Source organism: Pantoea sp. Fr-CA_6 (genome assembly GCF_024520895.1).
Taxonomy (GTDB): Bacteria; Pseudomonadota; Gammaproteobacteria; order Enterobacterales; family Enterobacteriaceae; genus Pantoea; species Pantoea agglomerans.
Map to the genome: position 1 here is coordinate 1 of NZ_JALNPO010000008.1, position 57,061 is coordinate 57,061.

The following is a 57,061-nucleotide window of genomic DNA, read 5'->3' on the forward strand; positions in this document are numbered from 1 at the left end:
GTAAGCGCAGCGATGCGTTGAGCTAACCGGTACTAATGACCCGTGAGGCTTAACCTTACAACGCCAGAGGCGTTTTTGAGAGACACAATTTTCAGCCTGTACCGGATAAAAATTAGCGGAAACGAAAGATTTTGCGGCGTGACAAGGCGCAGAGCGAGGACGTCAGCGGGAGCATACTGAAGTATGTGACCGGTGCGGCCGGGCGATGGCAACGCGGTCATGGCGTAAAAGATTCGTTTCGTGCACCAAGATTTGCCTGGCGGCTTTAGCGCGGTGGTCCCACCTGACCCCATGCCGAACTCAGAAGTGAAACGCCGTAGCGCCGATGGTAGTGTGGGGTCTCCCCATGCGAGAGTAGGGAACTGCCAGGCATTAAACAAGTGAAGAAGCCCCGCACGGAAGTGCGGGGCTTTTTTACGTCCGCACTTTGTCACGTTAAGCTGAAAATGTGACCTGCGGGCATGCGGTATGTCACCCTTAACTCCCCATTATTCACTTCTGAATGACCAGCAACCCGCTGATTTTTCGATAATTAGCGACATGGCTCACAATAATAATCTCGGATTACGCCGCCTTTACCTTCAGTAGACTTAAATGCTTTACTCACTCCTTTAAACGCTGTTGATCAGCAAGGAACAGAGGTAAGGCATGGCACCCACAAATAATAAAACTCAGACGGATGATACAAAGAAACGTATCTGGGCTATCGTCGGCGCGTCATCGGGTAACCTGGTTGAGTGGTTCGACTTCTACGTTTACTCCTTCTTCTCACTCTATTTTGCCCACATTTTCTTTCCACAGGGCGATACCACAACTCAGTTGTTACAGACAGCGGGTGTTTTTGCGGCAGGATTTTTAATGCGTCCGATTGGCGGCTGGCTGTTCGGCTATATCGGCGATAAACATGGCCGAAAAAATTCGATGCTGGTTTCGGTCTGCATGATGTGTTTTGGTTCGCTGGTGATCGCCTGCTTACCCGGTTATGAAACAATCGGTGTTGCTGCGCCCGTCATTCTGCTGCTGGCGCGTATGTTTCAGGGATTATCGGTGGGCGGAGAATATGGGACCAGCGCAACCTACATGAGCGAAGTGGCTCTGGAAGGACGCAAAGGATTCTACGCCTCATTCCAGTATGTCACGCTGATTGGTGGCCAGTTAGCGGCAGTGCTCACCGTCGTGGTCCTGCAATTTCTGCTGACGGATGCAGAGCTGCGAAGCTGGGGCTGGCGTATTCCGTTCTTCCTCGGCGCACTGCTCGCCGTTGTCGCATTATGGTTACGACGCTCACTGGAAGAGACCTCAGATAAGACGAGCCGCGAACATCGCGATGCGGGTAGCGTAATCGGGTTACTGCGCAATCATACCCGCCCCTTCCTGATGGTGCTGGGTTTCACCGCAGGCGGCTCCCTGAGTTTTTACACCTTCACTACCTACATGCAGAAGTATCTGGTTAATACGTCAGGTATGGATCCTAAAACCGCCAGCGGCCTGATGACCGGTGCGCTGCTGGTCTTTATGCTGATTCAGCCGATTATCGGTGCCCTGTCAGATAAAATCGGTCGTCGCACCTCAATGATGATTTTTGGCGCGGGCGCGGCCATCTGTACGGTCCCCATTCTGACGCTGTTGCAAAACGTGCAGAGCCCTGGTGTGGCTTTCCTGTTGATCATGCTGGCGCTGCTGATTACCAGCTTCTACACCGCCATCAGTGGCATTCTTAAAGCAGAAATGTTTCCGCCACAGGTGCGCGCACTGGGTGTAGGACTATCTTACGCAGTAGCGAATGCGATCTTCGGTGGGTCGGCAGAGTATGTTGCGTTGCTGATGAAGCAGCAGGGGATTGAGACGACTTTCTTCTGGTATGTTTCAGCGATGGGCGCAGTGGCATTTCTGGTGTCGCTGTTGCTGCACAAGCGCGGTAAGGGGATTAAGCTTTAACAGAGAAAGCTACTGACTCAGATTCCACAGGGCAATGCCGCTGGCAGCACCGGCGGCATCCGAGGCGAAATCTTTCCAGCTCCAGCCGCTGCCATTCGGGCGGCTGTCATACCACTCTTTTCCCGCCCCAGGCGTTAATGAAAACAGTCTGGCTTTGCCGGTCAGAATGGTGCTGGCGCTGCCCATATTCACTGCCTGCTGTGGCCAGGACTGCAGAGGCGACAAAATGCTCCGCTTTATCCCGTCCGCTCTACTGATCTTCCGCCATATGGGCGCATCCACTACACAACAGCCCAGCAAGCAGCACACTTCGCATAGCAGATGCCTTATTGATCGCAGTGATTAAAGAATCCGGCTGATCAGGCGATCGATACGTATCCGGCGCAGACGGCGAATCAGCTTGCGCACCTTGGCCGGGTAATCAGCAATACTTTCAAGCTCACGGAAATGCGTCACTACCGTCGTGTTCTGCCGGATTAACGTCAGTTCCTTCTCACGCTGAGCCGCTAACTCCTGATGAGGATCGTGGATCAGCACCGCATTTTCCAGATCGAGCCGCCAGGCACGTGGATTGAGGTTATTACCGGTAATCAGCTGCCATTCGTCATCAACCCACATTCCTTTAAGGTGATAACTGTTCTCGCCATCCTTCCACAGTCTCACGACCAGCTGATCGGTCGTAACGTAGTAGTGCAAACGGCTCATAAAGCGACGCAGATTGATTTCATACAGGTAAGGCAGTGCGCCGATGATTTTGAACGGCTGATCGGGCGCAATATAGAAGTCATTGGCTGTTTTATCGCCGACGATGATCTCAACCTGTTTTCCCTGACGCAGAAGATGAATGATATTACGTACCAGCAAGGCGGGCATGTTGAAGTAGGGGGTACAGATGATCAGCTTCTGTTCCGCACAGGGCATCAGGTGGAAAATGGTTTTATTGAGCAGGCTATGTTTACCCAGACCGACCAGCGGCGTGACCGTCAGTTCATCGTTGCCGGCATTCCCTTCAAACTGATAATTGAAACCGCGCAGGTCCTGACGGAACTGGCGTGTCTCATTTTTAATTTCAGGACTTGAGGGGCGCTCAGCAAAATCGAGTCGGTTTACCGCCTCTGCTGACTTCAGATTGAGCGTGATCCAGTCATACATCGTATCTGTCAGCTGGGAATTACGGATAACCTGATAACGGTCATAGCGATACTTATCATGCTGATGCAGGTAGACATCATTGATGCTGGCGCCGCTGTAGAGCAGCATATCATCAATAATGAACCCTTTAAGGTGGAGCACGCCCAGCGCTTCACGGGTATTGACCGGGATACCATAAACCGGGATGGCAATATCCGGATAACGTGTCGCCATTTCGCAATACCAGTCGGCATTGGTTACGCCTCGCGCTGCGCCAATTCGCCCACGCTGCGCACGGTGCCAGTCAACCAGAATCGAGATATCCAGCTCCGGCCGCGCCTGCTTCGCACTATAAAGCGCATCCATGACGGCACGTCCGGCGTCATCATTTTCCAGATAGAGCGCAACAATACAGATGCGAGTCTGCGCTGCCGCAATCTTCTCCAGCAACGTCTGGCGAAATTCGGCAGGCGAGTAAAGTGTCGACACATCCGCAACGGATTGTGACAGTTTCGGCAGCTGTGCGAGGTGTTGTTGGTGTTTGTTACGTTTAAATTTAGACAACATCACAGTGCACTTCTTCTCTGTTCATTGCATGGCCTTTTGCCATCAAATCAGGGTTATAACCACAAATAATAACATCAACTTCGCCGATTCGAACGTTTTTTACCTTTCTCTACAAGGTTAGTTGATCTCATTCTGTAAAGACAATTTCAGGCTGACAATACCGTCATCCAGTTGAATATCAACATGAAAGTTTAGCTTTCGTGCCAGCGTAATCATGCCGCGGTTATGGGGCATGGTGATACCGTTCAATTGTTGCAAGCCGTGATGCCGGGTATAGCGGATCATTTTTTCCAGCAGACGACGGCCCATGCCTAAGCCTTTCAGGTCGGAACGGACCAGCACCGAAAACTCCGCATCAATGTTATCTGCATCAGAGATAGCGCGGGTGACGCCGATGATCTCGGATCGTCCATGATGCTGACGTACCGCCACAATCGCCATCTCGCGGTCATAATCGATCTGGGTCATGTTGGCGAGATCATCATGAGTAAACTCACTGATTTCACTGAAGTAGCGGTAATAGAGATCCTCTTTGGTGACCTGACTGATGAAATCGCGCAGCAGGGGCTCATCCTCTGGCAGAATGGGCCGGAACAGGCAGAATTGCCCATCCTTTAACTCTACCTGCTCTTCCAGATGCTGAGGATAAGGACGTATTGCCAGCCGTGCTTCGTTATCGCCGTGGAACGGAGCCAGCGTCAGGGTGACATCCAGCAGGGTAAAATCATTGCCCGCCGCCAGCAGCGGATGAATATCCAGTCGCTGGATCTCCGGGCAATCCACCACCAGGTTAGAGACCTGCACCAGCAGCTGGCTTAAACCGGGGATATCCAGCGGATTCAGCGCGCTGCGGCTGCGGATTTTTCCGCTCTTGATCGCCTGAATCACCAGATAGCGTGCCAGCGTCATATTCAGCGGGGGGAGGGCAACGGCAGCCTGTTTATCGGCCTGCCATTCAACGCCGCCTTCCCCCAGCATAATGATCGGGCCAAACAGGGCATCCTGTTCGACCACGACCCGCAGCTCCTGTGCGCCTGCACGACTCGCCATGCTCTGAACCAGCAGCCCTTCGATACGTGCCTGCGGCAACGTCTGTTTTACCCGATCAAAAATGGCCTCAGCGGCATGCTCCACTTCGCTGGCATTACGCAGGTAGAGCATCACGCCCTGCACCTCCGATTTATGCGCGATATCGGGTGAACGCAATTTTAGCGCCACCGGATAGCCAATCTGATCGGCAATCGCCACTGCCGCCTTACTGTCGCTGGCGATCCAGGTCGGCAGCGTGGCCAGGCCGTAAGCCTGCAGTACCGGCTGCACTTCATGGGTATCCAGCGCGGTAACACCGCGCTCCAGCGCCTGTGACAGCAGCTGGTGTGCATGGGCACTGTCCAGGTTCAGGGTGGCGGGCAGGGCAGGGGTTTCGCGCAGCTGCTTCTGGTTACGGCGGTACTCAACCTGATGCATAAAAGCGGTCACCGTTCCCTCTGGCGTGCGCCAGGTCGGTATCCCCGCCTGCGTAAAGGCACGGCGCGCGGCTTGTGAAGAGAACTCGCCGCTCCAGTTGGTCAGCAGCGTCACCAGCTTACCGCGCGGGTGACGGGCGATGGTGTCGATCAGATGTCCGGCCGTTTCAGTCGCGGGCGCGACCGCGCTTGGCGCATGAATAATCATCAATGCATCAAGTTCATGGCTGTCGAGCAGGATCTCTGTGCAGGCGGCATAACGTTCTGCTGTGGCGTCATCTTTTAAATCCAGCGGGTTGCCGCGGCCTGCGCCAGCGGGCAACAGCGCCTCGAGCTGCTGAATCGTCTGCTCGCTGAGCTGCGCCAGTTTCCCGTTGCGGGCATAGAGCTCATCCAGCGCCAGCGCGGCGGGGGCGGCACCATTACTGATGATCATCAGCCTGTCGCCACGCAGCGGCCGCATATGACTCAGCGACTCAACGGCGGAGAAGAGCTCATGAGTATCCTGCACCCGCAGTAACCCGGCACGCTGAATGGCTGCATCCCAGGCGGCGTCAAGACCGCTGTGGGTGTCCAGCAGCGCCTGTGCTTCCCGGCTGCGACCACTCTTGATCACCAGAATCGGTTTATTACGGGAGGCGCTGCGTGAGGCAGAAACAAAACGACGCGCATCGCTGAGGTGCTCAAGATAGAGCAGGATAGCGCTGGTTTTACCGTCGCGAGCCAGGAAGTCGAGCAGATCATCGACATCGGTATCCAGACTGTCACCCAGCGCGATAAACCAGGAGAATCCGAGATTACGCTGCTGCGCCCAATCGAGAATGGTGTTGGATACGGCGGCGGACTGGGAGATAAATGCGATACGGCCTTTCTCTATCGGCACTGGCGAGAAGCTGGCATTCAATCCCTGCCAGGGGGCCAGCAGGCCAAGACTGTTCGGGCCCAGCAGACGTATCTGCCACTGGCTGGCACAGGCTTTGAGTTCGGCCGACTGGCTGGCGGGCGCAGAGAGAATAATGCAGGCCTTGCAGCCTTTCTCCCCGAGCTGTTGCAGCAGTTCGAGGTTACGTTTTGAATGGGTGCAGATTACTGCCAGGTCTGGCGCGAAAGGTAAGCTGTCGATAGTGGGCCAGGCCAGTACGCCGCTGACCGCTTTATATTTCGGCGTCACCGGCAACACCGGGCCGCTAAAACCGCCCGCCAGCAGGTTACGCATCATAAAGTATCCGGCGCGCCCTGGCGTGACCGAGGCACCAATCACCGCAATTGATTTAGGTCGTAACAGCGCTTCCAGTCCGCGTTGGCTCATCTCGCTCTCCAGAGTTCGGGATTTGCGTGATTGTAAACGCTTTTTGCTGGCAGTGCTTCCGGGCAGATCGCAGGCTGCGCATCCCGATTTTAATCTCTGTCACCGCAGGGACGCTCCCGCCAGGAGGTGACTGGGCGATTAAGCCTGTCCGGCGTGGTGCGGTTTCCCTGCCAGGTAGGCTGCGCGGAACTGATCAAAATGGTGAGATAATGCCTCAGCCGCCAGCCGATCGCCCGCCTGCGCCAGCAGCGCCGCGGCCACTTCAGCAGTGCAGTGCTGACCTGCGCCGTGGGCTTCACGCAGCGTATAGCGCGACGGGGTGCTGACATCCAGCGACATCACCGGCAGGGCGTCGAGCCAGGGGCTTTTACGGAACATTTTGCGGGCTTCGGTCCAGGTGCCGTCCAGCATAATAAACAGCGGCGGCTTGCCACTGGCGGGCGGCGTTGTCAGCACTTCGCGACCGGGGTCGGCATAAGCGGCCGGGAAAACCACCAGCGGCTGATAATCGGGATTGCGCACCGCCGCCAGCAGCAGCGGATCCGGCTCGGTGCGTGACCAGCCAAAAGCCTGAGTTTCCGGCAGAATATCGGCAATCAGCCGGCCGGTGTTGCTCGGCTTCATCGGCTCGGTATCGAACATCACCAGGCAGAAGCGGCTACGGGCGGACTGCGGCACGATCTGACTGCAGAGACAGTTGACCTCTGGCAACAGGCAGCCCTGACAGCGGATGACCCGATTCCCGCGCGCGAGGAAAGGACGGGTGGATCGGGCCAGGCGTTGGGTGCGCAAGCGCAAAACAGCATTATCAGACATGAGTATTCAGGGCAGGAAAAACGTCAGTGTAATCGAAGCGCAGGCGAAAAGGAAAAGGCCAGCCAGGCTGGCCTCTGAAGATTAAAGTGACTCATCCAGCCATTCATTGAAAGGCGCTTTAGGCATCGCGCCATTCAGCATGTCGACCCGCTCGCCGTTCTTAAACAGCATGATGGTCGGGATGCTGCGAATGTTGAAACGGGCGCTCAGGGCTGGCTCCGCTTCGGTGTTCACTTTAATAAAGCGGACTTTACCGCTGCGTTCACTGGCGACATCTTTAAACACCGGCGCAAAATTGACACAGGGACCACACCAGGGCGCCCAGAAATCGATCACCACCGGCAGATCATCCTGCAGATATTTGTCAAAGTTAGCGCTGGTGGCATTCACCACTTCGCCATCAAATAACGCATTTCCACAGCGACCACATTTCGCCACGTCGGCAAGGCGTTCTTCAGGAACGCGATTGGTTGCCTGACAGGAAGCGCATACCGTATTCATAGGAACCTCTGATGTTGAAAAGTGTCAGTCTGGTAAATATTGTTCATTATGAAAGGGGACGGATTCCCTCTCAATCTGGATTGCTCTATAGGTTCAATAGTTGATAGCTAAGCGCCAGCACATCAGGTAATCTGCGCGCTCTCAATGCAGGAGGAAGACATGAACGACGAATTTAAAGGCAAGAGCGGTAAGGTTAAGGTGATGTACGTGCGTGGCGAGGACGATAAAAGCGCGCGCGCGCCTAATCCTCGTACAGGCAAAGGTGGTCACGCTGCTGCCCGTTCGGATGATAATCGTCGTTCGTCTGGCCCCCGTACTGAACGCACTCAGGAAGGTGATCGCTCCGCTGGCCGTCGCAGCGACGACACCGGTCGCAGCAGTTCACCGCGTCGTGATGAAGGCGGACGTGGCGCTCCACGCCGTTCAGACGATGGCGCAGGCCGCCGCAACGATCGTGGCGATGATAATCGCGGCGCCTATGGCAGCAGCGATTCCCCATGGCGCACCGTGTCACGCGCGCCATCAGCAGATCGTCCGGCAACCGAAAGCGATAAGCCGGATCATGGCGGCATCAGCGGCAAGAGCTTCGTCGATCCCGAACAGATCCGTCGTCAGCGTAACGAAGAGACGCGCGTCTATGGTGAGAACGCCTGTCAGGCGCTGTTCCAGAGCCGTCCTGAAGCGATTGTTCGCGCCTGGTTCGTGCAGGAAGTGACACCGCGTTTCCGCGAAGCGCTGCGCTGGCTGGCGGCTAACCGCAAAGCCTATCACGTCGTGGAAGATGCAGAGATTACCAAAGCGTCAGGCACTGAGCATCATGGTGGCGTCTGCTTCCTGATCAAAAAGCGCATGGGTATGGCGGTTTCTGAATGGCTGAGCCAGGCGAATACCAAAGATTGCGTGCTGGCACTGGAAGATGTCAGTAACCCGCATAACCTCGGCGCGATTATGCGCAGCTGCGCGCACTTTGGCGTAAAAGGTTTGCTGGTGAACGACGCCTCACTGCTGGAGTCCGGCGCAGCGGTACGTACCGCAGAAGGCGGTGCTGAGCATGTGCAGGCCATCAGCGGCGCAACTTTCAGTGAAGGTCTGGAAGCGTTCCGTAAAGCGGGTTACACCATCGTCACCACCTCCAGCCATCAGGGCACGCCGCTGGCGCAGGCTCAGCTGCCGGAGAAAATGGTGCTGGTGTTAGGGCAGGAGCGTGAAGGTCTTTCTGATACCGCGTTCAAACAGGGTGACATGAGCCTGTCGATTGGCGGCACCGGCAACGTAGAAAGCCTTAACGTCTCGGTCGCAACCGGCGTACTGCTCGCCGAATGGTGGCGTCAGAACGCATAAAAAAACGGGCCGAAAGGCCCGTTTTGCTGTGTAACGTTAGTGCGCGCCACCGCCACCGCCGCCTGCGCTAAACGGCGGGCGGGCAAACCAGATCAGCACCAGCAGAATCAAAAAGACCCCCGCCGACGCCCAGAAAATTTCATTCGCTGAAATAATCAGTCCCTGATTGGTAATCTGCTGCGCGATCCAGGCCGACGCCTGCTGCTGCGTCATCCCCATGCTCTCCAGCTGGCTATACATCTGCTGCGAATTGACGTTGTAAGGGGTGATCGACTCCGTCAGGTAGCTATGATGCATCGACTCGCGGTTACTCCACATGGTGGTGGTAATCGACGTCCCCACCGAGCCTGCAAAGGTACGCATAAAGTTCGACAGGCTGGAGGCTGCGGCCATGCGCTCCGGCGGCAATCCCGACAGCGTAATGGTGGTCAGCGGCATAAAGAAGCAGGCCACGGCAAAGCCCTGAATAAACTGCGGCCAGGCTGAGGCACCAAAGTCCATTCCCGGTTCAAACGTATACGCGCGCCAGTAGAAGCAGACGGCATACATAATGAAGCTGAACGTGACCAGCCGTCGCATGTCGAGCTTATGGGCAAAGCGTCCGATGATCGGCGACAGGATCACCGGCAAAATGCCCACCGGCGCAGACGCCAGACCGGCCCAGGTTGCGGTGTAGCCGTAGACCTCCTGCAGCAGCTGCGGCAACAGAACAATCGAGCCGAAGTAGAGCATATAAGCCAGACTGATCGACAGGCAGCCAATGGTGAAGTTGCGCGACTTAAACAGCGACAGATCTATGATCGGGTGATCGTCAGTCAGCTCCCACACCAGCAGGACTGACAGCGCAATCACGGCCACTACCCCGAGCACGATGATCTCGGACGAGTTAAACCAGTCGAGCTCCTTTCCGCGATCCAGCATCACCTGCAAACAGCCGATCCCCACCACCAGCAGCACCAGCCCGACCATATCGATCCGCCGGATTTCGGTTTTGGTTTCCCGGCCGCGCAGGGTTTGCAGCGTCAGTATTACCACCGCCACACCAATGGGCACGTTGATAAAGAAGATCCAGCCCCAGTGATAGTTATCGCTGATCCAGCCGCCCAGTATCGGACCACAGATCGGTGCGACGATCACCGTCATCGCCCACAGCGACAGCGCAACACTGCGCTTGGCGGGCGGATAGTTGTTGAGCAGCAGACTTTGCGACAGCGGGATCAATGGACCCGCGACGATCCCCTGAATGACGCGGAAGAATATCAGCATCTCCAGGCTGTCTGACATGCCGCATGCCCAGGAGGCGATAGCAAACAGAATGGTCGACCAGGTAAAGAGCTTCACTTCACCGATGCGTTTTGCCAGCCAGCCGGTCAGCGGGATCGAGATCGCATTGGCCACACCAAACGAGGTGATCACCCAGGTTCCCTGGGAGTTCGACGCTCCCAGATTACCGGCAATCGTGGGGATAGCCACGTTGGCGATGGTCGAGTCCAGAACCTGCATGAACGTCGCCAGCGACAGCGCAATGGTCATCAGGACCAGCGGCATTCCTTCAAGCGGTTTTTGTGCCATTACAGCCTCCGCGTCATCATCCGGCGTTGGCGCGGACGATATCGGTGATCAGCTGATTGACCGGCGCAAGGTCAATCGCCAGTGCGTTGCTGCTGTAAGCGGCTTGCTGACGGGCGCTGGTGGCCAGCGCGCTGCCCTCTTTGCTGGTGGTATCGATTTTAACCAGCGTTGAGAGACCAATACGCAGCGGATGTCTGGCGATATCTTCCTGATTCAGTTCGATACGAACCGGCAGGCGCTGAACCACTTTGATCCAGTTACCGGTGGCATTCTGTGCCGGCAACAGTGAGAAGGCGCTGCCGGTGCCCATATCCAGTCCTGCAACTTTGCCCTGATAAACCACTTCGTCACCGTAGATGTCGGCAACTACGGTGACAGGCTGACCAATACGAACGCCAGCCAGCTGAGTCTCTTTAAAGTTGGCATCGACCCACAGATTCGTTGCAGGCACGACGGCGAGCAGCGGGGTGCTGGTGGAGATTTGCGAACCGACCTGCACGCTGCGACGGGAGACAAAACCATCCATCGGGCTACGGATTTCGGTGCGCTGCAGCGCCAGCCAGGCGTCACGCAGCTCAGCCGCGCTCTGTTGCACGGCAGGCTGATTTTCCAGTGAGGTGTTGAGGATCATCGCCTGATTCGCATTGTATTGCTGAATCGCCACGTCCAGTTGTGCTTTGGCCGTCGCGACGGCATCGCGGGCGTGCTGCAACTCTTCACGGCCAATCAGATTAGCCGCGCCTAACGGCTCACGGCGTTTCAGGTCGGCCTGTGCCTGCGCCAGAGCGGTCTGTTGCAAGGTAATGCTGGCCTGATACTGTTTGCCATTAATCATCAGCTGATGCGTCTGACGCACGCTGGTGGCGAGTGCCGTCTGCGCTTTTTCAAACGCCTGCTCCGCATCCGTCTTATCCAGTGAAACCAGCACATCGCCTTTTTTGACGAAATCGGTATCTTCAAACCAGACTTTATTCACGCTACCGGAGACCTGTGCCATCACCTGCACCTGGTTACCCGCAACGTAGGCGTCATCCGTTTCCTGAAAATGGCGCAGGACCAGGAACCAGTAAACTCCCCAGGCAATACCGATCAGCACAAAGATCAGCGCCAGCACGATGAGCACACTTTTGCGCTTCTTCTTTTTGTTGGCTGACGGTTGCGGGCTTTGTGCTTCTGCCGTTGCACTCATGTCTTTCTCCACGTTTTCCATTTAGTCGGGCGGCAGAAATCCCTTTTCGCCAGCGCCCGAGTCGAAAAAGCCAGCGACTGAGCGCTGGCCAGATAAAAAAGGAAATTAAAATAACGATTCCGACAGGTGATTGTGTCGCACTTATTGCTATTAGCGGGAAAGCGAGGCGATCAGCTGATCTTCATCCATTTTATCAAGACGATTAAGTAGCTTACGGGTGATGCCTTCCAGCTGTGACTTCTCATCGACGGAGAGCGATGACCAGAGGTACTGCAGGCTCTGATGCTGAGGTGGCAGCAGCTGACGCAGGAACTCCATCCCTTTATCGGTCAGATGCAGGTGCAGGCAGCGACGGTCGTGATCGCTTTCACGACGCTCAATCCAGCCGCGCTTTTCCAGCTCATCAGCAATGCGCGTGGCATTGGTGCGTGAAGAGCCAAGGGCAGAGCTGAGCTCAGAGGGCTGAATACTATGGTTTTCCTGTGCATCCAGCGTAATCAACGCCATGAACAGGGTTTCATTAATACCCTGTGCTTTCAGCATCTTATTGCGGTTGTCCAGCAGTTTACCCTGCATATGCATACAGAGACGCGTCAGAATAATTTCCTGTAACGGAAAATCCTTATGGCGATTGGCACGGATGTTTAGCATCTGCTCAATGGGAGTAAACGAACTTTCCATTAAAAAAAACCTCACTAATTGCAACTTGTATAATAACTATGGTGACAGGATAAGCGTAGTCACTTTTTGGCAGGTGATCGCTGACAGAATCACTATTCACCATCAAAGGTATTCCAGGCCATTCCCTGGCCCTGGGTCAAAAACCCGTACGTCCGGCGGCAGCCGCTGTGCCGGAACGTGATCAAAAAGGGGGCAAATTTAATAATATCGCGGGGAAAAATAACTGAAGTGAATAGGTTTGCTACTAACCATAACAAACCTAACCATTTGTGACCAGACGCAATGCGCTGTCCGGCCAGGCTTCAGTTGATTTTTTCCGGCTCAAAGCGCGATCCGGCTGCCCAAATCAGCAGATTAACCACAGTCAGCAGCGCGCCAGCGCCACAGACACCATACCAGCCCCAAAGATGGTAAGCGGTCGCGGAGAGCAGTGAGCCGGCCGCGCCACCCATAAAGTAGCTGGTCATGTAACCGGCATTAAGACGGTTCCGCGCCTCCGGCATCTGCGCGTAGATCACGCTTTGATTGGTGATATGGACGGCCTGTACCGCCAGATCCAGCAGCAGGATGCCGACGATCAGCGGCGCAAGCTGCTCCGCGCCCCACGCAATGGCAGCCCACGACAGCAGCATAAGCAGCAGGCCCAGTTGGGTGGTCAGCCTCGCTTTACCCTTGTCAGCCAGCGCGCCCGCCTGACGTGCGGCCAGCGCACCCGCGGCACCGACCAGCCCCAGCAAGCCAATCTCGCCCTCTGAGAAGTGATAGGGCGCCCCGGCGAGAAGAAAGGCCATTGAGGTCCACAGCAGGCTGAAATTGGCAAAAGAGAGGCAGCCGGTCCAGGCGCGGGTGCGGAGCACCCGATTACCGGCATACAGGCGAAAGATGGAGGCCAGCAGTTGCGGATAGCTCATGGGCACGGACTGTTTCACGCGCGGCAGCGATCGCCACAGCGCCAGGGCCATCACCACCATCAGCAGGCTGGCAGTCCAGTAAACGGTACGCCAGCCGCCAAGCTGCGCCAGGCCGCCTGCCACGGTGCGCGCCAGCAGAATCCCCAGCAGCAAACCGCTCATTACCGTCCCCACTATTTTGCCGCGCCGCTCCGGCTCTGCCAGCGTGGCGGCCAGCGGCACCAGGATTTGTGCGGCGACCGAGAACAGGCCGGTCATCACCGTGCCCAGCAGTAAAAAGAGAAAGGAGTGCGAAAGGGCGATAATCACCATGCCGGCAGCAGCCAGCAGGATCATCGTAACAATCAGGCTGCGTCGTTCAAACCGATCGCCAAGCGGCACCAGCAGCAGCAAACCGCAGGCGTAGCCCAGCTGCGCCGTGGTGACAATAAATCCGGCGAGGCTGACAGAGAGATCAAACTGTTGGGCGATGGTATTCAGTAGTGGCTGAACGTAGTAATTACTGGCTACGCAGAGGCCGGTTGCTACTGACATCAGCATTACTAAAGCAGGCGTCAGACCCTGGCGAGTCGCATTCATAAACAGCATCGGTCGCTAATAATCATTTGAGGTTAATAGTAACTCAAAAAACTATTTCACACGCATGTTTATTAACAGGCCATACCAGTCGGGAAAGCAGGCATAAAAAAAGGGCAGAAAAATTTCTGCCCTCAGATAACTGCCCGACTAAAAGCGTATGCCCACTGAGCCAGCTCTTTTATCAACCGCCCTGGGGCGGAAATGTTTTCATGTTATTGCGCGGCGGCCTGCGCCTCGCTGATCCATTTATCGAACTCAGCCTGATGCGCCTTAATCCAGCCATCCACATGACGGTTAATCGCCTCTTCTGAGTTTTGTCCGGCATGCATTGCTGAGTTTTCAGCATTGATATCGGTAATGGGCAACTTCATGACCGCAAACAGACGGGCAGCCGCCGGGTTTTTCGCCGCCCAGGCTTTGTTGGCGACGATGTGCATGGTGTTAACCGGGAAACCGTAGTTCGCACCGTTTGGCAGCTTAGTATCCACATCCTTCTGTTCGCCAGGCAGCGAAGAGAACGGCACCTGCAGCCAGACCACATCGCGGCCCGGCTTCAGCACATCGCTCAGCCAGTAGGGCGTCCAGGTGTAATAAAGGATCGGTTTACCCTGTTTGTAGCGTGCCAGCGTATCCGCCACCATCGCCGAATAGTTACCCATATTGGCGGTCACGGTATCACTGAGACCAAAGGCGCTGTTCTGATGATTAATCACCGCTTCACAGCCCCAGCCTGGCGTACAGCCGGTCATATCCGCTTTGCCATCGCCGTTGGCGTCAAACAGGCTGGCGATCTTAGGATCTTTCAGCTGTTCGATATTGGTGATGTGATATTTCTCGGCGGTCTTCTTATCAATCAGATAACCCTGGGCGGCACCGGTAACATAGGTTCCCTGACGATAGAGCTTCTGATCGCCACCGGCGGCTTTGTACATGTCGTCATGCAGCGGCTGCCAGTTCACTGCGGTAAAGGTGGCGTCGCCAGCGGCGATAGAGGTGTAGCCAACGTTGTAATCCACTTCACTCGGCTTGCTGACCTGATAGCCGAGTTTTTCCAGCGCACGGCTGACAATCAGGGTCTGAAAAGTCTCTTCAGCGATAGTGCTCTGTATGGGTTGTACCGTAATACCTTTGCCCGGCAGATCGGCAGCGGAGACGTGTGAAACGGCCAGCGTGGTTACCACGGCGGCGAGCAGAGAGGCTCTGTTGCGCATAGTCATTCCTTATTTCAGATGTCGCGTCAGGATGGGCGGCGCGCAGGCACCGCCCGACAGATTATTTTTTACGCGAAGGAGAGAAGATCAGGCCCAGCGGGCCGGTGTGATACCAGTGACGATTACCGCGGCTGCGGCTATCGCGACCAAACGATTGGGTCAGGCGGTCAAGGATAATGGCAAGGATCACAATCCCCACACCACCCACCGTAGCCAGCCCCATATCGAGACGGCCAATACCGCGCAGAACCATCTGACCGAGTCCGCCCACGGCGATCATCGAGGCGATCACCACCATCGACAGCGCCAGCATCAGGGTCTGATTGACGCCCGCCATAATGGTGGGCATCGCCAGCGGCAACTGCACTTTGAATAGCAGCTGACGCGGACTGGCACCAAAGGATTCGCTCGCTTCGATCAGATCGGCGGGCACCTGCTTAATGCCGAGAATAGTCAGACGCACAATCGGTGGCAGGGCGAAGATAATCGTGACCACCACGCCTGGCACGTTGCCGATACCAAACAGCATTACAATCGGCACCAGATAGACAAAGGCGGGTGTCGTCTGCATCGCATCCAGCAAGGGACGTACGATACGCGCTGCCCGTTCACTGCGGGCCAGCCAGATCCCCAGCGGCAGGCCGATGAGAATGCAGAACATCAGCGCGGTAAGCACCAGCGCCAGCGTGACCATCGCCTGCGACCAGGCGCCAATTGCGCCAATCACGATCAGCGATACCAGCGTGGCGATGCCCATGGCGGGCGTCGCGATCTGCCAGGCGATTAGCGCAAACACCAGAATCGCTACCGGCGCGGGCATTCCCAGTAACAGCTGCTGAAAGGCGCTGAGAATATAGTCAACCGGTACCCGGATACCCTGAAACAGCGGGCGGAAGTGGTTGACCACCCAGTCGATGCCGGTAGTCACCCAGTGATCAAGCGGGATCCAGGTTTTGTGGAACGGATCCATGATATTGAAATGTTCCGGCGCGGGCGCAGGGGCGCTGTTGAGCCAGTCACTGCTGCTGGCTGCATCGGGTGTCGCGCTGCCATCGGGCGTGCCCCAGGCATCGGCACCGCCGCTGCTGGTGGGCGCAGCCTGACTGCTGGCGGCAGTGCCGCTATCCCACGGATTGGTGGTTTCCTGACTCATGGCTGGGCTCCTTCACGATCTAACGCGCGCAATAGCGTGCTTTTGGAAATGATACCGACATACTGATTCTCCTCGCCGACCACTGGCACCGCACAGGGCGCCTGAGCGACGTGCGAGAGCAGATCGCTCAGTGAGGTATCGGCGGGCACCGCGGCTGGCGAGTCGAGGAGGGCGCTATCGAGTCCCAGACCTGCTGCCAGCGCGGCTTTCAGCGAGTCGGTGGAGACCACGCCAAGAAACTTCTGTTTTTCCAGCACGTAACCGTAGTCGCGGTCTTCATCCTGCAGCAGCTTAATGGCGGAGCGCGGGCCGAAACCTGGCGCTTTGCGGATCAACGCTCCCGCGCTACGACGGGCGATATCTTTGGCGCTGAATACGTGGCTGATATCGACGCCGCGGAAAAAGGTGCGGACATAGTCATTGGCTGGGTTATTCAGGATCTCATCCGGCGTACCAACCTGTATCACTTCGCCGCCCTGCATAATGGCAATTCGGTCGCCAATACGCATCGCTTCATCAAGATCGTGGGAAATAAAGACGATGGTGCGCTGATGCCTGGCTTGTAAATTAACCAGCTCATCCTGCATTTCAGTACGAATCAACGGATCCAGAGCGGAGAAGGCCTCATCCATTAATAAGATGTCGGGATTGATGGCCAGTGCGCGGGCTAATCCGACGCGCTGCCGCATCCCTCCGGAAAGTTCATCCGGGTAAGCGTGCGCATAATTCTCAAGCCCGACCTGACGTAACGCTTCCAGTGCTTTTTCCTGGCGTTCAGCCAGTGCGACTCCCGCTAATTCCATGCCAAATGCCGTATTATTTAATACATTCATGTGCGGCATCAAAGCAAATGACTGGAATACCATACTGATTTTATTTCTGCGCACGTCACGCAGTTCGCTGGCTGATATTTTGGCAATATCGACACCGTCAATAATCACCTGGCCGCGCGTCGGCTCTATCAGACGATTGAGAAGGCGAACCATGGTCGATTTTCCTGAACCGGATAACCCCATGATGACGAATATCTCGCCTTCTTCAATGGCCAGACTGGCGTTCTTTACACCAAGAGAGAGCCCTGTCTTCTCAAGAATGACATCTTTGGTCGCACCCTTTTCAATATATTTAAACGCGCGATCCGGATTGTCGCCAAATATCTTATAGAGATTTTTTACTTCGAGCTTAATAGCCATGCAGTCATTAAATCCTGGTTGAAATATCTAATATTATCCTGTCGTTCCCGCTGAAATTTAAGCAGGCCATACCGTAGCACACTGACGTTATCTGACAACCCTGAAGTGGAATATTGACCGGCCGCGGGACATTCAGATGCCGATTATCTTCAGTGCTCACAAGGGATAAGCGTGGATTAATTTTTTGTGAAATCATTGGCGGGTTTTTGGCATTTCAGCCGATTTGCCGCGTGAAAGGGAGAAAAACAAGCGTCACCAGGGTGAAATATTACGGAAATAATGGATTCCGATGCAGGGAAATAATCACGCCTGAAACGATCGGGTTCAGTGGAATAATTGGTCGAAAAAAAAGGAAATGCGGGGAGGGGCAGAATCAACAAACGGTGAAATAGTCAGGCTGTGTTGCAGTAATATTTTTTTCTTATGATTAGACGGAATGGCGCGGCTGACACGGCACTGCCAGAGAAAACCGGATGCTGACAAAACAGCACCCGGTAACCCTCAGAAATTCCAGTCCTCGTCTTCGGTTTCGACCGCTTTTCCCATCACATAGGAGGAGCCTGAACCGGAGAAGAAGTCGTGGTTTTCGTCGGCGTTGGGCGACAGAGCCGACAGAATGGCCGGATTCACCGCTGTCAGCTCCGCCGGGAACAGCGCCTCATAGCCCAGATTCATCAACGCTTTGTTGGCGTTGTAGTGCAGGAAGGTTTTCACCTCCTCTACCCAGCCGACATCGGCATAGAGCGCCTCGGTATAAGCCACTTCGTTCTCATACAGCGCCAGCAGCAGATCATAGGCGAACTGCTGCAGCTCTTCGCGGCGCAGATCGTCAGCGGCAGCCAGCGCCTGCTGATATTTGTAACCGATGTAGTAACCGTGAACCGCTTCATCGCGAATAATCAGGCGAATCAGGTCAGCGGTGTTGGTCAGCTTGCCACGGCTCGACCAGTACATCGGCAGCCAGAAGCCGGAATAGAACAAAAACGACTCCAGGAAAACGCTGGCGATCTTCTTCTTCAGCGGATCATCGGCCTGGTAGTGTTCCAGAATGATGCGCGCCTTGTTCTGCAGCGGCGCATTCTCTTCACTCCACTGATAAGCGGCATCCACATCCTGGGTGTTACACAGGGTTGAAAAGATCGAACTGTAGGAGCGGGCATGCACCGCTTCCATAAAGCTGATATTCGACAGCACCGCCTCTTCGTGCGGGGTAATGGCATCTTCCATCAGCCCCGGCGCGCCGATCACGTTCTGGATAGTGTCGAGCAGCGTCAGGCCGGTGAACACCCGGATGGTCAGCTGCTGCTGCTGTTTATCCAGCGTCTGCCAGCCGGGCAGATCGTTGGAGAGCGGCACTTTCTCGGGCAGCCAGAAGTTGCTGGTGAGACGATTCCACACTTCAAGATCTTTGTCATCCTGAATGCGGTTCCAGTTAATTGCCTGAATCTGTTTTAGTTTCATCGTTTTCATCACAGGGAGCATGAGACGCAACCCTGAACCTCCGTGCCCTGAAGCGCCATCTGGCGCAGTCGAATGTAATAGAGCGTTTTGATGCCTTTTTTCCACGCGTAAATCTGCGCTTTGTTGATGTCACGGGTCGAGACATCATCGCGGAAGAACAGCGTCAGCGACAGGCCCTGATCAACATGCTGAGTCGCTTCTGCGTAGGTATCAATAATCGCTTCCGGCCCAATCTGATACGCATCCTGATAGAGATGGAGATTCTCATTGGTCATAAAGGGCGCGGGATAGTAGACGCGGCCGGTTTTGCCCTCTTTGCGGATCTCGATAGGGGAGACAATCGGATGGATGCTGGAGGTGGCATGGTTAATGTAGGAGATTGAACCGGTTGGCGGGATCGCCTGCAGGTTCTGATTAAACAGCCCGTGCTGCATCACCGCGTCGCGCAGCGCCTGCCAGTCCGCCTGTGTCGGCAGCGTCAGTCCGGCATCGGCAAACAGCGTCGCTACCCGTTCCGTGCGCGGCAGCCATTCGCGCTGCAGATACTTATCGAAGTAGGCGCCGCTGGCGTACTGCGATTCCGCAAAGCCATCGAAGGTCTGCTGACGCTCCTGTGCCAGCTGATTAGAGGTGCGCAGCGCATAATAGGTGATGCAGTAGAAGTAGAGATTAGTGAAATCCAGCGCTTCCGGTGAACCATAGGCGATGCCTTCCCGCGCCAGATAGCCGTGCAGGTTCATCTGACCCAGTCCAATGGCGTGCGAACGGCGATTGCCTTCGGCGACCGAGGGCACCGAGCCAATTTCGCTCATCATCGACACCGAGGTCAGGGCGCGGATCGCCACATCCACGGTACGCGCCAGATCGCGTGAATCCATGGCGTGCGCAATGTTCAGTGAGCCGAGATTACAGGAGATATCTTTGCCGATCCGGCGATAGCTGAGATCGTCATTGTACTCGCTGGCACTGTTCACCTGCAGGATCTCAGAGCAGAGGTTACTCATGTTAATGCGACCGGCAATCGGGTTACTGCGGTTCACGCTGTCCTCATACATGATGTAGGGATAGCCCGACTCAAACTGAATCTCAGCCAGCGTCTGGAAGAAGTCGCGTGGCTGAATATAGGTTTTACGGATGCGGTCGTCGGCCAGCATCTCGTCATATTTCTCGCTGATGCTGATATCGCCAAAGGCCTGACCGTAGATCCGTTCAACGTCGTATGGCGAGAACAGCGCCATCGGTTTGTTCTCTTTTGCCAGCTGGAAGGTGATATCGGGTATCACCACGCCCAGCGACAGGGTTTTGATGCGGATCTTCTCATCGGCGTTTTCGCGCTTGGTATCAAGGAAGCGGAAAATATCGGGATGGTGTGCATTGAGCCATACCGCGCCAGCGCCCTGACGCGCGCCGAGCTGATTCGCATAAGAGAAGGCATCCTCCAGCATTTTCATCACCGGGATAACGCCCGACGACTGATTTTCAATACGTTTGATTGGCGCACCGGACTCACGCAGGTTTGACAGCAAAAAGGCGACGCCGCCGCCGCGCTTTGAGAGCTGCAGTGCCGAATTCACGGCGCGACCAATCGACTCCATATTGTCTTCGATGCGCAGCAGGAAGCAGGAGACCAGCTCACCGCGTTGCTGTTTGCCGCAGTTCAGGAAGGTTGGCGTGGCGGGCTGGAAACGGCCGCTGAGGATCTCCTCCAGCAGGGCCCGCGCAAGCTTTTCATCGCCCTGAGCCAGCGTCAGCGCCACCATGCAGGCGCGCTGTTCGAAGGTTTCCAGATAGCGTTTGCCGTCGAAGGTCTTCAGGGTGTAGCTGGTGTAGTACTTCCAGGCACCGAGAAAGGTTTTGAACTCAAAGCCCCAATTTTCCGCCACCTCATGCAGCGCAAGCAGGAACGAAAAATCGTACTGGTTCAGTACTTCCGCTTCGTAATAGCTCTCTGCTACCAGATAGCGTAAACGCTCAGCGCAGCTATTGAAGGGGACGGTATTGGGTTGCACATGCTGCAGATAAAACTGACGTGTCGCTTCGCGATCCTTGTCGAACTGGATGCGGCCCTCGGCGTCGTAGAGATTGAGCATGGCATTAAGGGCGTGATAATCGAGCGTCACGCCGTTGAGGGTGTCTGTTGTTGCCAAAATTGGGTTACTCCCGCTTTAACTTTCGCGATATCGTCAGGCGTTCCCATCAGCTCGAAGCGGTAGAGGCAGGGGACCTGACATTTTTTTGCAATGATGCTGCCCGCCAGGCAGTAACCGGTACCGAAGTTACGGTTGCCCGCTGCGATCACGCCACGAATACCGCGTCGGTTCGCCTCATCATTAAGAAACTGAATCACCTGACCGGGCACCGCACCGCGACTGCTGCCACCGCCATAGCTGGGCACGACCAGAATATAGGGCTGGTCGATATGCAGTTGTTGCCGGGCATCAAGCGGGATGCGCCGGGCAGGCAGGCCGAGGCGCGTCACAAACCGGTGGGTGTTTTCCGACTGGCTGGAAAAATAGACCAGCGGGAACATGTGTTTATCCCCCGACAGCAGAAAGAGAGCGCAGAGTGGCGATTTTATCCGGGCGGAAACCGCTCCAGTGATCGTTATCTGCCATCACGACGGGTACCTGGCGGTAACCCAGTGATTTCAGGTTGTCGATCGCCTCGGGCTGGCTGTCGAGATTGATAAGCTGATAGGCGAGACCCTGACGGTCCATCGCATTTTTGGTTGCCGTGCACTGGACACAGTTATCTTTAGTGTAAATAATAATGCGCATGATTCGTATTTCCCTCTATGTGCGGTTCTGATGTCAGGAAACAGAGCTGGAGGAGCAGGTTGCGGGCCTCATTCTGCCGGACATCTGGTGTCGTGCTGATGAGATAAATACTAGATGTAGTGGTTTTACGGGTCAAGCCCACCAGATATAGGGTTTTATGATTTGCATTTGCGCAACAGCGGCAAAGCCAGCAGGGATGCGCCCTGCAGCCTGGAAAAATCTTTTGTAAATGTCACCAGCCAGAAAAAGGGCATAAAAAAGCCCCGCACAGGGCAGGGCTCAGGAGATTTTTTGGAGTTGAGCTTAGCGGCGTGAAGCCAGCAGCACACCCACTACGATACCGAAAGCGGCACCGATACCAACACCGTGCCATGGCTTGTCATGGACATAGGTGTCAACCTGCGCACTGGCATCACGCGCAACCTGTGAAACACGGTTGCTGCCGCCGTTCAGTCTGGAGCGGGTCTGTTTCAGCAGTTTTTCTGCCTGACTGCGTGCAGAATCCACTTCGTCTTTGGCGTCACTGCCGTAAGATTTCAGCAGCGCTTCCAGTGAATCGGCCAGTTCGTTAACATCCTGATTAATATCAATGTCATCGTTTTTTACAGTGCGATTAAACATTTTTTAGCTCCCTTTGATTTAAAAACGTAATACTAGTGTAGACGACCTTGAGATAAACGAGACGCGGGAGTGTTCTTTAGGGAAAATTCCGAATGCCCACTCTGTCATGCTGTTGTAAGGTTGCGAAGCTTTTGAAAGAGGAGAGGATCGAGCATGTATTTACGACCAGATGAGGTAGCGCGCGTACTGGAAAAAGCGGGTTTCGAAGTCGATGAAATTACCCCACGGGCCTATGGTTATCGCCGTGGAGAGAACTATGTTTATGTGAATCGCGAAGCGCGAATGGGGCGCATGGCACTCGTCATTCACCCGACACTGAAAGAGAAGAGCCAGCCGTTCGCTGAACCTGCTTCAGAAATGAAGACCTGCGATCACTACACCCAATTCCCTCTCTACCTGGCGGGTGATTCACAGGAACACTACGGCATCCCGCACGGATTTAGTTCCCGCATGGCGCTGGAACGTTATATTCAAAGCGTTTTCGGCTAACGCATCAGGCCCCGCCGCGACGGGGCACTGAACCGCCTTTACCTCCTCCCTGTTTCCCTGCCGTTGCAATTACCGGCTGTGACGCGTATAAAACTGTCCCTTATAGATGTTTAGACGTCCATACGGATAAAAGTGATGAGCGAACAGCCAACTCCCTCGCAGGAACAATTTAAACGCACCATGAAAGTGCGCCATCTGGTGATGTTATCGCTGGGCGGCGTAATCGGCACCGGCCTGTTTTTTAACACCGGCTACATCATTTCCACCACCGGGGCGGCGGGGACGCTGCTCGCCTATCTGATTGGCGCGCTGGTGGTCTGGCTGGTGATGGTCTGTCTGGGCGAGCTCTCGGTGGCGATGCCGGAAACCGGCGCGTTCCACGTCTATGCCGCACGCTATCTCAGCCCGGCAACCGGCTACACCGTGGCCTGGCTCTACTGGCTCACCTGGACCGTGGCGCTCGGCTCCAGCCTGACGGCGGCGGGCTTCTGTATGCAGTACTGGTTCCCGCAGATCCCGGTGTGGATCTGGTGCCTGGTCTTCTGCTGCGCCATCTATCTGCTGAACGTCATCTCAACCCGCTTCTTCGCCGAAGGGGAGTTCTGGTTCTCGCTGATTAAGGTGGTGACGATTGTCGCCTTTATCGTGCTCGGGGGCGCGGCGATGTTTGGGTTTATCCCGATGAAGGATGGCACGCCCGCACCGGGCCTGAGCAATCTGACGGCGCACGGCTGGCTGCCCAACGGCGCACTGCCGATTCTGATGACTATGGTGGCAGTCAACTTCGCCTTTTCCGGCACCGAGCTGATCGGTATTGCGGCCGGTGAAACCCAGCAGCCGGAGAAAGTGCTGCCGCTGGCGATCCGTACTACCGTGGCCCGGCTGATTATCTTCTTCATCGGCACGGTATTTGTGCTGGCGGCGCTGATTCCTATGGATCAGGCGGGTATCGTGAAAAGCCCGTTCGTGCTGGTCTTCGAAAAGATCGGCATCCCGTGGGCGGCTGACATTATTAACTTTGTGATCCTGACCGCTATCCTGTCTGCGGCCAACTCCGGACTCTATGCCTCCGGGCGGATGCTCTGGTCGCTGGCCAATGAAAATACGCTGCCACGCGCCTTTGCCCGGGTGAACAAGCGCGGCGTGCCGATGCTGGCGATCACCGTCAGCATGGTGGGTGGTTTGCTGGCGCTGGTCTCCAGCGTGGTCGCGCCAGACACGGTGTTTGTGGCGCTGTCGGCCATCTCCGGCTTTGCGGTGGTAGCGGTCTGGCTCAGCATCTGCGCTTCGCATTTTGTTTTCCGTCGTCGTCATCTTCAGCAGGGCAAATCGCTGGCCGATCTGGCCTATCGTGCGCCGCTCTATCCGCTGACGCCGGTGCTGGGTTTCCTGCTCTGCCTGCTGGCCTGTGTCGGTCTGGCGTTTGATCCGACTCAGCGTATCGCGCTGTGGTGTGGCATCCCGTTTGTGCTGTTCTGCTATGCCGCTTACCATCTGACCCACAAATCATCCCCAAAGCCTGAGGAGGCCAATGATGTCGTATAACCCTGTCGCGCAGGCTTTAACGGAGTCGCCACTGCTGATTCTGGATGGTGCCCTGGCCACCGAGCTGGAAGCCCGCGGCTGTCATCTGGCCGATGCGTTATGGTCAGCTAAGGTGCTGATGGAAAATCCTGAACTGATCTATCAGGTGCACTACGACTATTTTGTCGCCGGCGCGCGCTGTGCCATTACCGCCAGCTACCAGGCGACGCCGCAGGGCTTTGCCACACGTGGCCTTGATGAGGCGGAGTCACTGGCGTTGATCGCGCAGAGCGTCGAGCTGGCGCGGCGCGCCCGTCACGATTATCTGGCGGTCCGGCCCGACGCGAAAACGCTGCTGGTAGCGGGATCGGTCGGTCCCTATGGCGCTTTTCTGGCGGATGGTTCGGAATATCGCGGCGACTATGCGTTGCCGGAAGCGGAGATGATGGCGTTTCATCGCCCACGCGTGCAGGCGCTGCTGGCGGCGGGTGCCGATCTGCTGGCCTGCGAAACCCTGCCTTCGTTTGCCGAAGCGCAGGCGCTGGTGAAGCTGCTGGCTGAATTTCCTGAAGGCCGCGCCTGGTTCTCGTTTACCCTGCGTGACGCCGGACACATCAGCGACGGCACGCCGCTGTCAGACGTCGTGAGCTGGCTGAATCAGCAGCCACAGGTGGTAGCGGTGGGAATCAACTGTGTGGCACTTGAGAGCGTGACGCCTGCGCTGCAGCAGTTGCAGAAGCTGACCGACAAGCCGCTGGTGGTCTATCCCAACTCCGGCGAGCAGTATGATGCTGGCAGCAAAACCTGGCACTCAGCGCCATCAGGCTGCACGTTGCATGACAAGCTGGCAGAGTGGCAGCAGGCGGGCGCGAAGCTGATTGGCGGCTGCTGTCGCACCTCACCCAACGACATCGCGGCTATCGCCCGCGCTTGTCAACCGCAATAAGCTGGCTGAATCGGGCGATGATAGCCCGATTGAGGCGGAGAGGGCGGTCTACACTCTGATCACTGATCACTCTGTGGACCCCTTCATGAAACAGCGAATTCTGGCCCTGGCCGCCGCGCTGCTGCTTAGCGGCTGTGCCACCATTGTCGGCAATGAAACCCAACTGGTGCGCATCGACTCCTTGCCGCAGGGCGCGCGCTTTACCGTGCAGGATGAGCGTGGCTATGCGGTTGCGCAGGGTTTCACGCCGCAGACCGTTGAACTGGAAAAATCTACCGGCCGCTACTTCGGCAAAAAGCACTACCTGCTGATGCTGGAAAGTCCGGGCTACGTGCCGGTCACGGTGCCTATCGAGGCACGCGCTAACCTGTGGTATCTGCTGGGCAATATCCCACTGGGTGGATTCCCCGGCTGGCTGCTGGTCGATCCCTTCTATGGCGGCATGTACGACCTTAAGCCTGAACACCCGCGTCCCTTTATGAACCCGGTTGGCGCGCGCGGCTGATTACTGCGCGGTCGGCTTCACCATTCCGCCTGGCGTTTTATGGCGTTCCAGATACTGATGCTGGAAAATGCACATGCGGATGGTGTTGCGGTACTCACCGTTGATGAAAAACTCATGTTTAAGCACGCCTTCGATCTCAAAGCCGAGCTTGGTGTAGATGTGGATCGCTTTTTCGTTCTCCTGATCGACAATCAGGTAGAGCTTGTAGAGATTCAGTACTGAGAAGCCGTAATCCATCGCCAGTTTCGCCGCCTGGGTTGCCAGTCCTTTGCCCTGATGGGCCGGATCGATAATGATCTGAAACTCGGCGCGGCGGTGCACATGGTTGATTTCCACCAGTTCCACTAATCCCGCTTTCTGCCCGCTGTGCTCGACCACAAAGCGACGTTCGGTCTGATCGTGAATGTGCTTGTTGTAGAGATCGGACAGCTCCACAAACGCCTCATACGGCTCCTCAAACCAGTAACGCATCACGCTGGCGTTGTTATCCAGCTGATGGACAAAGTGCAGATCTTCCCGCTCCAGCGGACGCAATTTTACCGTCATTGCCTTTTCCTCTCATGAAATAATGGTCGCGAGTATACCGCATCAGCCAGCCGCTGCGTTTTGCGCTGTCGCATTCGCTGCCTGCTTCAGTCTGTAAAGGTTTACAGCGTCGCGTGGCAATCTAATGACTCAGAGGAAGAGGACAGCGCGCCATTCTGGCAATAGAGAGGATGAGGCTAATGGCGAAAGAAGGGGATGTTACAGAAAGGCGTGGCGGATGCAGCAGCGCCGGACGGCAGGTGAACGCCGTCCGGCCTGATTTCAGGCAGAGATCTGTTCGATGATGCGACCCTGCGACATGTGCACGGCGCGATCGCACATGTGATCGATCACGTCGGGATCGTGGCTCACCAGCACCATGGTCAGACCATCCTGCTGTTTCAGATCGTTGAGCAGATTGAGGATCTCCGCCTGCACTGACATATCCAGCGCCGACGTCGGCTCATCCAGCAGCAGGATCTTCGGCTGCAGCAGCAGGGCGCGCACGATGGCAACACGCTGACGCTGGCCGCCGGAGAGCTGATGCGGATAGCGATCCGCCAGAGCGGGATCGAGTCCGACATGACGGAAGCCCTGATCGATACGATCGTTGATATTGTCGCGTTTCAGCAGCTTCAGCGGCTCGGCCAGCGTGCGACGCAGCCGGTGACGCGGATGCAGCGAGGCATAGGGATCCTGAAACACCATCTGCACTTCCTGACGCAGTGCGCCGGTGAAGGCTTTACCCGGCTGAACCTCGTGACCGGCAAGCTGCATCTGACCCTGCCAGTGTGGGTTCAGACCTGCCAGCACCCACAGCAGCGACGACTTGCCGCAGCCTGACGGACCCACCAGACCAAAACACTCGCCAGCGTTAACCTCCAGGTTAACCTCATGCACCACGGTGCGCAGCTCGTAACCCTGTTTGTGGGCGACGCTTAGATCCTGCAGCTTAATCATCATTCGCCTCCAGCGCAGCGCGGTCTAGCACCGGTAATGTCTGTCCGTGGGTCGCTTTGCCCGGACGGCAGGCCCACAGCGTGCGGGTGTAGGGATGGGTAGCATGCGGCAGATCGGCGGCGGGCAGCGTATCCAGCAACCGGCCTTTATACATCACCATCACCCGCTCGCAATGTTCTGAAACCTGCTGCAAATCATGGCTGATCAGCAGCAGGCCCATGTTGCGCGCCTCCACCAGACCGCGGATCAGCGCCAGCACCTGATCGCGCATGGCATGATCCAGCGCGGAGGTCGGTTCATCGGCGATCAGGAAGTCCGGATCGGTAATCAGGGCGATCGCCAGCATCACGCGCTGGCCCATGCCGCCAGAGAGCTGATGCGGATACTGCTGCATCAGACGACGCGGATCGGGCAGGCCGACCGCATCCAGCATTTCACACACTTTCTCTTTGCGCTCGGCACGGCTCAGGCGGCGATGCAGGATCAGCGGCTCTTCCACCTGCCAGCCAATGGTGCGCGTCGGGTTAAGCGCATACTTTGGGTCCTGCATCACCATCGCCACGCGGTTACCGCGCAGCTGGTTCCAGTGACGCTCGCTTAGCGTCAGCGCATTTTCACCGGCCACCTGGAGCTGGCTGGCCTGCAGATGCAGTGCGGGCGAGAGTAAGCCCATCAGGCTGCGGGCGGTCAGTGACTTGCCGGAACCGGACTCACCGACCAGCGCCACGCGCTCGCGGCCTACGGAAAAACTGATGTTATCGACCAGCAGCGCATCGTCGCTGCGGATGGTCAGCCCCTCGGCATGGAGCAGATTATTTTGCATGACGGGTATCCAGTCGGTCGCGCAGGCCATCGCCTGTCAGGTTAAAGGCCAGGCTGGCAAACAGAATCGCCGCGCCCGGTGCAGCAGCAACCCACCACTGATCAAAAATGACTTTACTGCCTTCGGCCACCATCGAACCCCATTCCGCCGTCGGCGGCTGAACGCCCATACCGAGGAAACCGAGTCCGGCCGCGGCCAGGATAATCCCGCCCAGGCTCAGTGCGGCGCGGACTACCGCCGTCGGCATGCAGAGCGGCAGGATATGACCGAACATCAGGCGAAAGCCCGTAATCCCCTGCATCCGCGCGGCAGCAAGGTAGTCGCTGCGGCGCAGTGCCAGGGTTTCGGCGCGTGCCTGACGGGCAAACGGCGGCCAGCTGGTCAGTGCCAGTGCCAGTGCGCCGTTCATCAGGCCAGGGCCGAGAATCGCCACCAGCGCCAGCGCGATCACCAGGTTGGGCAGTGACAGAAAGATATCGGTAATGCGCATCAGCAGGCGTTCGGTCCAGCCGCCCACGTAACCGGCTGTGATGCCGATCAGCAGCCCGGCCGGAATAGTCAGCACCAGAATCAGCGACACCAGCAGCAGGGTCGGACGCGCACCGTAAATCACGCGCGACAGCAGATCGCGGCCAAAGCCGTCGGTGCCGAACCAGTGCTGTGCTGACGGCGCCAGCAGACGGCTCGACATGGTCTGCACGTTCGGATCGAACGGCGCAATCAGCGGCGCCAGCAGTGCCATCAGGATAAGAATCGCCACCAGCGTCAGCCCAACGGTTAACGAGGTAACGCGTTGACGGCGACGGCGTGGTCGCAGCGTTTCGAGTTCAGAGAGTTGTTGCGTCATCGGGTTCTCGGATCGGTTAACCAGGTTAAAACATCCGCCAGGGTGTTAATCAGGATAAAGCAGCTGCCGATTAACAGGGTTGAGCCCAGAATCGCCGGCACATCGCCGGAGAACAGCGCATTGGTCATATAGCGACCCACACCTGGCCAGGCGAAGACGGTTTCAGTCAGCACCGAGCCTTCCAGCAGCGTAGCGTAGGAGAGGGCAATTACCGTGACCAGCGTGCCCAGCACGTTGGGGAAGATATGGCGCAGCAGGATGCGCACCCGACCCGCGCCTTTAGCACGCGCCAGCACCACATACTCTTTGCTGCTCTCTTCCAGCAGCGCAGCACGCAGCAGGCGGGTAATGCCCGCCATCGCCAGCAGGCCGAGGATCACCACCGGCAGCCAGAGGTGCGCAATTGCATTGCGGAACATCTCTGGTTCACCCGACAGCCAGCTGTCGATCAGCACAAAGCCGGTCTTCGGCTCCAGAGTATAAACCCAGATATCATCCAGCCGTCCCGGTCCGGCGGACCAGTGCAGCACCGCATAGAAGAGCAGCAGGCCCAGCAGGCCGAGCCAGAACACCGGCACCGAGTAGCCCAGCAGCGAGACAAAGCGGGCGAGATTATCGATCCAGCTGCCCGGTTTCCAGGCGGCCAGCAGCGCCAGCGTCACGCCGAACACCACCGCGAAGATCATCGCACAGGTCGCCAGCTCGATGGTGGCGGGGAAGGTGGTCATCAGGTCGCCGCTCACCGACTGATTGGTGAGACGGGAGACACCCAGATCGCCCTGCGCCAGATGTTCGACGTAGCGCCAGAACTGCATCAGCACCGGCTGGTCGAGACCCAGGTCATGACGCACCTGCTCATAAGTCGCTTCACTGGCGTGATCGCCGGCGATCTGCTGCACCGGATCGATCGGCGAGAGATGCGACAGCATAAAGGTAAAGGCGAGCAGGCCAAGCAGCGTAACCAGCAGCGACAGTACGCTACCGATCAGGCGCCCGCCACGCTGCCAAAAAAGCCGGGCGAACCCGGCTGAAGGAACAGACTGTGCCATTACTTAGTGACCTGCGAGTAATACACCATGTCAGGGTTAATGCCCTGCACATAGCCTTTCAGGTTGTCGCGCAGGGCGATGAGGTTCTTCGCCTGCATCCCAATCACATACGGTGAGTTCTTCATCACTTCACGTTGCATCGCTTCATACAGCGCCACGCGTTTCTTCGGATCGCTCTCGGCCGTCGCCGCAATCACCTGCTTGTTCAGCTCAGGAATGTGCCAGTCTGAACGGAAGGCGATGGTTTTGCTGCCATCTTCCGGGTTGTAAGCAAACGAGGCGGCATTGGTGTTGGGATCGAAGTAGTCGGAGCCCCAGGCGTTCAGCGTCGCTTCATATTTATGCGCTTTCACGTTGGTCGATACTTCGGAGCTCAGACCCGGCACCACTTCCACTTTCACGCCCGCTTTGGCGAAGCTGCCCTGCAGCGCCTGTGCGATATCCAGATAAGGCGGCTGGTTGCTGGTGGAGAGCTTGAAGGTGACGTTGTTCAGGCCCGCTTTCTTCAGAATCGCTTTGGCTTTTTCCGGATCGTAGCTGTATGGCGTGTCGTTGATCGCGCCCAGGAAGCCCTTAGGCAGGAAGCTCTGATGCACGTCGAACTGGCCTTTCAGCAGCTCACTGGCGATGCCTTTGTAATCCCACAGGTAGCGTGCCGCTTCCCAGAAGGCCGGGTTCTTCATCGTCTCGTTCGCGCCGATATTGAACTGGATGTAGTAGAGCGACGCCATGGGAATCGCTTCCGTCTTCACGCCCGGTTTGCCGTTCAGCGCAGCAATCTGATCGGCACCCAGGTTACGGGCGATATCGGCATCACCCTGTTCCAGCAGCAGACGACGCGCAGCCGGTTCAGGCACGTTCTTGATCAGAATGTTCTTCATTTTTGGCGCGCCCGCTGGTGAGGTCGGGTTAGCGCTGAGCAGCACCACCTGATGCATCACCACTTTGCGGATCTGATACGGGCCGCTGCCCGCCGAGTGGGTGGCCAGCCAGGCGTTACCGAAATCGCCGCTCTTCTGATTCGCCATCGCGGTTTTTTCATCAATGATCGATGAAACCGGGGCAGAGAGCAGGCTCAGGACGTAGGTCGGGCTGACGTTGGCGGTCCAGCTGATCTGCACATGATTGTCGTCGACTTTCTTCAGGAAGCCATCGACGTTATCTTTGGTCCAGCCGAGCTGCGTCAGGATGAAAGAGGGATCGAGGTTCAGTTTCACCACGCGGCCCAGCGAGAAGATCACATCTTCCGGACGCAGCGGGTTGCCGGTAGAGAATTTCGCATCTTTACGCAGTTCAAAGGTCAGGCTGCGGTTGTCGCTGCCGGGCTGCCACGAGGTGGCCAGTGTAGGTTTCAGGTCCACCGGATTCTGCGGGTCAGACTGCACCAGGCGCTGATAGATGTTCGTAAAGGCCTGAACGCTGGTCAGCTCAAACCCTTTGGCCGGGTCGAAGCTGTCTGCGTCGTCAGTTGATTGTGCAATCACCAGCGTATCTTTTGGTGTTGCGGCCTGGGCTGTGAAGGCGGCAGCCAGCGTCAGCGCCAGCAGTGATGGAATTATAGTTTTCATGAAATTTCCTTGCCTCTAAAAAGTTACGCGAGTTTACGAAAGGGCCGATGCGAAGAATAGTCGAATATGGGCTAATCATATGCCAAAAGGTTATAAGTATTACCTGGAGGTTATAAGAAGATCGCCACGCTGTTACCGAAGCGGCAACCTGAGCAGAAACAAATCCTCAACGAAACCGTTATTCAATACGTTATTGCTTTACCGACGCCGGCCTCTCTTTATAATGGCGGCAGATAACTTCAGGAGAATTCAGTTGGACAGTCACCCGAGATTAACCTTTATTCTGGCAAGCTGAGTTTCCTCTGCTGCTTGCCAACCGGCGAGCAGCGATCCCCGCTTTAATTAACGATCGCGCTCCTTATTTTTAATCCTGCTATTACCAGGAGTGCGCGTTATGCTGCTGTTTGTATTCGCTCTTTTTCCTCCGCCCCGTCTGGCGTAGCCCAGGCTGCGCCCAATCGCTGATATCAGACTTTTAAAACGCCGCGTATAACCGGCGTCAGGTAACCCTGCGCGTGTCATTATTTAGCGCGCCGGCGGAATAACCTGACTGTTTCTGAAAGTCACCCCATTAAATAACCCGGCCACGCCAGGTTTTATCCATGCACGATATTTCCCGTGCAGGACAACTATTGCTTTAAATCAGGGAGATGTCGAAATGAGCGACATGAAACTGGAACAGGTTGCGATCACTTCATCCGGCAACCGTAATGATAAAAAAAGTAAAAAAATGTTTGCCGTGGCGCAGCAGGCAGACCAGCACATTGATAGGACGCTGGCGAACCTGCGTAGTCAGCGTCAGGGTCTGACTCAGGCTGAGGCGGCGCAACGACTGGCTTTGTATGGCCGTAATGAAGTGGCGCATGAGAAAGCGCCACCCGCGCTGATTCAGCTGCTGATGGCGTTTAATAACCCGTTTATCTACGTATTACTGGTCCTGGCGCTGGTGAGCCTGTTTACCGACTATATTCTGCCGCTGCGCGCCGGTCAGGAGACCGATCTCTCCGGCGTGATCATCATCTTCACCATGGTGATGCTGAGCGGGCTGCTGCGCTTCTGGCAGGAGTTTCGCACTAACCGTGCGGCGCAGGCACTGAAGTCACTGGTGCGCAGCCAGGTCACCGTGTTGCGCCGTGAGCCAGGCAGCGAAACCGCGCAGCGTCAGGATGTGGATATGAGTGAACTGGTGCCGGGCGATATCATTCTGCTCAGCACCGGCGATCAGGTGCCTGCCGATATCCGTCTGCTGAGTTCACGTAATCTGTTTATCAGTGAAGCAGTACTGACCGGCGAGTCGCTGCCGGTTGAAAAACAGAGCAGCGATGCGGGTATCGATGCCGAAGGTCAGACCGCCCAGGAGCGGCTGGCATCACCGAATATCTGCCTGATGGGCACCAGCGTGGCCAGCGGCACAGCCAGCGCAGTCGTGGTAGCGACGGGCGGCGAAACCTGGTTCGGCTCCCTGGCCTCATCGCTGACCGGAAGCCGTCCGCAGACCGCGTTTGACCGCGGGGTGAACAGCGTCAGCAAGCTGCTGATCCGCTTTATGCTGGTGATGGTCCCGGTGGTGCTGCTGATTAACGGCTTCACCAAAGGCGACTGGATGGATGCCACGCTGTTTGCACTGGCCGTCGCGGTCGGACTGACCCCGGAAATGCTGCCGATGATTGTCAGCGCCAACCTGGCTAAGGGCGCGATTGCGATGTCACGTCGTAAAGTGATCGTTAAAAAGCTCAACGCCATTCAGAACCTCGGCGCGATGGATGTGCTCTGCACCGATAAAACCGGCACGCTGACCCAGGACACCATCCTGCTGGCGCATCATCTGGATGCGCGGGGCAACGAAGATGCACAGGTGCTGCTGCTGGCATGGCTCAATAGCGGCAGCCAGAGTGGCGCGAAAAACCTGATGGATCGCGCCTTACTCTGCGCGGGCGATAAGGTCATTTCACAGTCTCAGCGCAGCCAGTTCCAGCTGATCGATGAGCTGCCGTTTGATTTTACCCGCCGTCGGGTGTCGGTGCTGGTGGAAGATCTGACTCAGCATCGTTCACAACTGATCTGCAAAGGCGCAGTGGAAGAGATGCTGGCCGTCAGCATTGCCGTGCGGCAGGGCGACACGGTGGTCGCACTGGATGCGGCACAGCGTGCGGCGCTGCTGGCGCAGACCGAACACTATCATCAGCAGGGTTATCGCGTGCTGCTGGTGGCAACCCGTGATGGCGAGCTAGACGCGCCGCTCAGCGACAGTGATGAGCGCGATCTGATTATCCAGGGAATGCTGACCTTCCGCGATCCGCCTAAAGCCAGCGCGGGTAAGGCGATTAAAGCCCTGCGTGACAGCGGTGTGACGGTGAAAGTGCTGACCGGTGACAATCCGCTGGTGACGCTGCGGGTCTGTGCCGATGTCGGGCTGACCGATCCGGCCATGCTGACCGGCGATCAGATTCAGGCGATGAACGATGATGAGCTGGCGCAGGAAGCCGAGCGCTGCACCCTGTTTGCTCAGCTGACGCCGCTGCAGAAATCCCGTCTGGTGCGGCTGATGCAGCAGAACGGTCACACCGTCGGGTTCCTGGGCGATGGCATTAACGATGCGCCTGCGCTGCGGGCAGCCGACACCGGGATTTCCGTGGACAGCGCGGCGGATGTGGCGAAAGCCTCATCGGACATCATCCTGCTGGAGAAGGATTTACAGGTGCTGAATGAGGGTGTACTCAAAGGACGCGAGACCTTTGGCAACATCATCAAGTATCTCAACATGACCGCCAGCTCCAACTTCGGCAACGTTTTCTCGCTGCTGGTGGCCAGTGCCTTTATTCCGTTTCTGCCGATGCTGTCGATTCATCTGCTGATTCAGAACCTGATGTATGACGTTTCCCAGCTGGCGCTGCCGTGGGACAAGGTTGACCGTGAGTTTCTGAATAAGCCGCGTAAATGGGATGCCGGCAACATCAAGCGTTTCATGCTGTGGATGGGTCCGACTTCGTCAATTTTTGACGTCACCACCTTTGCGCTGATGTGGTTTGTTTTCGGCGCTAACCATGCAGGCGTGCAGTCGCTGTTCCAGTCCGGCTGGTTTATTGAGGGGCTGCTGTCACAGACGCTGGTAGTGCATATGCTGCGTACCCGGAAGATTCCGTTTATCCAGAGCCGCGCCACCTTACCGGTGATGCTGACGACGCTGGCGGTGATGGCGCTGGGCATCCTGATCCCGTTCTCACCGCTGGGTGCGATGGTCGGTCTGGTGCCACTGCCATGGCAATATTTCCCGTGGCTGGTGCTGACGCTATTCAGCTACTGCCTGGTGGCACAGGGCATGAAGCGTTTCTACATCCGTCGCTTTGGTCAGTGGTTCTAGGGAGGAGAAGATGAAAAAAAGCAGGCTCGATAAGGTCTTTGTCGGCGTGATGATCATCGGCTTAACTCTGATTGCGCTGACGGTCATCGTGCGGTGATGGCGTTGTGATAGTGCGGGAAGTGAGAGGCAGCGAGGCGACTCGCTGCCTTTTTTTAATGATGCAGTTACTCTTCGTCGCGCTCACGGCTGGCGCGCTGGCGCTCGTAATATTCATCTTCTGCCGTGATGATCTCATCCATCAGAGAATCCATATCGACTACGCGCTCCTCTTCCACAAACTTCCCGGTAAGCGGCGTTTCCGGCGTCAGCTTGCCATCTTCATAGAGCAGCCAGATCTCTTTGGCATAGCGCGTCTTCAACAGCTGCGGAGCGAACTGACCGTAGTAAGAGGTGATGTTGTCCACGTCACGTTCAAACATCGACTCGGCATGGTTGTTGGCCGCCGCATCAACTGCCTGTGGCAGGTCGATAATCACCGGCCCCTGGTCATCCAGCAGCACGTTGAACTCGGATAAGTCACCGTGAACGATACCGGCACAGAGCATGCGAACGATGTTACGGATCATGGTATGGAAATCCGTTACCGCCTGCTCTTCAGACAGAGAGACATCGCTGAGACGTGGCGCGACCGAGCCATTGGCATCGGTCACCAGCTCCATCAGTAACACACCGTCGATGCAGAGATAAGGCTGTGGCACGCGAACACCGGCGTTCGCCAGGCGGAACAGGGCATCTACTTCGGCGGTCTGCCAGGACTCTTCCTGCTGCTTACGGCCGAACTTTGTGCCTTTCTGCATGGCGCGGGCGTTACGGCTGTTACGGGTTTTACGACCTTCCTGATACTGCACGGCCTGCTTGAAGCTGCGCTGGGTCGCTTCTTTATAGACTTTGGCGCACTGCACCTTGCCGCCGCATAGCACGGTATAGACGTCTGCTTCTTTGCCGCTTTTCAGCCGCTGCAGGACATCGTCAATCAGGCCGTCATCGACCAGGGGCTGGATTCTGTTTGGGATTTTCATGCGGCTTTATACCTTATTTCACCCGCTTTTCGTATCACTTTGCGATGATGGAAAACATTGGCAATGACTGAACAAAGTTTCTAATTCTACCCTGGAAAGTCGCTTTGTGGGGATGAACCTTGATGAGCTGCGCTTTTGACCTTTGTTTTATCATAAACAATGGATTAGAGGGGAGAGCAGGACGGTTTTATCCGCCAGAGCAACGCTTTGTCTTGTATCAGCCCTGTGGGCGGGGATTTCGTGTCAGAGAAATGTGCCTGAAGTGCAGGCTGGCAGGAGGCTGAAGGCCGAAATCCTGCCAACAGAATTTCGGCCCGCCTGCGGGATTACTTCAGGCCTTTAAGCACTTTAACCGTGCTTTCAATGTCGATCTCATCTTCAGAGAAGATCAGTGTCGTACCCTGGAAAGTGGTGACCGCCAGCTTTTTCAGCGAGCGCATCTCATTGGCGTTCGGGTCAGTTTTCGGCCGGATATTATTCAGCAGCAGTCCCACTGACAACACCGCGTTCTCTTTATCGACACCGGCATCGACCGGGACTTCTTCGTTGTAGACCAGATAAGACTTAATCGAGGTGATCTTGAGCCGCTCGCCTGCGATATAGATGTATTTGCTTGTCGGCGCGACCTTCACCGCATAGGCGGATAAGCCCTTGTTGTTGGTGGTGGGTTCAAACGTCACCGCCGCATCTTTCTTGATCAGATCAGGATTGGCGACCTTAATCACATGAAAATAGCGGTTATCACCGTTTTCATCTTTGATAAAGCCAAAACCTTTATCTTCAAACCAGGTTGTGATCGTTCCGTTCATCGCCATTTTTGCCTGCTTAATCTACTCAGTTTTTTACAGCGCGCAGTGTAAAACACAATGCCTGCGCAGACTATATAAGTCTGGATGATAATTTTCAGGTGCGCCAGAGGGTGAGCGGCGGAAGGGGGCTTTGTGGCGGATGAAGGCGAGTGTGATGGAGTGTGAGTAGCGGCAGATAAAAACGAAGATGGGTCGGTAGGGCAGGGAACGGACATCAGCCACGTGATACACGTGGCTATCAGCACTGGGCGTTGTTACGGGGATACCGGCGCTGTGTCGAATCAGGTTGTTGAGTCAGGCAGATTAACCGGCAAACTGCGCAAAGCTCGTCTGCCGGTGAATGTCTGTTACTCGTTGCCCCAGCGGTTCAGGAACTCCGCAATTTCATCAATACGCTGCTCATCGATACCCGCTTCACGCGCCATATCCTGCTGCGACTCTTCACTGATCTCTTCGTTGTTCATCAGACGGGTGATCAGCAGCTGGAAGTAATGCGCCAGTGGGGTACGTTCAGCTTCGGTTACCGGCTTAGCGGACTCCGTCGCATACTCATCTGCGACATCATAGTATTTGAGAGAGATTTCGTTATTCATAGGGTGTCCGCAGAGTTGAGTTTGGGTTTAAGCGTTGGCAGGGCGTTGTGGCCCGGCGTAAAGGGGTATTATTTCGTGTTTAGGTTGGGGCTGTAAAGGGGGAGTGGGGAGGCGGAAGGAAGTATGGTAATGACGTTGCAGAAAATGTTGATAGACATGCCTGAAGCGCATTCGCACGGAAGGCCGCAGGGCTGCACAGACAAAAAAAGCCCGCAGTACGTTTATCTCGCGGGCTTTGAGGCGTTCGACGAAGTTCTGGTAACCCTCCATCGAACACCAATGCTCGTTTATAAGGGATTGCCATGGTCACTATGCTTGTTGATGCTTTCGAGTATTCGCAGAAGCAACCCTTTACCATCTTCCGGTGCAAAGGCGTTAATATACCTGTCTCTGAACTCTGATTTTATCATTTTATCGTCATATGTCAGAAAGTTCATCACTTCTTTTTTTAGATCTTCACGATCCTGGAGTGTTAATTCAGCTGTATAAATATCAATAGCTTCATCAATGGTGTCAGCACCTGTAATAAAGTCAAAGTCCTGATTTAATGTCCCTTCAATCAGAATATCTATATTAGTAGTTAGTAACATAATTTAAACCTCCGGGAATGCAGTCAGAATATAGTAAGGCTTGCCGTTGTACAATTCATATTTAAGAACAACTTTGACTTTCGTTGCCGGAGTCAGTTTTTGACTACCCCTGAACAGGGAATAGCCAATGGCTTTCCCGGTGTCATATTTGATATTTAAATTATGTCCTGGTCTGCTTGCCGCCCAAATTTTTATCCACTCTTTATTTACCTTTATGGCATCGGATACTGATTTTTCGGCCAGATCTATATTGGTGAAAGAACTAATGGCATTTGGCGGGCGAGCCATATTTTCTGTGCTTTTTAACCGGCCTGCTAATTCATGCTGCGTTTTACCAACATGCTTTAAAATTGCATGGCCTCCGGGCGTGTTACCAGTTACTGATTCATGTTGAATAAGTTTGATGCGTCCTGTGCGAATGGCTGCAACTCTCGCAGCTCCTGCCCCCAGAGAAAGAGCAACAGGTACAGCAACATCGAAGGTCAAACCTACCTTCCAGGCGGTATCTTCATCGGCGCCAAACTGTTTCGCCATCTCAATGGCGGCCCGATATGTTGCACTACGAACATTCTTGCCACTCAGAACCTGATTTGCTGCAGTATTAATACTGTCCATGCTGTGCGAGCCAACCACGATGCAGGCCGCCTTTGTTAAGCCTGTAGGCTCGGGTGCCATACAAAGCGCAGTTGCCCCGGCCAGCTCAAGCGTTCCCATTACCAGCCCCAGCCCGCCCATAAGACGGTTAGACATTGTCTCAGATTCGGTGACTGACTTGTCAGAAAGGGCAGCAGCAAGCTGGACAGGAGAAAATACTATCTTTAACCCATCATCCATGATTCAACTCCATCTGTGTGAACGACATCCTTTTTAAATCAGGCAGGTAGGTGCTTTGATCAGACCTACCTTAAATAAACACTGTTTCTTTAAAGCTTTGTTATCTCGATTATTAGTTATTTATTTTTAAAATAATATAGTCAGGTCACTAACTATGGGGATTAACTTACACATCGAGGCGCAAGTTAGTTTCGTTAGTTTATGGAGTTAGTCAGACGATGAAGCGGGCATTGCGTCAGTCGAGAGGTATGTTTTAAGGAAGAACGTAGACACAAAAGCCCGCAAGATTTTCATCCTGCGAATTCGCTGGTGGAGTATGAATAGAGTTAGCAACACCATGTAAAATTTGGTTTTTATCTAATTCAACTTTGTTGCGTGTACCTAATCGTGTACCAATTATCAGATCTCATACCCCGGTTCGGCACTGCTAGGATAACGAGTGCTCGGCGCTAAATCTAAATAAAATTATTTTAGGGTAAAGTATTCACACTGTTCATTTTTTGATTTTATCCATTTAATTTATTCGATTAGTTTGTGACTAGTTTGTGGTGGGATATACACTCGCATGCACTAAGAGTGATCACTTTAACCATGAAAGTAAGAACCGGCTTAAGCCGGTTCAAATCAAGTCATTTATCAAACATTGCAGAGAGCTCATCTGCTTCGCTATCTTAATTTTACTACAATTAAGGATACCGATAGATGCTGACTATAATTTCTAAGAATGCATCTTCGTTTGATGGAATCATCGGAAGTTTGAGTGTTAATAATTAATCAAAATCAACCTTCGAGTTTCTCAATGTATACGTAATTTGGCTCAGGTTGTTTTCTTATATGGTGAAAACCATGATTTCTATGAATTATTTTTGAGCTGTCAGCAAGATCCACCTTTAAGTTATCAAGCATTGCTAAGATAAAAAGTGTTTCTATAAATTTTTCAAATCCAAATAATTCATACTCATCCAGCATTATCTCATTGGCATGTGTGATGTCATTTCTTGCCTTGCATATTTTTTCTAAATCTTTTTCTGTAAATCTCAAGCTATTAGTTAGGCTCTTGGGGAGTTTTTCTAAAAATAAAGCAATGCATCTCTCAGTATTATATTTGGAACTGTTTAATTTAATAGTCCTTTTTAAAAGAGATGTTACTGGGACTTTTTCTCCAAATATTCTTATTGCAATTGGTTTTAATTTTTTTAGTGTGTCTTTTAATAATGCTTCATCTACATAATAGGCTTTTTGATAACATAACGATTCTAGCATACGGAAGTAGCCTAAGAATCTTTCTTCTGCATTTTGCATGGACCTGTATTTCAAGTATTTACCCACGAAAGATTTCTTTCTTGAATTGAAGAAGTTATTGAATATTTCAAGAGGTAATTCAGGCAGACCTAATGTGTCATGCTTTAGGTTACGGCTTAAAGGGAATAATGCATAATCATTGCCAGAAAAAACCGCTAATATATCGGTAGGGTAATATAAACTAAAGCTCTTCCTGTGTGGTGCTGAAAGCAAAACTTTTTCAATTTTTATCATTTTTCCGAATAAAAATGAAATTATTTCATGAATGTTTTTTTGTAATGTAAAACAGCTTTCAAGTAAAGATTCCTGGTCAAGGTACATATCTATGGATGGTGGGAATTGCATGCCAGTTGCGAAATTATCAGGCGTCCCAAATATTATCGGATTATAGCGTAAGCATAGATCTCCAAGATTTTCTATGCTTGAGTTGAATTCATCACTATCTATATCGAAGACGTTGGGAGATGAGTTTTCAATAGAAAATGCGTCCATTAATTCATATTGTTTGGAGGTATGGCCAATCCATTTTTGTATATCAGGTGAATGTAAGTGTATTGTATTGAAAGTGCTTGCTTTGTTTAGTGATCCATCTGATTGGATTAAATATTTAACATCGAATATGCATTCATGGAAATATCTTTTTTATTGGCGGTCTATTACTCCATTCGAAGACGACCTAACTGTTAGGTCAAATAAAAGAAAGCTATTTCTGAATGCAGAGCATTTCATAACTTTTATATTTTTAAAACCGATTTCAAATCCTCTATTTTCATCACTTTCACCGGTGATTTTCAAAGTGATATTTTTTGACGATAAACTTAGGGTTCCTACATGTTTATGGCTGTCATGACTAATAATTACAGTGAACTCATAATTTTCACCTAAGTGTAATTCTTCATTTTCTTTAAAACGCATAGTGCACCTTTACTTTTTTTAGATGAATATGAAATTAATATGCCACAAGAGTACTAAATATTTGAGTGTGCAGACAAAAAATTATCTTTTTACATAAAAAAACCGGCCTGAGCCGGTAAGTTTAATTATGCTTAATGACTACAGGTTGGTAGCCATTCTGCCTCGCTGTCTTCATGTAGCGTGAGGTTGGTCTGTATGCCATTGTTTGTTCGCCGCTTGAAAAGCACTCGCTCGTACTACTTCAGCGTCTGCGGCACCGCCTGGCCAAATGCGGTCAGGCTCAGCGGGTGCTGTTGACCGCGCGACTCCATAAATGACAGATACGCATAATAGAGATAACGTTTCGTGTTCATCGGGCGAACATTGGTCTTACCAATAAACAGCCCGTTTGGCGTCCCCAGTGGCATCAGGTAGCCACATAAATCGACCAGCGGATCGGCCGAACGTTTGATCTCCAGCGCTTCGCCGGATGACTGCTGTGACTGTAACAGCTCGCGCGCTTCATCGGGTGACGTGAAGCGCTGCATCAGATAACGAACAATTACGTCCAGCTCGGTACTGATTTTGTCCAGTAGCTGCGGATCGCGCTCTTTCGATGGTATGACTCCCGGGAACGTCAGAATTACCCGGAGACGTGACAAGCCGCCGCTGCGGTCGCTGAAGCGCATCGGGTTGTTGTTCACCGCCAGAATCACCGCCGGGATGTGTGTGGAGTAGGCGTCACGGTATTTCGGATCGATAGCCACCGCATTGCCGCCGGTAATGGCCGACGAGTTCGGCGGGCTGCTCAAAGAGCTGGCGCTGGATAAGCAGGAGGCTATGCTGAAATGCTGCGGCAGTGGGAAAGAGTACGTTGAATCGCACCGGGAGGCATTTACCGGGTTCGCGGATGCATACTGGCAGTCAGCCCTGCGCAACGTAAGCCCGACGTTGCTGTGGGCCATTAAGCTGTGTATGCACCGTGAAGAACTTTCCCCAACGTTTGCCGGAGAGGATCGGGACCGGATTAAAGACGTGTCTTATGTAGCTGGTGAAGCACTGACGCGGGCAGCGGCTGCCCTTCCGGACAGGGTAAAGGAAGAGGTACCGCTACTGGAGAATATTGGTCTTTATCGCCCGCCGTTAACGAGTATTGATATGGAGCTTTACCGCCATCCTATGCGCCGCCAGAAGCTGGCTGAATCAATCCGGGTGCAGCGTGCAAAGCTTCAGGAGGGCAGCCAGAAAAGATGCATTGTCCTTACTGCAAAAGTGCGGCGCACACCAAATCGAGCCGCTATATGTCCGAACAGGTGAAAGAGCCTTATCATCAGTGCACTAACCTGGACTGTTCCTGCACCTTCAAGACGAATGAGAGCATAACAAAAGTTATCACAGCACCACAACAGCCGGAGAAAGTAGTGGAAGTGCCAATGGAACTAGTACGAGAACGGCAGACGCTGGGTCGTTACGGTTCTGCATTCCGCCAGGTTCATTAATCCCGCATAGCCGCTGCCCGACCAGCGGCTTTTTTGTGTCTGTCGTTTTTCTTTCTGAAGCCCTTTTTCTGACCAGCCGCTTTGTAGATAGCTATGCATGCAAAACCATGTATCGCTTTCCCCCGTTCAGGCCATACCGGCGCGACTCTGACTACATCATGCATCTGCATAAAAAGCGATGCATAAAGCGGGCAGGCGTGGCGGGGATAGCATTGCGCGCCGGGATAGTAATGATTAATTTTTAAACCCCCTCAATATTTAAGATTGAGGGGGCTATGCCTTTTAATCGTTCTCTAAGCTCAATTCCTGAATTTTGCTTTTAACGGGACCCTTTTCCTTAAGGCGAGGGAATAACTCAGCATTAGTCGCGATGATAGTCACTACTGACTGTTTATCGCTAATATTCCATTTCGAAAAGTTTATATTTTGCTGGTCAAGCCATGAAGCTATCTCTGCGTTAGTGCTGACTTGATTAAATAGACGAGCAATTGCTCTTGAACCTGATGTTGATTCATCATCTGAATAATTCAAGACGTCTGAAAAATATTTCAATAAAGCAAGTGGTCTTTTCACATCAAGATCTCGTATGTATATTAAATCGCTTAGTTCTCTTAATGCTATTTCTTTGATGGTATCTGATAAGGTATCAAAAGTAAGCCGAGGGACCGGTCTATCAATAGCGTCAACCTTATACGTTTCATAGAAATTGAAAATAAAATCTTTAGCAAAGTCGAAATGCTCTGAATTTTTCTTTGAGTACTCTAAGACTTTTGAGTAGGAAGGATAGTTTTCATTAGCGACTTTATTGAATTTTTCTTGTGTATCAATCTCACTTTTGAAACTTTCAATCAGTGATTTTGTGAATTCATTAGATTCTGGATTTTTAACAAGATAATCGATTAGGGAATCATCAATGTCTTTAATATAGGTATTGTCAATTGCATCGCATAAAGCACTTCGATTATTTTGCATAAAACATTCAATGAAATTATCTGAGAGATACTGTGCCATAATTGAGAAAAAGTCAGTTACAATGGGGTTTACATCGCTAATTTCTAGCATTTTATTATCTGCTAATAATTCCAAGGAAGGAATCAAGTATTCATTCAAGCTTTCATTGGTTAATGCTTCAAATATGTGCGTGAAGTTAGATATATATTTTAGGTAGCAACTGAAGAAGTAAGTTAAATCGTCTTCGGCAGAGATATACTGCTTGTGGTTATCTATTGATGTAATATTTTTACTTGCAATCATATGTGACATCCAATGTGCAATACAATTACTTTTCCAATCAATGTTATAATTTATAATTCGTGTGTAATGGGGGGTAAGGTTCGTAGAATGCCATTGTGGAGTTAGCACCATCATTTCAAATAATAGAATATTTTGAGGTATGCTGCCACTTGTGAAGCTATTAAAAATTGATTCCAATCCCGGCTGCAACCCTTCTTTCAAAACTAATTTGATTCCGTCACTTTCAAATGCAACATGCCTATTTACATTTTTTTCAGTAAGGTTAAAGTCAATTCCACCTGCGAAGAGTGATTGTAGGCCATCAATGAAATCTTTTGATTCTAATTTAATCTGTTCAATCTCCAGAGTCTTAAATGATAGGGACTTATCTTTGAGGTTAAGTATGTAGAAAACAGTTTTGGGTGCACTTGATAGATCACTTAATATATTGTATCCGATTAATTGTGAAAGCAATTCTCCATGATGTAATGCGTGTTGTATTTCCGTGTTGTTTTGACCAAGCTCGATCAACTTATCATCATTACAAGTAATATACTTTGTAATATCATATGCAATTGTTTTTTGGATGTTGCTTAAATATAAACCATGAACATTAAATCCATCTTTTTTTAAAGTGTTTAATGAAGGCAGGAAATTTTCATTATCTAAAGTTGAAGCACCTGATATGTCCATGGTATCTAATGTTTTTATAACCTCGGGCAGTATTTCTTTAATAATATCGTTCTTTTCAGAGGTCATTTTAGAAAGCGTTATGAACCAATCAGTTGGATCTGTCGTGTCAATTACTCTTCTCCATGCTGATACAAAGCCAAACATATTGGAAATTCGAGCTAGATCCTCTGGGTTACACTGAGTTAGTGCGAGTTTAAGAGGTTCGTCAATTAATTCTCCTTCAGCGAGTTGAGCGTTGGTTTGGAAATTTATGCATAGCAACTCATCAATCCATTTCTTACGATCATTGTTATAAATTCGTTGAAGTTTTCTGATGCTCTTTTTATACCTATCTCTTATCTTTTCATCCAAATCGCTGCTTTCAAAATTATCAATTAAAAGATTTTCGAAAGGAAGATCATTATGCTTTGTAGTTAAAATATAATATGCACATGTTATATTCCTTACGTCAAAAGGCGTTGATATTAAAGTTATCTGTATGTCATTGATAAGTTTTTTTAAATATCTTGGAGTTATTGGTTGATAAGCCTTTGGAAGCCAGATTTCAATCAGTTCTGATGTATCATGGTGCAAATTTTCGAATTCATTTGGAAAACTTTGCTGCCAAAAATGAGAAAAAACATTCCGCCATCCAGCTGATAATATTGGTGGGATTTGGAAACTAAGAGGTATTCTCTTGGAAATAAATTCTCTTCCCTCATAAATATCCTGTGATAATGATTTTGCTACATGTTCTGATGAGTATGGTATTAATAGTTTTAGTCTTTTTTCAGATGAATTACTTATTAATTCAATATCGCTCCATAACTCTTTAACTTTTTCAGGAGGAATTCTATCTAAATTATCAACTATTAAAAGAAACTTTAGCCCGGGAGGTATACATTCTTTAAATCCACTAATCGCATTATGCAGTTCTATACTACCTACATCCTTTGAAACAAGCATCTTTTCAGAAATTATATCTACAGAATTTTTCTTAATAATATTTCCGAATTTTAATGATTTATCCCAGAATGAACGAATGAAAAAAATTGCAGAAAGAAGTAGTGGTGATGTGAGGAATAACATGAACAAACCAATGAGAAAATAACTCATACTTTCTAATGGTTTGCCCCACTCACTCTGAAGTGGCCGAATTGATTGAGTGCATATAAAAAGAGAGAATAAAAATAGTATAGCCCAAGTGCTTATTTCACTGTCTTGAGTCTTCTTGTAGGTAACATTGTTCCCAAGGGCGTTATCTTTAAACTCTCTTAGGTTTGACTTAAGTGAGTTGGGTATGTTGGGTTCCAATCCATCGTAGATTTTAGTTATTAGAGCTTTTTTTGTTGAACCTTGCTGGTATAATTCCGCATCGAAATTAATAAAATGAAAATTACCATTGGGAAGGTTTTTTTCAAGAAGCTTTATAACTGTTGATTTCCCTGAGCCTAATGGCCCGTTTATCCCAACGATATTTACGTCATCTCGCATGAGAGTATCAGCAATTTTTATAGAGATATTATTGTGACTGTTTCCATCAATAATGTCTTCAGTAGAAGGTGACTCTGTATGTAAAATAAATGACATTACCATTCTCCATTACTGTTTTTAATCTTAATGCCCCACCATGCCATAAGATCTCGCCTTTGATTCAGGTATGTACTTCTATTATAAGCCTTGCGCACCTCATTTTTATCTGTGTGTGCTAGAGCTGATTCTATAACATCTCCATTAGATCCTTCTTCGTTTAAAGTGGTGCTGGCGATAGAACGGAGATCGTGGGCAACTAACTTACTACCATATCCTATACGCTTTAAAGCGGCATTAGCAGTCTGGCTATTCATCGGTTGTTTTGGATCGTTCCTACTCGGGAAAACATGTTCTCGATGACCACTAACAGGTTTCATCACTTCAAGAATATCCAGTGCCTGAGTAGACAGAAGAACAATGTGTTCACGTTTACCCTTCATTCGTTCGGCAGGAATCGTCCAGAGTTTTGCATCTAAGTCGATCTCTGTCCAGCGAGTGCCAGAAGCCTCCGAAGGGCGAACGAGCGTCAAGAGTTGCCATTAAATCAGACAGCGAGTTGGAACCGACAAGTTTGACATAACCAAAGAGCGCATTAACTTTGGCAATTCTTCTGGCCGCAGTGTCGGCATGTTTTGCTTTTTTGGTTTCTCAAAGGCCATGCCAACCCCTGATGCCGGATTAGCATCAATCAGGCCAGTGTTTACCGCATAAATCATGATTTCGTTGATACGCTGAACCAGGCGACGGACTGTTTCAAGCGCCCCGCGAGCTTTAATCTGCTCCAATGCCTCAACGATCTTTCTGGCCTTAAGCGCTTGAACAGGAATCTCACCAATAGTCGGGAAGATGTCCTTCTCCAGCGACAGCCAAATATCCTTCGCATAATCCTCGGTGACGCTTTTACTTTTGAGCTGGAACCACCTCCCAGCCACAACTGAAAAAATACTATCCAGCTCAATTTGCCGTTGATCAGAAACTTCCTCTTGCTGCTTCGCTTCTGCGGGTCGATCCCTTGCGCAAGCAGCGACATATATTGGTCACGCATCTGACGTGCGACAGCGAGTGTTAGAGCAGGGTAGGAGCCAAGACTAAGATTTGTACGGCTGCTACTTCTTGGCCTCGGATAGCGAAAACGCCATAGCTTCTTACCCGACGGTTTAATGAGTAGGAAAAGACCGTCACCATCATGCAGTGTGAAGTCTTTCTACTGAGGCTTAGCTTTAGAATTTTTATTAGTGAGAGGACGTGTAATCCGTACCATGACTGATCCCCATCCAAAATGAGTACACGTTTTCGGTACAAATCACAGCTTGTACCTAAACGTGTACCAATTATCACCAGATTCAGGCGGATCATCCCGGAAGTTCACAGACACAAAAAAGCCCGCAAGGCTTTCACCTTGCGGGCTCTCAGGACTTCGATGATGGTTCTGGTAACCATCAACCAAGAATTTGGTGGAGCTGGCGGGAGTTGAACCCGCGTCCGAAATTACTACACCGTCGGCACTACATGCTTAGTCAGTTTTTACATTCGCCGGTTAGCTGCGAACAGACACGCCACTAACAGACTAGCCTGATTGGATTTAACGCTTCAACCCCAGGCAAGGCATCCACGCGATCTCTTTTGGGTTTGACTTCTCTTGATCCCCGTCTTAAGAGCGGAAGCTAGGGAGAGAAGGCTCTAAGCAGGTTATTAAGCTGCTAGTGCGTAGTTTTCGTCGTTTGCGACTATTTTTTTGCGGCTTTTTACGAGGCAAACCGCCCCTCGGCATGCTCCTAAGGCTTCACAATCCCGTCGAGTCCAGAATCAGCCCCAGAACTTCAAATACTAACAACAAAGCAACTCAAAATCCAGTGCTTAACGCTTTGAATTCTTCATGATACGTGCTTTGTCTAATTGCCATTCGCGGTCTTTGATATCATCGCGCTTGTCGTGCTCTTTTTTACCGCGTGCAACACCAATCTTCAGTTTGCACCAGGCGTTCTTCCAGTACAACGACAGCGCCACGATGGTGTAGCCTTCGCGGTTGACGCGGCCATACAGGGAGTCGAGTTCACGTTGCTTCAGTAGCAGCTTACGGCTGCGCGTTGGGTCACAGACCACGTGACTGGAGGCAACGGCTAAGGGTTGAAAGGTTGAACCGAACAGAAAGGCTTCGCCATCGCGCAGCAGAATATAGCTGTCGCTGATGTTGGCTTTACCAGCACGAAGTGACTTAACTTCCCATCCTTGTAACGACAATCCCGCTTCGTACTCCTCTTCAATGAAGTACTCGTGACGGGCGCGTTTGTTCATGGCAACAGTGGCAGAACCGGGTTTGTGTGCTTTTTTCTTTGTCATAGTGCGGCGTATTTTACATCACTTAGTCGGTTATCGCATCCCCAGTCCAGCGGGGCGGCAGGAAACGGGATATTCTAGCACACCCTCACTCGGGGACATTTTTGTTTAATCGCTGAAAATGCTATTATTCAGCGGTTTCGTGATGAACAGGAACCATTATGGCTCAGATTAGTCGTTCGGCGCTGGTCCCGTTTAGTGCCGGGCAGATGTATAAACTTGTAAATGATGTGGATGCCTATCCGCAATTCCTGCCGGGTTGCACCGGAAGCCGCGTGCTGGATGCGTCAGATAATCAGATGACTGCGTCCGTGGATGTGTCGAAAGCGGGCATCAGCAAGACATTTACCACCCGCAATACCCTGACAGATAACCAGAGCATCCATATGCAACTGGTTGATGGACCGTTTCGCAAGCTGACCGGCGGCTGGAAGTTCGTCTCGCTGGGCGATGACGCCTGCAAGGTTGAGTTAAGCCTGGAGTTTGAATTCACCAACATGCTGGTAGAGATGGCCTTTGGACGTATCTTCAAAGAGCTTGCCAACAGCATGGTGCAGGCTTTCACTCAGCGTGCCAAAGAGGTCTACAGTGCCTGAGATCTCCGTTGAGGTGGTCTACGCCTTACCTGAAAAACAGTATCAGCTTTACGTGAAAGTGGAGCAGGGCAGTACGGTAGAGCAGGCCATCCAAAAGTCAGGGCTACTGGAACTGCGTCGGGAGATTGACCTCACCAGTAACAAAGTCGGCATCTACAGTCGGCCAGTGAAGCTGGGTGATGAGGTTAATGAGGGCGATCGTATTGAGATCTATCGTCCGCTGATTGCCGATCCCAAAGAGCTGCGCCGTCAGCGCGCAGAGCGAGCGGCAGAAAGCAAAAAATAAGTCGCTATCCTGTCAGGCTCAGTGGATAGCGGGCATAAAAAAAGGCGCTCAGTGCGCCTTTTTGCTGTCTGTCGTTTAAACGGTCTTACGTTCAATCAGTCGCTGTTTCTGGCCAGATTCTGCTTATTGTCGATGTTAGTCAGAACACCGTTACCATCAAAGTTCAGTGTCAGCGTCTGCTGCTTCACGCGCTCATGACCTGGCTCCTGACGGAACACGTAATACCATACGTTGCTGCCAAACGGGTCTTTCATCATTGGCGTACCGAGGGTGTAAGCCACCTGTTGCTGTGTCATACCGGTATGGATCTTGGCTACGTCGTTAGCTACCAGATAGTTACCCTGGTTGATATCAGGACGATAGACCACGCGCTCTAAGGTGGAACATCCGGCGGTCATCATCAACATTACTACTGCCGCGGCAGTCAGCGTTTTACAGCGCATCTATACATTCCTTTTCCGGGGCCAAACGCCTTTTACAGGCGGTTTTCTTGCCATCAAAATCTGAACTCTGCCTGCGGCAGGCTTTATTACTTTGGCGACATAAGTGCCGATGATAATAAACCTTTTCGCTATTGGAAACCTCTACAGAGCAAGCTTATGACCCCAGCCGGTTAAAAAAGTGCGCTGCTATGCGGCTAAAAGTTCTTTTGCGTTGGCCAGGGTGTTGCGTGTGACCTCGCTGCCACCCAGCAGTCGTGCCAGTTCCTGCAGACGTGCACGCTTGTCCAGCGGCTGCATATGGGTCTCGGTCATCGCACCATCGGTCTCTTTGCTGACATAAAAATGCTGATGACCACAACCGGCAACCTGCGGCAGGTGGGTTACGCACATCACCTGAGTCGATTCGCCCAGCTGACGCAACAGCTTACCTACCACGGCGGCGGTCGGGCCGCTGATGCCGACATCCACTTCATCGAAAATCATCGCTGGCGTTTCCATTTTCTTCGCGGTGATGACCTGAATTGCCAGGGCGATACGTGACAGCTCACCGCCCGAAGCGACTTTGCCCAGCGGCTGCAGTGGCTGACCTGGGTTAGTCGTCACCTGGAAATCGACGCGGCTCGCACCGTCTGCGGTCAGTTGATCCGGATTAAAAGTCAGCGCGATTTTAAACTGACCATGCGGCATCGAGAGCAGATGCATACTCTGGGTAATCAGCAGTTGCAACTCATCGGCATAGTGGCTGCGCTGCTGATGCAGCTGCTCTGCACTTTGCAGCGCGGCCTGATAGTGTTCACCCACCAGTAATTGCAGGCTCTCCTGATCGCTCTCATGCTGAGACAGCAGTTCCGCTTCTGCCAGCAATTGCTGATGCAGTTCAGGCAGCCCTTCAGGGGTGACGTGATGCTTACGGGCTAAAGCAATCTGGCGCGAAATACGCTGTTCCAGTTCGTACAGACGGTTAGGGTCCAGATCGAGGCTGTCGCAGTAGTGGCGCAGCTCATCGCTGGCTTCGCTCAGCTGAATCGCCGCCTCTTCCAGCAGGTTGTGAACGCCGTTCAGCTTCTCATCCAGTGAGGTCAGTTCTGAAATCATCTCACGTGCGCTGTAGAGCAGGCTGTTGAGATTATTGTCATCGCTGTCTGCTAACAGTTGCAGTGCCTGCTGGCTGGTCGACAGCAACTGTCCGCTGTTGGCCAGACGCTTGTACTCTTCGTCGATCTGCTCATATTCACCCTGCTGCGGAGCGAAGTCGTTCAGCTCTTTCAACTGATACTGCAACAGCTCGCGACGGGATTCGCGCTCCTGCGCCTGCTGCTGATGCAGCGCCAGGGTGCGGCAGCTCTGATGCCAGGTCTGATAGCTGGCGCGCATTTGCTGCAGCAGATCGTCGTGACCGGCATAGGCATCCAGCAGATGTTTCTGGTGGTCTGGTTTGAGCAGAAGCTGATGGGCATGCTGACCGTGGATCTGAATCAGTAACTGGCCGAGATCGCGCAGCTGAGAGAGCGGCACCGCCGTGCCATTGATAAAGCCGCGGGAACGTCCGTCAGCGCTGATAACCCGGCGCAGCAGACATTCGTTGCCATCGTCCAGATGATTATCAATCAGCCAGCGCTGAGCAGAAGGGGAGGACTTAAGCTGGAAGCGGGCACAGAGGTCGGCCCGGCTGGCACCCTGACGCACCATGTCGGCATCAGCACGACCACCCAGACATAATCCCAGCGCATCAATCGCGATAGACTTACCGGCACCGGTCTCACCAGTGATTGCTGTCATGCCGCGTTGAAAATCAATGTCGAGCTCACGAACGATAGCGAAATTACTGATGGTCAGTTGGGCCAGCATAGGTTCACCTGTATGAATAAACACATATGGTTTTTCATACAGTATAAACTGGTTTTTTATCCAGTAAAGAGGAGAGGCCGCATTTCAGAACAATTTTTTTGACCAGCCCAGCTTTGAACTCAGCGTATTGAAATAGCTGTAGTTTTTAGGATGAATCAGGTTCAGGTGGTTGCTGCTGCGTCGAATCAGTACATCCTCGCCTTCCTGAATCGGCAGCGCAATCTGGCTGTCACAGCTGATTTCCAGGTCGCTGCGGCGCGAGGAAAAGCGCAAACGGATGGTACTGCTGCTGTTGATGACCAGTGGCCGCGCTGACAGCGTATGCGGGAACATCGGCACCAGCACAATCGCTTCAAGTGACGGCGTCAGAATCGGGCCGCCCGCAGAGAGTGAATAGGCGGTCGAGCCGGTGGGTGTCGAAATAATCAGCCCATCTGATCGCTGGGAGAAGGCGAACACTTCATCGATGTAGACTTCAAATTCGATCATGTGCGCGACTTTGCCGGGATGCAGCACCACTTCATTGATAGCGGAGCCAATGCGCGGCGAGCAGTCAGATTTGCACACCTGCGCTTCCAGCAGAAAGCGGCTCTCGACGAAATAGTTGCCCTGCAGCACCTCATCCAGCTGCTGCTGCGCATTGTCCGGATCAAGGTCGGTGAGAAAGCCGAGATTACCGCGGTTAATCCCAATCACTTTAATATCGTAGCGCGCCAGCACCCGCGCTGCGCCCAGCATATTGCCATCACCGCCCACCACGACCGCTAAATCGGCCTGCTGACCAATCTCCGCCAGCGTGCCCGTCTGCACGTCGTGAAGCGACAGCTCCTGCGCAATTTGCTTCTCAACGATCACTTGATAACCTTTGGCTGTCAGCCAGCGCCAGAGCATCTCATGCGTGGTTAACGCGGTGGGATGGCGCGGATGACCCACAATACCAATGCAGTTAAAGTGTTTGTTCATCTGGTCGGTGTTCCTTATAAGCCAAAACGGTAAGGCAATGTGATAGGTTCCCTTGAATCCGTCATACCAATCCCCATAATAAGCCAACCAGCGAAATGAATGTGCAAAACGCGGAGAAATTCATGAGTAGTAAAGAACAGAACACCCCAAACGAGCAAGTCTCAGACGAAATTCAGCAGGATCAGCAGCAACCTCAGGAAGCGGAGACAGCGGCAGAGGTGGATCCGCGTGATGAGCGTATTGCTCAGCTCGAAGCTGAATTAGCGCAGTCACAGACCGGTGTGCGCGATGCCCAGCTGCGTGCGCAGGCAGAGATTGAGAACATTCGTCGTCGTGCCGAGATGGACGTTGAGAAGGCGCACAAATTTGCGCTTGAGAAGTTTGCCAACGAACTGCTGCCGGTAATCGACAGTCTGGAACGTGCGCTGGAAGTCGCGAACAAAGAGGACCCACAGCTGGCTTCAATGATTGAAGGGATTGAACTGACCCTGAAAGGCCTGCTGGGCGCCGTGCGTAAATTCGGTGTTGAAGTGGTCGGCGAAACCGGCGTGCCGTTTAACCCGGAAGTGCATCAGGCGATGTCGATGATGGAGTCTGAAGAGTTTGAGCCAAACCATGTCATGCTGGTGATGCAGCGTGGCTATACGCTGAATGGCCGCCTGCTGCGCCCTGCGATGGTTGCGGTTTCCAAAGCGAAAAGCTGATTCAACGCCTGAATCCCGTTACACGGCCGCGCACTGACGCGGCCGTGTGCTTTCTGGCGTTAGTCCGGTAAAACCGGCGTCCAGTCCACCGGCTTTTTACCGGCAGCGCTCAGCAGCTCATTGGTTGTTGAAAAGTGTTTGCAGCCGAAAAAGCCACGGTGCGCGGAGAGCGGCGAGGGATGCGGTGCCTGCAACACGTGATGGCGCTGTCGATCGATAATGCTGCCTTTCTTCTGCGCATGTGAACCCCACAGCAGAAAAATCACCCCTTCACAGTGCTGGTTAATCGCCGCAATCACATTATCCGTAAAGGTCTCCCAGCCAAATCGCGCATGGGAATGCGCTTTGCCCGCCTCAACCGTCAACACCGTGTTCAGCAACATCACGCCCTGTTTTGCCCAGCTTTCAAGAAAGCCGTGACTGGGCTTCTGAAAGCCTGGAATATCCTGCATCAGCTCTTTATAGATATTCTGCAGAGAGGGCGGCACCTGGACGCCGGGCAGTACCGAGAAGGCCAGGCCGTGCGCCTGATGAGGCCCGTGATAGGGATCCTGACCGAGTATCACGACGTTGACGTCGCCCAGTTCCGTCAGGCGAAAGGCGTTGAAGACATCTTTCTGCGGCGGATAGACCGTGACACCTGCGGCGCGTTGATCGACGACCTGCTTCAGCGTCTCGATAAAATAGGGTTTCTCTTTCTCTTCAGCCAGCACGTCGTGCCAGGTCAGCTTTTCAGCCATGTTTAACTCCCTTAACGTTAGTGCCATAAGCTTAGCGGTTCCTGCCGCTGACCTGAAGGCAAAAATAATTTGAATAATACAAATTAAGTTTAGGTGGCAGCGGTATTGAGATCAACGGGTTAGCTTAAAAGCGGTCGGAATGCCTGATTAATATTGATACAGGTCAAAGCTGTCCGAAATCAAAGGTGATATACCGGGGCCTCAAGTTTGATTTATCCACGTATTACCCGGGAGACGCAATCATGATCACTGGTATCCAGATCACTCAATCAAACAATTCACAACTACTGAACTCCTTCTGGCTGCTGGACGAAGAGAAAGCCGAAGCGCGTTGCTTGTGTGCAAAAGCGGGCTACGAAGAAGATCAGGTTGTCGCCATCAGCGAACTGGGCGAATTCGCTTACCGCGAAGTGCCGGTTGAAATCAAACCACAGGTACGTGTTGAAGGTGGACAGCATCTGAACGTCAACGTTCTGCGCCGCGAAACGCTGGAAGATGCAGTTAAACATCCTGAAAACTATCCGCAGCTGACCATCCGCGTTTCAGGCTATGCCGTGCGTTTTAACTCACTGACACCTGAGCAGCAGCGCGACGTCATTACCCGTACCTTTACTGAAAGTCTTTAAGCAGCCTGAGTTATCGGTTGCTGAAAATTAGCGCAAAGCGCACACAGCAATTTTTATTAATATTATGAATAAGATAAACAGTTAACTGCCCGGCACGCTGATGCCAGTATCATGAAGAAAGCGCTCTGGCAGATAAAAGATTGTGAAAGGGCTGTTACTGATTATCAGATAAAAAAAATCGCCTCCTGTGAGGCGATTTTTTTATGCTTGCGATGATTTATTCCGCATTCTCGTTAGCTGGCGTACTGCCGCTTGCCTTGCGGCGTTTGCCGACATTTTTGGCATCACGATGGCGTTTTTTCACACGCGGTTTTTCTGTTTCACTGGCTTTCTGCTCTGCACGCTTCGCCAGAACCTTTTTCGACGGTTTACCGGTCGTTTTGGCACTTGGCGCCCGCGTCTCAGGACGAAGCTCATCAATCACGCGTGCTTTGATCGGCTCGTTCACATAGCGGGTGATTTTGCCCAGCAGCACGAAATCGTGCGCTTCAACCAGTGAGATGGCGATACCTTTACGGCCCGCACGACCGGTACGCCCGATGCGGTGCAGATAGGTATCAGCGGTGCGCGTCATGTCATAGTTGAAGACATGACTGACATCTTCAACGTCAATGCCGCGCGCGGCGATATCCGTCGCAACCAGCACGTTAACGCGGCCTTCACTCAGACGTTTAATCGCTTCGTTACGCTTCGCCTGCACCATTTCGCCTTCAAGATAGCTGCTACGAATCCCCGCTTCGTGCAGCCAGCTCACCAGCTCATGCAGACGTTCACGCTTACGCACGAACACGATGCTGCGCGTCACATCCGGCTGTTTCAGCAGATGGATCAGTAATTTGGTTTTGTGCTGCAGATCGTCAGCGCGGTAGTACCACTGCTGGATCTTTTTGCGCTCACGGCGGCTTGGGTCCGCTTCCAGCTCAACCGGATCGTTCAGCAGACGCTCGGCGAAGTCACGAATATTGTCGCCTTCCAGCGTGGCGGAGAACAGCAGGGTTTGCTTGCGCCAGCGCGTTTCAGCCGCGATGGTTTCGATATCCTGGGCAAAGCCCATATCGAGCATGCGGTCCGCTTCATCCAGCACCAGGGTTTCTACTGCGCGGCAGTCAAAGTTCTCTTCTTTGATGTACTGCAGCAGACGGCCGGTGGTGGCGACCACGATGTCCTGGTTTTCGCTGAACACTTCGGCATGGTTCATATAGGCCACGCCGCCAGTGATGGTGGCGATGTCCAGATGGGTATGTTTCGCCAGCTCACGCGCATGATCGGCGACCTGCATCGCCAGTTCGCGGGTCGGGGTCACAATCAGGATGCGTGGCGGGCCAGATTTCTTACGCGGAAAATCAAGGAGGTGCTGCAACGCCGGTAACAGATACGCGGCGGTTTTCCCGGTCCCTGTAGGTGCCGAACCCAGAACGTCACGGCCCTCCAGCGCGGGCGGAATTGCAGCAGCCTGGATCACTGTTGGGCGCGTAAAGCCTTTTTCCTGCAACGCTTGTAGCAGGCTTTCGTCGAGTTCGAGTTCGGAAAATGTGGTTACTGTCATGGTCTACCTCAGTTTGGGGCGCTGATTATAGACAGATCAGACTGAATCTTCATCTGTTAATCCGTTTCGGCTGCGCCTGGGGTTGTCTGCCGCGTGAATTCCCTCTGTTGTCACGTTACACTCATGCGCTGCCGTACGGCAGGAAAAAAACGATGGTAGTGACGAATGATGCAGGATAAGCCGCGTGAACGGCCACAGTTAAACAAGAACGGTTTTACCTTTAAACAATTTTTTGTCGCGCACGATCGCTGTGCGATGAAAGTGGGCACCGATGCCATTCTGCTTGGGGCCTGGGCGCCGGTTGCCGGGGTAAAACGTATTCTGGATATTGGCAGCGGCAGCGGGCTTATCGCGCTGATGCTGGCGCAGCGTACGCCGTCGCCGGTCAACATCGATGCGGTTGAGTTAGAACCGCAAGCCGCGCTTCAGGCGCAGGAGAATGTGCAGCAGTCGCCGTGGCCTGAACGTATTCAGGTTCATCAGCGTGATATCGCCGACTGGGCTGAACAGTGCGATAAACGTTACTCGCTAATCGTCAGCAATCCGCCTTATTTTGCGCCTGGCGTGGCCTGTTCGACTGCGGCACGGGACAGCGCCCGAGCCACGGCCTCGCTCGATCATCAGACACTGCTACGCAGCGCTGCATTATTGATTGAAGAAGAGGGGATGTTCTGCGTGGTGCTGCCCACCGCGACCGGCCAGGAATTCATCGCCCTGGCGCAGGCGGATGGCTGGCACCTGCGTTTCCGGCTGGACGTGGCGGAATATGCCCATCGTCCGCCGCACCGCGTCCTGCTGGGGCTGTCGCCGCAGGCCGGTGAAACCCTGCTGGAGCGCCTTGCTATCCGCACGCCGGACACCCGCTATTCTGATGAGTGGTGTAGCCTGACGCGGGAGTTCTACCTTTTTATGTAGTCCGGCGGCGTCAGGATGGTTGGCCGCGCCTCGGGCAGTAAATCCGGGTAGTCGCGGATATAGTG

At 53.1% G+C, this 57,061-nt stretch carries 52 protein-coding genes, 1 rRNA gene, 1 other RNA gene and 3 pseudogenes (1 of these 57 cut by a window edge); 16 read left to right on the top strand and 41 right to left on the bottom strand.

The genetic code is table 11. The annotated features are described in order from the left end of the window. Positions 1-255: 255 nt before the first annotated feature. Together rrf and NR201_RS14975 are read left to right on the top strand one after the other, a co-directional pair. Positions 256-371: ribosomal RNA gene (gene rrf / locus NR201_RS14970) — 5S ribosomal RNA — on the top strand. 277 nt (positions 372-648) lie between these two features. After that, the gene (locus NR201_RS14975; RefSeq protein WP_031594658.1) at positions 649-1,938 is read left to right on the top strand and encodes an MFS family transporter; all 1,290 of its coding nucleotides are present in this window, start codon (positions 649-651) and stop codon (positions 1,936-1,938) included. 9 nt (positions 1,939-1,947) lie between these two features. Here the strand turns inward: NR201_RS14975 and NR201_RS14980 are convergent. The 5 genes and pseudogenes from NR201_RS14980 to trxC form a co-directional block, all read right to left on the bottom strand. Continuing rightward, a pseudogene (locus NR201_RS14980) lies at positions 1,948-2,254 on the bottom strand (YfiM family lipoprotein). Between the two features lie 26 nt (positions 2,255-2,280). Then, on the bottom strand, positions 2,281-3,636 hold the full coding sequence (gene pssA / locus NR201_RS14985; protein ID WP_029519515.1) for a CDP-diacylglycerol--serine O-phosphatidyltransferase: 1,356 nt from the start codon (positions 3,634-3,636) through the stop codon (positions 2,281-2,283). 117 nt (positions 3,637-3,753) lie between these two features. After that, positions 3,754-6,411 (bottom strand): bifunctional acetate--CoA ligase family protein/GNAT family N-acetyltransferase, encoded by a 2,658-nt coding sequence (locus NR201_RS14995; protein ID WP_256844718.1) that lies wholly within the window; start codon positions 6,409-6,411, stop codon positions 3,754-3,756. Positions 6,412-6,549: 138 nt separating this feature from the next. Continuing rightward, complete coding sequence (locus NR201_RS15000) at positions 6,550-7,227, bottom strand: tRNA-uridine aminocarboxypropyltransferase (protein WP_256844717.1); 678 nt, start codon at positions 7,225-7,227, stop codon at positions 6,550-6,552. 81 nt (positions 7,228-7,308) lie between these two features. After that, positions 7,309-7,728, bottom strand: a complete 420-nt coding sequence (gene trxC, locus NR201_RS15005; protein WP_010257800.1) for a thioredoxin TrxC — start codon at positions 7,726-7,728, stop codon at positions 7,309-7,311. Positions 7,729-7,887: 159 nt separating this feature from the next. On the opposite strand from trxC, the gene NR201_RS15010 reads away from it, so the two are divergent. Continuing rightward, a complete protein-coding gene (locus NR201_RS15010) occupies positions 7,888-9,069 on the top strand; it encodes a tRNA/rRNA methyltransferase (RefSeq protein WP_256849936.1) in 1,182 nt (393 codons plus the stop codon). Between the two features lie 36 nt (positions 9,070-9,105). On the opposite strand, the gene emrB is transcribed toward NR201_RS15010, so the two are convergent. From emrB to NR201_RS15070, 12 genes are all read right to left on the bottom strand, one after another. Further along, positions 9,106-10,641 carry a multidrug efflux MFS transporter permease subunit EmrB gene (emrB, locus tag NR201_RS15015; RefSeq protein WP_010257793.1) on the bottom strand — a complete coding sequence of 512 codons (1,536 nt, stop codon included), beginning with the start codon at positions 10,639-10,641 and terminating at the stop codon, positions 9,106-9,108. A 16-nt stretch (positions 10,642-10,657) separates the two neighbouring features. Continuing rightward, positions 10,658-11,830 (bottom strand): multidrug efflux MFS transporter periplasmic adaptor subunit EmrA, encoded by a 1,173-nt coding sequence (emrA, locus tag NR201_RS15020; RefSeq protein WP_010257791.1) that lies wholly within the window; start codon positions 11,828-11,830, stop codon positions 10,658-10,660. 150 nt (positions 11,831-11,980) lie between these two features. Beyond that, positions 11,981-12,511 (bottom strand): transcriptional repressor MprA, encoded by a 531-nt coding sequence (gene mprA / locus NR201_RS15025; RefSeq protein ID WP_003850381.1) that lies wholly within the window; start codon positions 12,509-12,511, stop codon positions 11,981-11,983. A 302-nt stretch (positions 12,512-12,813) separates the two neighbouring features. Further along, entirely contained in the window at positions 12,814-14,001 is a 1,188-nt protein-coding gene (locus tag NR201_RS15030) for an MFS transporter (protein WP_187492043.1), read from the bottom strand. A 212-nt stretch (positions 14,002-14,213) separates the two neighbouring features. Beyond that, on the bottom strand, positions 14,214-15,212 hold the full coding sequence (gene proX / locus NR201_RS15035) for a glycine betaine/L-proline ABC transporter substrate-binding protein ProX (protein WP_010257785.1): 999 nt from the start codon (positions 15,210-15,212) through the stop codon (positions 14,214-14,216). Positions 15,213-15,273: 61 nt separating this feature from the next. Continuing rightward, positions 15,274-16,365: a glycine betaine/L-proline ABC transporter permease ProW gene (gene proW, locus NR201_RS15040; RefSeq protein WP_022624068.1), complete on the bottom strand. Its 1,092-nt coding sequence runs from the start codon at positions 16,363-16,365 to the stop codon at positions 15,274-15,276. Next, on the bottom strand, positions 16,362-17,558 hold the full coding sequence (gene proV, locus NR201_RS15045) for a glycine betaine/L-proline ABC transporter ATP-binding protein ProV (protein WP_010672155.1): 1,197 nt from the start codon (positions 17,556-17,558) through the stop codon (positions 16,362-16,364). Before proV ends, proW begins: the two co-directional genes overlap by 4 nt. 501 nt (positions 17,559-18,059) lie before the next feature. Then, entirely contained in the window at positions 18,060-19,019 is a 960-nt protein-coding gene (gene nrdF, locus NR201_RS15050; protein ID WP_010257777.1) for a class 1b ribonucleoside-diphosphate reductase subunit beta, read from the bottom strand. Positions 19,020-19,027: 8 nt separating this feature from the next. Then, positions 19,028-21,166: a class 1b ribonucleoside-diphosphate reductase subunit alpha gene (nrdE, locus tag NR201_RS15055; RefSeq protein WP_072101276.1), complete on the bottom strand. Its 2,139-nt coding sequence runs from the start codon at positions 21,164-21,166 to the stop codon at positions 19,028-19,030. Continuing rightward, on the bottom strand, positions 21,136-21,549 hold the full coding sequence (gene nrdI, locus NR201_RS15060) for a class Ib ribonucleoside-diphosphate reductase assembly flavoprotein NrdI (protein WP_033769662.1): 414 nt from the start codon (positions 21,547-21,549) through the stop codon (positions 21,136-21,138). The genes nrdE and nrdI overlap by 31 nt, the downstream gene beginning before the upstream one ends. 4 nt (positions 21,550-21,553) lie before the next feature. Beyond that, on the bottom strand, positions 21,554-21,796 hold the full coding sequence (gene nrdH, locus NR201_RS15065; protein WP_003850362.1) for a glutaredoxin-like protein NrdH: 243 nt from the start codon (positions 21,794-21,796) through the stop codon (positions 21,554-21,556). 303 nt (positions 21,797-22,099) lie between these two features. Continuing rightward, a complete protein-coding gene (locus tag NR201_RS15070) occupies positions 22,100-22,417 on the bottom strand; it encodes a DUF883 family protein (RefSeq protein ID WP_010257764.1) in 318 nt (105 codons plus the stop codon). 153 nt (positions 22,418-22,570) lie between these two features. Here NR201_RS15070 and NR201_RS15075 point away from each other — a divergent pair, with 153 nt between their 5' ends. From NR201_RS15075 to NR201_RS15090, 4 genes are all read left to right on the top strand, one after another. Further along, positions 22,571-22,906 carry a DUF2002 family protein gene (locus NR201_RS15075; RefSeq protein ID WP_003850360.1) on the top strand — a complete coding sequence of 112 codons (336 nt, stop codon included), beginning with the start codon at positions 22,571-22,573 and terminating at the stop codon, positions 22,904-22,906. A 135-nt stretch (positions 22,907-23,041) separates the two neighbouring features. Continuing rightward, positions 23,042-24,451 (top strand): S-methylmethionine permease, encoded by a 1,410-nt coding sequence (gene mmuP / locus NR201_RS15080; protein ID WP_256849937.1) that lies wholly within the window; start codon positions 23,042-23,044, stop codon positions 24,449-24,451. Next, entirely contained in the window at positions 24,441-25,376 is a 936-nt protein-coding gene (gene mmuM / locus NR201_RS15085) for a homocysteine S-methyltransferase (RefSeq protein ID WP_033758675.1), read from the top strand. Before mmuP ends, mmuM begins: the two co-directional genes overlap by 11 nt. A gap of 85 nt (positions 25,377-25,461) precedes the next feature. Then, positions 25,462-25,881, top strand: a complete 420-nt coding sequence (locus NR201_RS15090; protein WP_010257757.1) for a hypothetical protein — start codon at positions 25,462-25,464, stop codon at positions 25,879-25,881. On the opposite strand, the gene speG is transcribed toward NR201_RS15090, so the two are convergent. From speG to NR201_RS15120, 6 genes are all read right to left on the bottom strand, one after another. Continuing rightward, on the bottom strand, positions 25,882-26,427 hold the full coding sequence (gene speG / locus NR201_RS15095) for a spermidine N1-acetyltransferase (protein ID WP_003850356.1): 546 nt from the start codon (positions 26,425-26,427) through the stop codon (positions 25,882-25,884). Between the two features lie 261 nt (positions 26,428-26,688). Next, on the bottom strand, positions 26,689-27,366 hold the full coding sequence (locus NR201_RS15100) for an ABC transporter ATP-binding protein (RefSeq protein ID WP_010257754.1): 678 nt from the start codon (positions 27,364-27,366) through the stop codon (positions 26,689-26,691). Beyond that, positions 27,359-28,189 (bottom strand): ABC transporter ATP-binding protein, encoded by an 831-nt coding sequence (locus NR201_RS15105; RefSeq protein WP_031594057.1) that lies wholly within the window; start codon positions 28,187-28,189, stop codon positions 27,359-27,361. Before NR201_RS15105 ends, NR201_RS15100 begins: the two co-directional genes overlap by 8 nt. Then, entirely contained in the window at positions 28,179-29,036 is an 858-nt protein-coding gene (locus NR201_RS15110; RefSeq protein ID WP_010257750.1) for an ABC transporter permease, read from the bottom strand. The genes NR201_RS15105 and NR201_RS15110 overlap by 11 nt, the downstream gene beginning before the upstream one ends. Further along, a complete protein-coding gene (locus NR201_RS15115; RefSeq protein ID WP_010257745.1) occupies positions 29,033-30,085 on the bottom strand; it encodes an ABC transporter permease in 1,053 nt (350 codons plus the stop codon). Before NR201_RS15115 ends, NR201_RS15110 begins: the two co-directional genes overlap by 4 nt. Then, positions 30,085-31,653: an ABC transporter substrate-binding protein gene (locus tag NR201_RS15120; protein ID WP_256849938.1), complete on the bottom strand. Its 1,569-nt coding sequence runs from the start codon at positions 31,651-31,653 to the stop codon at positions 30,085-30,087. The genes NR201_RS15115 and NR201_RS15120 overlap by 1 nt, the downstream gene beginning before the upstream one ends. 658 nt (positions 31,654-32,311) lie before the next feature. Between NR201_RS15120 and mgtA the strand changes: the two genes are divergently transcribed. Continuing rightward, entirely contained in the window at positions 32,312-35,014 is a 2,703-nt protein-coding gene (mgtA, locus tag NR201_RS15125; protein ID WP_256849939.1) for a magnesium-translocating P-type ATPase, read from the top strand. A 10-nt stretch (positions 35,015-35,024) separates the two neighbouring features. Continuing rightward, a complete protein-coding gene (gene mgtU, locus NR201_RS22750; RefSeq protein ID WP_350029534.1) occupies positions 35,025-35,111 on the top strand; it encodes a magnesium transporter protection protein MgtU in 87 nt (28 codons plus the stop codon). A gap of 67 nt (positions 35,112-35,178) precedes the next feature. On the opposite strand, the gene NR201_RS15130 is transcribed toward mgtU, so the two are convergent. From NR201_RS15130 to NR201_RS15165, 8 genes and pseudogenes are all read right to left on the bottom strand, one after another. After that, entirely contained in the window at positions 35,179-36,033 is an 855-nt protein-coding gene (locus NR201_RS15130; RefSeq protein WP_010257738.1) for a PA4780 family RIO1-like protein kinase, read from the bottom strand. 326 nt (positions 36,034-36,359) lie between these two features. Next, positions 36,360-36,848 carry a cold-shock protein gene (locus tag NR201_RS15135; protein ID WP_010257735.1) on the bottom strand — a complete coding sequence of 163 codons (489 nt, stop codon included), beginning with the start codon at positions 36,846-36,848 and terminating at the stop codon, positions 36,360-36,362. A 341-nt stretch (positions 36,849-37,189) separates the two neighbouring features. Beyond that, positions 37,190-37,435, bottom strand: a complete 246-nt coding sequence (locus NR201_RS15140) for a YmjA family protein (RefSeq protein WP_010257733.1) — start codon at positions 37,433-37,435, stop codon at positions 37,190-37,192. A 287-nt stretch (positions 37,436-37,722) separates the two neighbouring features. Next, positions 37,723-38,025, bottom strand: coding sequence for a contact-dependent growth inhibition system immunity protein (locus NR201_RS15145; RefSeq protein ID WP_060680769.1), 303 nt, complete (start codon positions 38,023-38,025; stop codon positions 37,723-37,725). 3 nt (positions 38,026-38,028) lie between these two features. Continuing rightward, positions 38,029-38,859, bottom strand: coding sequence for an RNase A-like domain-containing protein (locus NR201_RS15150; protein WP_060680767.1), 831 nt, complete (start codon positions 38,857-38,859; stop codon positions 38,029-38,031). Positions 38,860-39,639: 780 nt separating this feature from the next. After that, positions 39,640-40,653 carry a HEPN domain-containing protein gene (locus NR201_RS15155; RefSeq protein WP_372340267.1) on the bottom strand — a complete coding sequence of 338 codons (1,014 nt, stop codon included), beginning with the start codon at positions 40,651-40,653 and terminating at the stop codon, positions 39,640-39,642. A 150-nt stretch (positions 40,654-40,803) separates the two neighbouring features. Continuing rightward, positions 40,804-41,076 (bottom strand): hypothetical protein, encoded by a 273-nt coding sequence (locus NR201_RS15160; protein WP_256849940.1) that lies wholly within the window; start codon positions 41,074-41,076, stop codon positions 40,804-40,806. 131 nt (positions 41,077-41,207) lie between these two features. Beyond that, positions 41,208-41,843, bottom strand: a pseudogene (locus NR201_RS15165) (primase-like DNA-binding domain-containing protein); the annotation flags it as partial. Here NR201_RS15165 and NR201_RS15170 point away from each other — a divergent pair. Next, the gene (locus NR201_RS15170) at positions 41,839-42,372 is read left to right on the top strand and encodes a hypothetical protein (protein ID WP_235528059.1); all 534 of its coding nucleotides are present in this window, start codon (positions 41,839-41,841) and stop codon (positions 42,370-42,372) included. The pseudogene NR201_RS15165 and the gene NR201_RS15170 sit on opposite strands and share 5 nt — an antisense overlap. Then, positions 42,306-42,554, top strand: a complete 249-nt coding sequence (locus tag NR201_RS15175) for an ogr/Delta-like zinc finger family protein (protein ID WP_072171264.1) — start codon at positions 42,306-42,308, stop codon at positions 42,552-42,554. Before NR201_RS15170 ends, NR201_RS15175 begins: the two co-directional genes overlap by 67 nt. Positions 42,555-42,836: 282 nt before the next feature. Here the strand turns inward: NR201_RS15175 and NR201_RS15180 are convergent, their stop codons facing one another. The 4 genes and pseudogenes from NR201_RS15180 to smpB form a co-directional block, all read right to left on the bottom strand. Further along, positions 42,837-46,049, bottom strand: a complete 3,213-nt coding sequence (locus NR201_RS15180) for a P-loop NTPase fold protein (RefSeq protein WP_060680760.1) — start codon at positions 46,047-46,049, stop codon at positions 42,837-42,839. Further along, a pseudogene (locus NR201_RS15185) lies at positions 46,049-47,253 on the bottom strand (integrase domain-containing protein). Before NR201_RS15185 ends, NR201_RS15180 begins: the two are co-directional and overlap by 1 nt. A 191-nt stretch (positions 47,254-47,444) precedes the next feature. Continuing rightward, positions 47,445-47,806: a transfer-messenger RNA gene (gene ssrA, locus NR201_RS15190) on the bottom strand. Between the two features lie 43 nt (positions 47,807-47,849). Continuing rightward, positions 47,850-48,332 (bottom strand): SsrA-binding protein SmpB, encoded by a 483-nt coding sequence (smpB, locus tag NR201_RS15195; RefSeq protein WP_010257694.1) that lies wholly within the window; start codon positions 48,330-48,332, stop codon positions 47,850-47,852. A 158-nt stretch (positions 48,333-48,490) separates the two neighbouring features. On the opposite strand from smpB, the gene NR201_RS15200 reads away from it, so the two are divergent. Next, the gene (locus NR201_RS15200; RefSeq protein ID WP_010257692.1) at positions 48,491-48,925 is read left to right on the top strand and encodes a type II toxin-antitoxin system RatA family toxin; all 435 of its coding nucleotides are present in this window, start codon (positions 48,491-48,493) and stop codon (positions 48,923-48,925) included. Further along, a complete protein-coding gene (locus tag NR201_RS15205; RefSeq protein WP_010257690.1) occupies positions 48,918-49,211 on the top strand; it encodes an RnfH family protein in 294 nt (97 codons plus the stop codon). Before NR201_RS15200 ends, NR201_RS15205 begins: the two co-directional genes overlap by 8 nt. Before the next feature lie 95 nt (positions 49,212-49,306). On the opposite strand, the gene bamE is transcribed toward NR201_RS15205, so the two are convergent. The 3 genes from bamE to nadK form a co-directional block, all read right to left on the bottom strand. Beyond that, positions 49,307-49,654 carry an outer membrane protein assembly factor BamE gene (bamE, locus tag NR201_RS15210; protein WP_010672176.1) on the bottom strand — a complete coding sequence of 116 codons (348 nt, stop codon included), beginning with the start codon at positions 49,652-49,654 and terminating at the stop codon, positions 49,307-49,309. 186 nt (positions 49,655-49,840) lie between these two features. Next, positions 49,841-51,502 carry a DNA repair protein RecN gene (gene recN / locus NR201_RS15215; protein WP_061901195.1) on the bottom strand — a complete coding sequence of 554 codons (1,662 nt, stop codon included), beginning with the start codon at positions 51,500-51,502 and terminating at the stop codon, positions 49,841-49,843. An 84-nt stretch (positions 51,503-51,586) separates the two neighbouring features. After that, positions 51,587-52,465 carry an NAD(+) kinase gene (gene nadK, locus NR201_RS15220; protein ID WP_010672178.1) on the bottom strand — a complete coding sequence of 293 codons (879 nt, stop codon included), beginning with the start codon at positions 52,463-52,465 and terminating at the stop codon, positions 51,587-51,589. A gap of 122 nt (positions 52,466-52,587) precedes the next feature. Between nadK and grpE the strand changes: the two genes are divergently transcribed. Beyond that, a complete protein-coding gene (grpE, locus tag NR201_RS15225) occupies positions 52,588-53,169 on the top strand; it encodes a nucleotide exchange factor GrpE (protein WP_010257683.1) in 582 nt (193 codons plus the stop codon). Between the two features lie 59 nt (positions 53,170-53,228). On the opposite strand, the gene ung is transcribed toward grpE, so the two are convergent. Continuing rightward, the gene (gene ung, locus NR201_RS15230; RefSeq protein ID WP_256849941.1) at positions 53,229-53,909 is read right to left on the bottom strand and encodes a uracil-DNA glycosylase; all 681 of its coding nucleotides are present in this window, start codon (positions 53,907-53,909) and stop codon (positions 53,229-53,231) included. A gap of 242 nt (positions 53,910-54,151) precedes the next feature. Here ung and grcA point away from each other — a divergent pair, with 242 nt between their 5' ends. Then, positions 54,152-54,535: an autonomous glycyl radical cofactor GrcA gene (grcA, locus tag NR201_RS15235; RefSeq protein ID WP_010672180.1), complete on the top strand. Its 384-nt coding sequence runs from the start codon at positions 54,152-54,154 to the stop codon at positions 54,533-54,535. A gap of 217 nt (positions 54,536-54,752) precedes the next feature. Here grcA and srmB read toward each other — a convergent pair whose 3' ends face one another. Then, positions 54,753-56,081 carry an ATP-dependent RNA helicase SrmB gene (srmB, locus tag NR201_RS15240; protein WP_010257676.1) on the bottom strand — a complete coding sequence of 443 codons (1,329 nt, stop codon included), beginning with the start codon at positions 56,079-56,081 and terminating at the stop codon, positions 54,753-54,755. Between the two features lie 165 nt (positions 56,082-56,246). On the opposite strand from srmB, the gene NR201_RS15245 reads away from it, so the two are divergent. Continuing rightward, positions 56,247-56,996: a tRNA1(Val) (adenine(37)-N6)-methyltransferase gene (locus NR201_RS15245; RefSeq protein ID WP_010257673.1), complete on the top strand. Its 750-nt coding sequence runs from the start codon at positions 56,247-56,249 to the stop codon at positions 56,994-56,996. On the opposite strand, the gene nadB is transcribed toward NR201_RS15245, so the two are convergent. Further along, positions 56,981-57,061: the 3' end of an L-aspartate oxidase gene (gene nadB, locus NR201_RS15250; RefSeq protein ID WP_010671303.1), read on the bottom strand. The gene runs 1,539 nt beyond the window's last position; 81 of the gene's 1,620 nt are visible here — the last part of the coding sequence; its start codon lies beyond the right edge, outside the window — the gene reads right to left on this strand; the stop codon is at positions 56,981-56,983. The two genes, NR201_RS15245 and nadB, sit on opposite strands and share 16 nt — an antisense overlap.

What these genes read in the sequence shown, in the direction of transcription:
- NR201_RS14975 (WP_031594658.1), top strand. Translation starts at nt 649, where the DNA reads ATGGCACCCACAAATAATAAAACTCAGACGGATGATACAAAGAAACGT.
- pssA (WP_029519515.1), bottom strand. Translation starts at nt 3,636, where the DNA reads ATGTTGTCTAAATTTAAACGTAACAAACACCAACAACACCTCGCACAG.
- NR201_RS14995 (WP_256844718.1), bottom strand. Translation starts at nt 6,411, where the DNA reads ATGAGCCAACGCGGACTGGAAGCGCTGTTACGACCTAAATCAATTGCG.
- NR201_RS15000 (WP_256844717.1), bottom strand. Translation starts at nt 7,227, where the DNA reads ATGTCTGATAATGCTGTTTTGCGCTTGCGCACCCAACGCCTGGCCCGA.
- trxC (WP_010257800.1), bottom strand. Translation starts at nt 7,728, where the DNA reads ATGAATACGGTATGCGCTTCCTGTCAGGCAACCAATCGCGTTCCTGAA.
- NR201_RS15010 (WP_256849936.1), top strand. Translation starts at nt 7,888, where the DNA reads ATGAACGACGAATTTAAAGGCAAGAGCGGTAAGGTTAAGGTGATGTAC.
- emrB (WP_010257793.1), bottom strand. Translation starts at nt 10,641, where the DNA reads ATGGCACAAAAACCGCTTGAAGGAATGCCGCTGGTCCTGATGACCATT.
- emrA (WP_010257791.1), bottom strand. Translation starts at nt 11,830, where the DNA reads ATGAGTGCAACGGCAGAAGCACAAAGCCCGCAACCGTCAGCCAACAAA.
- mprA (WP_003850381.1), bottom strand. Translation starts at nt 12,511, where the DNA reads ATGGAAAGTTCGTTTACTCCCATTGAGCAGATGCTAAACATCCGTGCC.
- NR201_RS15030 (WP_187492043.1), bottom strand. Translation starts at nt 14,001, where the DNA reads ATGAATGCGACTCGCCAGGGTCTGACGCCTGCTTTAGTAATGCTGATG.
- proX (WP_010257785.1), bottom strand. Translation starts at nt 15,212, where the DNA reads ATGCGCAACAGAGCCTCTCTGCTCGCCGCCGTGGTAACCACGCTGGCC.
- proW (WP_022624068.1), bottom strand. Translation starts at nt 16,365, where the DNA reads ATGAGTCAGGAAACCACCAATCCGTGGGATAGCGGCACTGCCGCCAGC.
- proV (WP_010672155.1), bottom strand. Translation starts at nt 17,558, where the DNA reads ATGGCTATTAAGCTCGAAGTAAAAAATCTCTATAAGATATTTGGCGAC.
- nrdF (WP_010257777.1), bottom strand. Translation starts at nt 19,019, where the DNA reads ATGAAACTAAAACAGATTCAGGCAATTAACTGGAACCGCATTCAGGAT.
- nrdI (WP_033769662.1), bottom strand. Translation starts at nt 21,549, where the DNA reads ATGTTCCCGCTGGTCTATTTTTCCAGCCAGTCGGAAAACACCCACCGG.
- nrdH (WP_003850362.1), bottom strand. Translation starts at nt 21,796, where the DNA reads ATGCGCATTATTATTTACACTAAAGATAACTGTGTCCAGTGCACGGCA.
- NR201_RS15070 (WP_010257764.1), bottom strand. Translation starts at nt 22,417, where the DNA reads ATGTTTAATCGCACTGTAAAAAACGATGACATTGATATTAATCAGGAT.
- NR201_RS15075 (WP_003850360.1), top strand. Translation starts at nt 22,571, where the DNA reads ATGTATTTACGACCAGATGAGGTAGCGCGCGTACTGGAAAAAGCGGGT.
- mmuP (WP_256849937.1), top strand. Translation starts at nt 23,042, where the DNA reads ATGAGCGAACAGCCAACTCCCTCGCAGGAACAATTTAAACGCACCATG.
- mmuM (WP_033758675.1), top strand. Translation starts at nt 24,441, where the DNA reads ATGTCGTATAACCCTGTCGCGCAGGCTTTAACGGAGTCGCCACTGCTG.
- NR201_RS15090 (WP_010257757.1), top strand. Translation starts at nt 25,462, where the DNA reads ATGAAACAGCGAATTCTGGCCCTGGCCGCCGCGCTGCTGCTTAGCGGC.
- speG (WP_003850356.1), bottom strand. Translation starts at nt 26,427, where the DNA reads ATGACGGTAAAATTGCGTCCGCTGGAGCGGGAAGATCTGCACTTTGTC.
- NR201_RS15100 (WP_010257754.1), bottom strand. Translation starts at nt 27,366, where the DNA reads ATGATTAAGCTGCAGGATCTAAGCGTCGCCCACAAACAGGGTTACGAG.
- NR201_RS15105 (WP_031594057.1), bottom strand. Translation starts at nt 28,189, where the DNA reads ATGCAAAATAATCTGCTCCATGCCGAGGGGCTGACCATCCGCAGCGAC.
- NR201_RS15110 (WP_010257750.1), bottom strand. Translation starts at nt 29,036, where the DNA reads ATGACGCAACAACTCTCTGAACTCGAAACGCTGCGACCACGCCGTCGC.
- NR201_RS15115 (WP_010257745.1), bottom strand. Translation starts at nt 30,085, where the DNA reads ATGGCACAGTCTGTTCCTTCAGCCGGGTTCGCCCGGCTTTTTTGGCAG.
- NR201_RS15120 (WP_256849938.1), bottom strand. Translation starts at nt 31,653, where the DNA reads ATGAAAACTATAATTCCATCACTGCTGGCGCTGACGCTGGCTGCCGCC.
- mgtA (WP_256849939.1), top strand. Translation starts at nt 32,312, where the DNA reads ATGAGCGACATGAAACTGGAACAGGTTGCGATCACTTCATCCGGCAAC.
- mgtU (WP_350029534.1), top strand. Translation starts at nt 35,025, where the DNA reads ATGAAAAAAAGCAGGCTCGATAAGGTCTTTGTCGGCGTGATGATCATC.
- NR201_RS15130 (WP_010257738.1), bottom strand. Translation starts at nt 36,033, where the DNA reads ATGAAAATCCCAAACAGAATCCAGCCCCTGGTCGATGACGGCCTGATT.
- NR201_RS15135 (WP_010257735.1), bottom strand. Translation starts at nt 36,848, where the DNA reads ATGGCGATGAACGGAACGATCACAACCTGGTTTGAAGATAAAGGTTTT.
- NR201_RS15140 (WP_010257733.1), bottom strand. Translation starts at nt 37,435, where the DNA reads ATGAATAACGAAATCTCTCTCAAATACTATGATGTCGCAGATGAGTAT.
- NR201_RS15145 (WP_060680769.1), bottom strand. Translation starts at nt 38,025, where the DNA reads ATGTTACTAACTACTAATATAGATATTCTGATTGAAGGGACATTAAAT.
- NR201_RS15150 (WP_060680767.1), bottom strand. Translation starts at nt 38,859, where the DNA reads ATGGATGATGGGTTAAAGATAGTATTTTCTCCTGTCCAGCTTGCTGCT.
- NR201_RS15155 (WP_372340267.1), bottom strand. Translation starts at nt 40,653, where the DNA reads ATGGACGCATTTTCTATTGAAAACTCATCTCCCAACGTCTTCGATATA.
- NR201_RS15160 (WP_256849940.1), bottom strand. Translation starts at nt 41,076, where the DNA reads ATGCGTTTTAAAGAAAATGAAGAATTACACTTAGGTGAAAATTATGAG.
- NR201_RS15170 (WP_235528059.1), top strand. Translation starts at nt 41,839, where the DNA reads ATGGCCGACGAGTTCGGCGGGCTGCTCAAAGAGCTGGCGCTGGATAAG.
- NR201_RS15175 (WP_072171264.1), top strand. Translation starts at nt 42,306, where the DNA reads ATGCATTGTCCTTACTGCAAAAGTGCGGCGCACACCAAATCGAGCCGC.
- NR201_RS15180 (WP_060680760.1), bottom strand. Translation starts at nt 46,049, where the DNA reads ATGTCATTTATTTTACATACAGAGTCACCTTCTACTGAAGACATTATT.
- smpB (WP_010257694.1), bottom strand. Translation starts at nt 48,332, where the DNA reads ATGACAAAGAAAAAAGCACACAAACCCGGTTCTGCCACTGTTGCCATG.
- NR201_RS15200 (WP_010257692.1), top strand. Translation starts at nt 48,491, where the DNA reads ATGGCTCAGATTAGTCGTTCGGCGCTGGTCCCGTTTAGTGCCGGGCAG.
- bamE (WP_010672176.1), bottom strand. Translation starts at nt 49,654, where the DNA reads ATGCGCTGTAAAACGCTGACTGCCGCGGCAGTAGTAATGTTGATGATG.
- recN (WP_061901195.1), bottom strand. Translation starts at nt 51,502, where the DNA reads ATGCTGGCCCAACTGACCATCAGTAATTTCGCTATCGTTCGTGAGCTC.
- nadK (WP_010672178.1), bottom strand. Translation starts at nt 52,465, where the DNA reads ATGAACAAACACTTTAACTGCATTGGTATTGTGGGTCATCCGCGCCAT.
- grpE (WP_010257683.1), top strand. Translation starts at nt 52,588, where the DNA reads ATGAGTAGTAAAGAACAGAACACCCCAAACGAGCAAGTCTCAGACGAA.
- ung (WP_256849941.1), bottom strand. Translation starts at nt 53,909, where the DNA reads ATGGCTGAAAAGCTGACCTGGCACGACGTGCTGGCTGAAGAGAAAGAG.
- grcA (WP_010672180.1), top strand. Translation starts at nt 54,152, where the DNA reads ATGATCACTGGTATCCAGATCACTCAATCAAACAATTCACAACTACTG.
- srmB (WP_010257676.1), bottom strand. Translation starts at nt 56,081, where the DNA reads ATGACAGTAACCACATTTTCCGAACTCGAACTCGACGAAAGCCTGCTA.
- NR201_RS15245 (WP_010257673.1), top strand. Translation starts at nt 56,247, where the DNA reads ATGATGCAGGATAAGCCGCGTGAACGGCCACAGTTAAACAAGAACGGT.